The organism is Sellimonas catena, assembly GCF_027924685.1.
Taxonomy (GTDB): domain Bacteria; phylum Bacillota; class Clostridia; order Lachnospirales; family Lachnospiraceae; genus Sellimonas; species Sellimonas catena.
Genome location: NZ_BSBO01000004.1, coordinates 1 through 56703, shown reverse-complemented (window position 1 = coordinate 56703; position 56703 = coordinate 1). Strand labels below are relative to the sequence as shown.

The window sequence follows — 56703 nt, the reverse complement described above, 5'->3', positions numbered from 1 at the left end:
GGAAAACTACCGTTTGAGAAGACTCTCCCCAATATTTACAACATCTCCGGCCCCCATAGTTATCAACAGGTCGTCTTTTTTACAATTTTCTAAAATAAATGTTTCGATCTCGTCAAAGCCTGGAAAATAGTGCACATCGCACCCTTTTGCCCTCAATTCGTCCGCCAGAAGTCCGGAAGACATACCGAGGGTATCGGTCTCGCGGGCCGCGTAGATATCTGCAAGAATGATATGATCCGCAAGGGAAAGTGCATCCGCGAACTCATGGAAAAAGGCTTTTGTCCGGCTGTAGGTGTGAGGCTGGAAGACGCACCATGTCTCCTTGTGCGGGTAAGACTTTGCCGCCTCCAGAGTAGCCCGGATCTCGGTCGGATGGTGCGCGTAATCGTCCACAATGTGGAAACCGTTCACGTCTCCTTTATACTGGAAACGACGGTCTGTCCCTTCAAAAGAGAGAAGTCCCTCCTGAATCTTCTCCATCGGGACATCCAGAAGCGATGCAGCAGCAATGGCCGCGAGGGCATTGGATACGTTGTGAAGTCCGTTTACGGAAAGGTGAATCCGACCGGCCTCCTGTCCTTTTACAAGGAGAAGGAAAGAAACATTGCCTTTCTCATCGTGGGTAATCTCTTTTGCGCTGAAATCCGCATTTTCCCTGTGCACATCGTAGATGATGACATTACAGTCAAGTCCCTCCAGAATCTCTTCCAGATGGCTGATCTCTCCATTGATAATCAGAGTGCCGTCATCAGGAAGAAGCTTCGCAAAGGTATGGAAAGAATTGCGGATGTCGTCAATATCTTTAAAGAAGTCCATATGGTCTTCCTCGATATTCAGGATGATACTGATCTTCGGGAAGAAGTGATGGTAGCTGTTTGTATATTCGCAGGCTTCTGTGACAAAAACCTCGGAGCCGCCGACACGGATATTGCCGTGGATGGCCTTTAAAATTCCGCCTACGGAGATCGTAGGATCTTTCTCTCCGGCGAGAAGAATATGGGAAAGCATGGAAGTCGTCGTCGTCTTCCCGTGGGTTCCGGCTACTGCGACCGGAATTTTGTAGTTGGTCATCAGCTGGCCAAGCAGCTCGGCCCGGCTGAGCATCGGAAGGCCGCGTCTTACCGCCTCCTGATATTCCTCATTATCCTCGTGGATGGCCGCCGTGTACACGACGACCTGTACAGTATCTTCTATATTGGAAGCCTTCTGACCGATGAAAACTTTCGCGCCCATCGAAACCAGATGATCTGTGAGAGAAGACTCCTTATTATCAGAACCGCTGACGGTAAAATGTTCGTCCAGTAATATTTCGGCAAGCCCGCTCATGCTGATACCGCCGATGCCGATAAAATGAATATGAACAGGTTCATTAAAGTTAATTTTGTACATATTTTACACTTCCGTTTCTGGCTTATTTTACATACCGGCGGGGAGAAAATCCCTGCCGGTCTGCTGTTCCCGTTCATTGTAGCATAACAAAATGAAAGATACAACGCTTCAAGGCCAGAACATTTTACCCTGAAAAATGTGAAAAAGCAGTTCTGAAAGAAAGCCTGTCCGCATAGTAATATATAGAGCAGGAGAGAAAAAAATACACAAAATTGCCTTAAAAACAACACGGTGTCTATAAAAAGCGGTTAAGATTATGTAAAATGCATAAAAAATAGAAGAAAAACGGCAAAAATATATAAAATTTACTCGATATTTATAAAAAGTGTGTTATAATAATGACATTAAATTACTGACAAGGGGTGAGGACATGATAAAAAAAGAGATGATAGCAATGCTGCTGGCCGGTGGACAGGGAAGCAGGCTTGGTGTTTTGACTGCCAAAGTGGCGAAGCCTGCAGTAGCGTTCGGCGGCAAGTACAGGATTATCGATTTTCCGCTCAGTAACTGCATTAATTCGGGGATCGATACAGTCGGAGTCCTGACACAGTATCAGCCGCTTCGTCTGAATTCTCATATTGGAATCGGAATCCCATGGGATCTGGACCGCAATGTGGGCGGTGTCACGATTCTGCCGCCATATGAGAAAAGCACGAACAGCGAGTGGTATACTGGAACGGCAAATGCGATCTATCAGAACCTGGATTATATGGAGTCGTTTAATCCGGACTATGTGCTTATTTTATCCGGTGATCATATTTACAAAATGGATTATGAAGTAATGCTGGATTATCATAAAGAGCACAATGCGGATGTCACCATCGCTGCCATGCCGGTGCCGCTTGAGGAGGCAAGCCGGTTTGGAATTGTAGTTGCAGATGAGGAAGGACACATCAATGATTTCCAGGAAAAACCAAAGGAGCCGAGGAGCAATCTGGCGTCCATGGGAATTTATATTTTCAGCTGGCCGGTGCTCAAAGATGCGCTTGTAAAAATGTCAGACGAGCCGTCCTGTGACTTTGGAAAGCACGTGATTCCGTACTGCCATGAAAATGGCAAGCGTCTTTTCGCGTATGAGTACAATGGTTACTGGAAAGATGTAGGAACACTTGGATCCTACTGGGAAGCCAACATGGAACTGATAGATCTGATCCCGGAATTCAACCTTTACGAAGAATTCTGGAAGATTTACACAAACAGTTCGATCCTGCCGCCGCAGTATATTTCCGATCAGGCGGTTGTGGAACGCAGCATTATCAGCAATGGTTCCGAGATTTACGGAGAAGTCCGTAATTCCGTGATCGGTGCCGGGGTTGTGATCGGAAAAGGAACGGTTGTCAGAGATTCTATTATTATGAAAGACACCGTGATCGGTGAAAACGGCGTGATTGACAAGTCGATCATTGCGGAGAATGTCCGGATTGGAGATCATGTGACGCTGGGCATCGGAAGTGATGTGCCGAATAAGGAAAAGCCGGCGATCTACTCCTTCGGGCTTGTGACGATCGGAGAGAATTCCGTGATCCCGTCCAATGTTCAGATTGGCAAGAATACTGCCATCAGCGGCGTGACAGAGGCAGAGGACTATCCGAACGGAGTGCTGGAAAGCGGAGAGACATTGATAAAGGCAGGTGAACGCGTATGAGAGCAGTAGGGATCATTCTGGCAGGCGGCAATAATCATAAAATGCGTGAACTGACATATAAACGGGCTGTGGCAGCCATGCCGGTGGCAGGAAGCTACCGGTGCATTGACTTCGCACTCAGCAATATGACCAATTCCCATATTCAGAAAGTTGCAGTATTGACACAGTACAACGCGAGATCTTTAAATGAGCACCTGAGTTCATCCAAATGGTGGGATTTCGGTAGAAAACAGGGAGGACTTTTTGTTTTTACTCCGACGATTACACTGGAAAACGGCAGCTGGTACCGGGGAACCGCAGACGCGATTTATCAGAATCTCGACTTCCTGAAAAAATGCCATGAGCCGTACGTTATCATTACATCCGGTGATGCTGTGTACAAACTGGATTACAACGAAGTTCTGGAATATCATATTAAGAAAAAAGCAGATATTACAGTAGTATGCAAGGATCTCGCACCGGGCGAAGATGCGACGAGATTCGGAACAATCAAGATGGACGATTCCATGAGAATTCAGGAGTTCGAGGAAAAACCGATGGTGGCAAATTCCAATACCATTTCCACCGGAATCTATGTGATCCGCCGCAGACAGCTGATCGATCTGATTGAACATGCAGCACAGGAGGACCGTTACGATTTCGTCAACGATATCCTGATCCGTTATAAGAATCTTAAAAAGATTTACGGATATAAGATCTCCAGCTACTGGAGCAATATTTCCACAGCAGAAGCATACTATCAGACAAATATGGATTTCCTGAGGCCGGAAGTGCGGAATTACTTTTTCAAAGAGTATCCGCCGGTATACTCCAAAGTCAGTGATCTTCCGCCGGCAAAATACAATCCGGGCTCCTACGTAAAGAACAGTCTTGTCTCCAGTGGATGTATTGTGAACGGAACCGTGGAAAATTCGATCCTGTTCAAGAAAGCATTCATCGGAAACAACTGTGTTGTAAGGAATTCTATTATCATGAATGATGTTTATCTTGGAGATAATACATACATTGAAAACTGTATCGTGGAAAGCCGCGATACAATCCGTGCCAACACAAGGCACGTCGGGGAAAACGGCATCAAAATTGTTGTCGAAAAGAATGAGAGATATGCGCTTTAGCGAGCATATATAGTACTTAAGAAAGGGGCAGGTAATATGCAGATTACAGATGTGCGCGTAAGAAAAGTAGCAAAAGAGGGGAAATTAAAGGCAGTTGTGTCAATAACGATGGATGAAGAGTTTGTCGTACACGACATCAAAGTTATCGAAGGGGAAAAAGGACTGTTCATCGCGATGCCTAGCAAAAAGGCTTTGGACGGAGAGTACAGAGATATCGCTCACCCAATCAATTCTGATACAAGAAACCGTATCCAGAGCATCATCCTCGAGAAATATGAGCAGGCTTTGACAGAAGAGGACGGAGAAGACCAGGAATAAAATGTTTTAGGGTTATGTAAAGGACAATTGAAAGGATAAGAAAGCCGGAAAAAGCAGATACCGGAAAGGGATGCTTTTTCCGGCTTTTTGTTGCGGGAAATCCTGTCTGAATTCCCAAGGCCGCCCCCGGAAAAGACTTAGAAAGACTAGTTCAAATCTTCCCCGGAAAAGAAAGGACGGATTTCAAAGTGAAGCGGCTTTTTGGTGGACGGATGCAGAAAATCAAGGCGGCAGGCGCAGAGATGGAGTCTGCGGGAAGGAATGCCGTCCGGATTGTATTTGCGGTCCCCCAGAATCGGACAGCCTACATGGGCAAGCTGGACACGGATCTGGTGATGCCGTCCCGTGTGCAGATGAATGGACAGATGGGAAACGAGCCGCCCGTCCCGGGTATGCTGATCCAGCATCTGGTAGTCCAGGACGGCCTTTTTGGCATCGGGCGTATCCGGTGAACAGACGGAAGAAAGATTCGTGCGTCCATCCCGGACAAGCCAGTCGGTCAAAGTTCCGGAAGACTCAGTCGGAGCACCTTCCGTGACAGCCTCATAATATTTCCCGAAACCATCCCCGGTAAGCTGGTTGTTTAATGCGGCAGCCGCCTTTTTCGTCTTCCCAAATACGAGAATTCCTTCTACAGGCTGGTCAAGCCGATGGATGACAGCAAGATACGGTGCCCCCTTCAACGGAGTCCCGCTTTTCCTTGCCTCCCGCATGAGATGATTTTTCAGAAGGCTGACCATGTCCTGGGACGAAAAAGATGCAGTCTGGACAGCCGTCCCGGCAGGTTTATGACAGACGAGGATCTCGGAATCCTCGAATAAGATTTCTGGTTTCATAATGTGCTCCTTTCATTTCACACATCATATCATATCCTGGAATGGTTGGCAAAGGAAAATCCATGTGGCCGGACGGCACAAAAAAATGGGAGAAACAATGTTTCGGCCGGGCAAAGGGAATGGTATAATAGAAACGGAACCAGGGAGACGATTCAATAAGGAGTGGAAGACACTGCGCAGACAGAGGAAGAGACGACAGAGATTACGATTTATCATACAAATGATACCCATGGATATCTCCAGGGTGACGGGGAATCTGTAATCGGGCTGCCGCTTGTGGCCGGACTGAAAAATGCGGATGAGAATGCGATTCTGGTAGATGCCGGAGACGCTACGCAGGGACTGCCGCTTGCCTCGCTGACGCAGGGAAACGATGTGATCCAACTGATGAATCTGGCGGGCTATGATGTCATGGCGGCAGGAAACCATGAGTTTGATTTTGGAACAGACGCATTTCTTAAAAATGTGTCACAGGCAGAATTCCCGGTGCTGGCGGCGAATATTTACAAAGATAATCAGCTGCTGCTTGCAGGACAGCAGGACGATACAGACGGCTGTCATGTGATCATTGAAAGACAGGGAAAGAAGATCGGATTTTTCGGGCTGACGACAACAGAGACCGCTTCAGCGACAAATCCGGAAGGAATCCAGGGAGTGACTTTTGCTGACGAGATTGAAACAGCAAAAACAGAGATTGCGCATCTGGAAGAAGCAGGAGCGGATGTTGTGATTGCAGTCGCCCACATGGGAGATGAGACCGGTGGAGCGGACTGTACGTCGGAAGATCTGGCAAACGGGATGACAGGCGAGTATCAGGGGGAGCTGGATGCGATCATTGACGGACACAGCCATACCGTGGAAAACGAGGAGGTCAACGACGTCCAGATTGTACAGACCGGAACCGGTCTGAGTGCAGTCGGAAAACTGACTGTATCGGTAAGTGAGAACAGTGATCCGGTCGTGACGGAGGAACTGCTTGGAATAGAAGACTTTGCGGAAGTAACGCCGGATGCAGAGGTAGCCGCAGAGCTTGAGAAAATTACCAGTGAGCAGAATGATTCGCTTCAGGAAGTGATAGGATCCACACCGACCACGCTCTGGGCAGGATGGATCGGAAATGTACCGCCGACAAGATTTGTAGAGACCAACTATGGAGATCTGGCGGCAGATGCCATCGCAGGTGCGGCAAAAGCTATGGTACAGCAGAATGGAACTGAAGAGGAAAAACAGATGCCGGTAGTCGGCGTGGAAAACGGCGGAGGAATCCGGGAGATGATTTCCAATGGAGATATCACAAAGGGAGACCTTGTGTCCACATTCCCGTTTTCCAACACGATCTATATGAAGAAAATCACTCCGAAGATTTTGTATGAGGTGATGGAACAGTCCGGCTCCAGTCTGGACGGGCAGGATCCGGAGACAGGTATGTTGCTTCAGCAGTCAGTGTCCGGAGGTTTTTTACAGATTTCCGGATTCCAGGTCGTATTTAATCCGGATGCGGAACCGGGCAGCAGAGTCGTGTCCATCACCCTTGACGGGCAGAGCACTCCGCTTGACCGGACAGATGATACGACCCAGATTATTATGGCGGGAAACAATTACATTATGAGCGGCGGCAACGATTATACCATACTTGCAGATCTTCCGAAATACGCGGAAGCAGGAGGAGAGCTGGAGACAATCGAGGCTTATGTTGAGAACAGTCTGAATAACGGAACGCTGTCCGGATATCAGGGAACAAAAGGAAGGATCGCTTATACAGGAAGCGTTTACCAGCCGAAAGATTATACCGCTTCCGTGAAAATCGTAAATGAAGATGGAAGCGTCTTCGCAAATCAGGAGATCAGTTACCGTGTAGACGGCGGCGAAGGCCAGATGGGCAGGACTGATGAAAACGGAATCCTTCATATCACCGTTACAGACGGCGGACATGGAATCCGTGTTTCCGATTCACAGGATGAGGTCTATGTGGACAACTATGCGGGACTTGGTATTGTAGAAGATACATTAAGAACAATGCCTCAGCTGACGGCACCGGAAGCAGGAAGTGAAATCCCGGTAAACAGCACAGAGGAACCGGAAGAACCGGAGGAGCCGGAAGATCCGTCCAAAGATGACGAAACCACAGACCCGGGAAAAGATACGGGAACAGGTTCCGGCGGAACGGAAAACGATAAGAAGGATCCGGGGGCTTCGGACGGAACGACAAACACAGACAATACAACAAAAACAGATAACGGTGCAGACGGACAGAAAAAAGCAGTAAAGACCGGTGATGAAGCTCCGGTTGAAGCTGCGGGAACTGCGGCGATCGTATCACTGGCTGTTATTGCAGCAGTGCTTGGCACAAAGGTAAGACGGAAATAGTAGGAGCTTCGGTTTCGTGCAGGAACTGTAAGCGAAGCGGATTCTATTTAGAAATGACGATGCCCCTCATCGGGAAGTGGATGAAATCATCCGGGAGCTTCCGATGAGGGGCATTGTTTATGATGTTTTTTCTTTTCCTGTATGGAAACTGTGTTGTACAATCCGCTCAGCGGTTTCGCTGATTGACAGATAGCTGGTATCCATGCAGTTTTCCAGTTTCGAAAAATGCGGTAATGATTTCAGACTGATTTCGAGCCACTGATCTGTCCGCCATTCACAGGTCTTATCCACTCTCCAGCGCTGAATGAGCTGTTCTTCACCGCACAGCAATGTGACGCTGACAGGCTCCAGATGCAGGGAGCAAATACCATCAATGATGCGCTGACACACCCATTTTTCATCCATCAGCCATACGAGTACAATCATCCGGCATACAGAACAGTTTTTATAATTTCCGATCATATGTAGAATATTGTCGACGGCCATTACTTTTGTCTCCTGATTGCCGACAAATGGATGCAGATCCAGACACCAGTCACCGTCGATAAAGGCGGTGCCGGGATGATGGTCTGCAATGTATTTTCCGACTGTGGTTTTCCCAACACCCATCGGGCCATTAATGATGATTACATTCATAATTTCTTTCCCTCATAATAAAAATTGTAAAGATGCGGAACTTTCTGCCAGACAGCATCAGACCGGACGGCGGATCAAAAGCCCTTTCATATTAGACGTCCGGTTATGCATCTTATATATCGTTTCTTTCTCTTCTTCAGTACATCCAATCAAGACTTTTATTTCAGAATCTTTTTTTACGATATCCACGGTACAGATGACAGCGTCAACTTTTTTTCGCCGGTTCCAACCCAGACATCAATTCCGCCGCCGTCCATGGATGCAGTGCCTTTTAGATATCCATAGTCTGCTTCGTAAATCTGTTCCGGATACCGGGGATGCGCGCTTCCCTTAGGACGATCAATGACAATGTCGCTGCTATGAACCAGTTCATCTAAAAGATTCCAGAATTCAGGATCAAAGGTATTCATAAAGAGACCTCCTTTTTTACCATTCGGATAACTGGGGACAAACATCCAATATATCTTGTCCGGATAACGGAAGGTTGGTTTTGCCTTTCAGTCTTTCGATAATGTCAGGCATGGGAGAAGCGACGATTTTTCTTCGGGTTTTTATTTCTTTCCCACATTTCGGGCAGACGTGCTGCGTAGCAGGAAGACAACTTTGCCTGCCTGTTTCAAACAGATCAGTACCGCAATCAGGGCATTTGACAGAAGCAATTCGATCTTTTAAGTATGGAAGCGTCTTTTGCGCCATATAGAGCTGGACCATGTTTGCATCCAGACAAATCCCGTCAATTTCTACTTCGCTGTAGGTGGCATCAATAACCGGGCGGGAATTATCCTGAGTATATGCATGGACATGGATTCCCTCAGTTTCTGTTTCTGGGCCAGTACAGAAGAAAGCCGGATTGAAACCCCAGATTGAGATGCCCAAAGGGAAATCCTGCTGTTTTATGCTTAATTTGCGAGTAGCCTTTACGAAATTTGCAGGAAAATGAAATTCGCTAAATAAACCATTGGCTTTTATAATAGGATTTCCAATTTCTGCAGTTTTTTCATAAAAATTTCGTCCGCAGCCTGAACAAAGATGTTTTTTGTGGGGATTTGCGGCAAACCAGTCTTTATCAAGATGCGGAAATCCGCAGTGTGGACATTCCAGGTAAGCAGTTTTCTGATTTAAGATATTGGAGGCCAGGTATGAAACCGCAGCAGTATAATCAAAAGAAACTTGCTGGTCTCCATTTGTTATCTGGAGAAGATGGCAGAATTTGTCAGCCTCGTTACCCGTTTGAACACGAATTCCAAAGGCGGAATCCATCTTTGCAGTATCATATACGGCCGGAACATATGCCCATAAAGCGATGTTGCCGGACTCCTCCTGGAGATTTACGGTCAAAGAATCCTGCGGCACGTCTGTAGCAGGATTGCTCTGGGCTAAACAAGTATGAAATTTTTCACCTTTTCCGTTACCGGCCGGAGCATGATGTGTCGTACACCAGTAGCGGTCAGTACCGTTTCGGTTTTTCCCTGCATAAACAATGTTACATTTTTTCATTGCGGCTCCTTTTAATGTAGAACGCTCAAAAGTTCTCCTTAAATATTCATATAGTGTATGATTAGCTTTTCGAAACTTTATCCAGCACCGTATATATGATGAGGTTTAAAATCAAGTAAAAGATAGATAAGACAGCAAGAATTTTGATGTCAATAGAGTGAGTCAGTATCAAAGTCATAGCAGCATACGAAATCAAAAATACGATAAAGCTGATGAGTGTCTGCTTTATTGGTTTCATTTGATCACTCTTTCCGAAAATTTATCATAGATTACGAAACTACAGCCAGTTAGCGTCTATTTCATTTTTTAAGTTGCAAAACATTGCATAGAAAGATTCCTTTGCCTGAGACACAATTTCCAGATCAATGTCTTCATTGTATGAATGTGCAACATTATTGTGTTCCTGTAAGGCGCGTAGCCATAATTCTTCGTCCTTGATCATACCAGCCTGATAAGCAGTTTTTAGAATAATTTTAGGTGATCCTGTTGCACTGGCTTCATAACCATGCATAGAAAGGATTTCTTTCATCATTTTCCATGACTGCTCGAAACAGATTTCATATAACCCGACCAAGCCAGTAAGAATAACCGTATCATCATTCATAAGGTTCAGTATATTTATATATCTGCTTCATGTTTGATAAAGCGGAACAAAAATTATCATATTTTTTCATAGAGTGTTTTCCCCTCCTTTTTTATAGACTCGCGTAATTCGGGCTGCATTGCCCGTTCCAGATCAACAATATCATATTTTAACAGCGTAGAAGTTTCTTCATCCAGATCCAAAGAAAAACGGGCTATATTTCCGCCGCTTACCGCAAGATCAATGTCACTGGTTGGGGAAAAATCTCCTCTTGCACGGGAGCCAAACAGAATAACTTGCCGAATGTTGTACTTCTGGGCCAATGAGGAGATTTCATTAAGGACTCTTTGATTGATTCCGGTGCTGGAGGGTGTGATTTTCATAGAAGTGTGTAGTTTTGTGATTTCACTCATTATACTGCACTCCTTTCTTTTTCTAATCATAGCATAGAAGAAAAGAAAAAGAAATTGTAAAAACCATGACATACCATGTACAAAAACGTTATGAGTTCCACCCGTACTCAACAGAAGGAAGATGTATCGTACATGCAAGCATGACTCTGCATCTTTCTTCTGCTGAGTACGGTGTGAACAGTAACACAAAAACGGGCAAAATAGTGGCAATCAATGCGTTTTACTTGACACTCTTGATTTTTTCGGGTAAAATTTGAATAATTTCATGGCGAAAGCCGAATAAATGAACGATGAAGGGGAATAGTAAGCCTAAGAGAAGTTTCAGAGAAGAGGCGGGTGGTGCGAGCCTTTGACGGATCACGGCTGAACCGGACCTGGAGTTCCTGTATGAAAAGTACAGCGTTTTATCAGCGTTAATGATCAATGAAGTGAGCCGCAGATTTTGTGGTTAATGAGGGTGGTACCGCCGGACATCCGGTCCCTGTTTGGGACGGATGCCCGGTGTTTTTGTTTATTTAACAGGAAACTTCGTTCCCTGTTAAATAAACACGCTCCGCGGGATGCGCACTCGCGCGAAGCAGAAACTTGTCGCTAAAGCGACCGCGCTCGGCGCGAGAGTTCCGCGAGCGGAACTCTTGGTTTAACAGGAAACTTTGTTTTAAAAACAGGGGGGCAGAAGTCCTTGGAAGCTGTGAAAAATATTGATTGAGAGGAGAATGCGACATGGCAAAGGACAACAAAAAATTTGTAAAGTCTATCACATCCAGAGATGAAGATTTCGCTCAGTGGTACACGGATGTGGTGAGAGAGGCAGAGCTTTGCGACTATTCCAGCGTGAAAGGATGCCTGAACTATCTGCCGAATGGATATGCAATCTGGGAAAATATCAAGGCAGATCTGGACAAGAGATTTAAAGATACAGGAGTAGAGAACGTATACCTTCCGATGCTGATTCCGGAGAATCTGCTTCAGAAAGAAGCGGATCACGTAGAAGGATTCGCTCCGGAAGCTGCATGGGTGACACATGGCGGAACAGAGAGATTACAGGAAAGATATGCGATCCGTCCGACATCAGAGACACTGTTCTGTGATCTGTGGAGCCGTATCGTGCAGTCTTACCGTGACCTTCCGAAAGTATGGAACCAGTGGAATTCCGTACTGAGATGGGAAAAGACGACACGTCCGTTCCTTCGTTCCAGAGAGTTCCTGTGGCAGGAAGGACATACCATCCACGCAACTTACGAGGAAGCAGAAGAGAGAACACTTATGATGTGGAAGGTCTACAAAGACTTCATCAGCGAGTCTCTTGCGATTCCATATGTAGCTGGAAGAAAGACAGAAAGTGAGAAGTTTGCAGGTGCAGAAGACACATACACAGTAGAAGCGCTGATGCATGATGGAAAGGCACTTCAGTCCGCGACAAGCCACTTCTTTGGAAATGGATTCCCGGATGCATACGACATCAAATATCTGGATAAGAACAATGAGCTCCACAGTGTTTATGAAACATCCTGGGGACTTTCTACAAGAATTATTGGTGCGATCATTATGGTACATGGCGATGACAGCGGCCTGGTGCTTCCGCCAAGAATCGCTCCGAAACAGGTACGCGTGATCCCGGTGGCACAGCACAAGGAAGGTGTTCTTGACCGTGCAGAAGAGCTGCTGGCAGCGATCCGCGCAGAAGGATTACGTGCAGACATCGACGAGTCCGAAAAGAGTCCGGGATGGAAATTCAGCGAGCAGGAGATGCTTGGAATTCCGGTACGTGTGGAACTTGGACCGAAAGATATCGAAAACGGTCAGGCAGTCCTTGTAAGACGTGACACAAGAGAGAAGACTGTTGTAGCAATCGACGAGGTACCGGCAGCACTGGCTGAACTTCTCGAGACAATTCAGCAGGATATGTATACAAGAGCAAAAGCATTCCTGGACGGCCACATCGACGAGGCAGAGACCATGGATGAAATGGTTGCAAAATTCAAGGACAACAGAGGATTCATCAAAGCGATGTGGTGTGGAGATGAAAGCTGTGAAGAAGCGATCAAGGCAGAGACAGGCGGAGCCGGATCCAGATGTCTGATCGAAGATGAAGAGCCGATTTCCGACAGATGTATTTACTGCGGAAAACCGGCAAAACACAAAGTTTTCTGGGGTAAAGCATACTAAAATGGAACAGGTCAGGATCAGACTGCCGGAAAAAGTGCAGTGGATCATCCGAAAGCTCAAAGAACAGGACTTTGACGCGTACGCAGTGGGCGGATGTGTCAGAGACTCGATACTGGGAAGGGAGCCGGAGGACTGGGATATCACAACGTCCGCAAAGCCGGAAGAGATCAAGCAGATCTTCCGGCGGACGGTGGATACCGGAATCGAGCACGGCACAGTGACTGTTCTGGCAGAAAAAGAAGGATTTGAAGTAACGACATACCGGATTGATGGCGAGTACGAAGACGGAAGGCACCCAAAAGAAGTCTGGTTTACAGGAAAGCTTGCAGAAGACCTCAAGAGACGGGATTTTACGATCAATGCCATGGCATACAACGATGAAGACGGCCTTTGTGACCTGTTCGGAGGACAGGAGGATCTGCAAAAAGGGATCATCCGGTGCGTGGGAGATGCCCGTGAGCGGTTTACGGAGGATGCACTCCGGATTCTGCGGGCTGTCCGATTTTCAGCACAGCTTGGATTTTCCATGGAAGAGAAGACAAAGGAGGCAGCGGGCGCGCTTGCCGGAACCCTTGTCAAAATCAGCGCGGAGCGGATTCAGAGCGAGCTTGTAAAGCTTCTCGTGTCACCGCACCCGGAAGAGATGCTGACGGCGTGGGAACTTGGCATCACCAAAGTGATTCTTCCGGAATTTGACCGGATGATGGAGACAACACAGGAGACGCCGCACCATATGTATAACGTAGGCGTGCATACAGTGGAGGCATTAAAGCATATCCGCGCAGACCGGATTCTCCGCCTTTCCATGCTGTTCCATGACATGGGCAAGCCGGAATACAAGACGATGGATCCGGACGGAACTGCCCATTTCAAGAAACATGCCATCGGAAGCGAACGGATTTCAAAAGAGATCATGCGACGGCTGAAATTTGATAATGATACGATCCGGAAGGTGTCAAAACTTGTCTACTACCATGACTACCGGATGCCGCCGAACCGGAGACTGGTCCGCAGGGCGGTGAACAAGATCGGAAAAGATCTGTTCCCTTACTATCTGGAAATCCGGATGGCAGATACTCTGGCACAGAGCCTGTATCACAGAGAAGACAAGATTTCAGATATCGAAGGCGTTGCAAAGTGCTTCCAGGAGATTGTGGATGAGGGCGAATGTGTATCGCTGAAAGAACTCGCCGTGACAGGGAAAGATCTGATCGATGCCGGAATCAGTCCGGGACCGCAGATGGGAGAGATTTTGAATGCTCTTCTTGAAGAGGTGCTGGAAGATCCGGAGAAAAATCAAAAAGACTACCTGCTTACACGGGCGGCCAATATGAATCATTTATAGTACAAAGATACAAAACAAAAAGACAGCCGTGATAGCTGGCGTACACCAGCATTATCACGGCTGTCTTTATGCAGTTTCCGCCCGCCATGCTGGAGGAGAATGATTGAACCGGTTCTATTTAATCCCCCGCATTCATAAGCTAGAAAGACGATTGAATCAGAAGGCAGGGGGCAGTTATGGGTGATTATGATTTAGAGGTACTGGAACAATATCCGATACAAGTGGACAATGTCCGAAAAGTGAGGGGTGCCATCCTGTGTGAGACGGATCGGGGTCTGATGCTTTTGAAACAGGCGGCATTATCAAAGCCGCGCATTTTAGTTATGAATGAAATCCATAAAGCGATGAAAAATCAGGAACATCTGAAGTGCGATGAGCTGATTCCGAATAAAGAAGGAGAGTTTCTGACAGTCTCTGAGGACGGGGTATCTTATTATCTGAAAGCGTGGTATCAGGGACGAGAGTGCGACGTCCGGAAACACTCGGAAATTCTGGAGTCGGCAAAGCTGCTGGCCAAAGTTCACAGGCTGATGGAATTTCCCCGGTGCAGGGAAGGATTCCGGGAACCGGATCTTGTGGATGAGTACCGCAGACATAACAGAGAACTGAAGAAAGTATGGAATTTTATCCGGAAAAAGACAATCAAAGGGGAGTTTGAAAGCAGATTCCTGGAATATTTTGAGGCTATGTACTGCGTGGCGGCCAGGGTGGAGCAGCGTCTTGAGGATTCGGCCTACCGGCAGCTGATGGAACAGAGCAGAGAAAAAGGAAGTTTTGTCCACGGAGAATACAATTACCACAATATTCTGATTGCTCCGGACGGCATGACAGTGGTGAACTTTGAACATGTGGGCAGAGACATTCAGCCGTCGGATCTTTATTATTTTCTCCGGAAAGTTATGGAAAAGCATCAGTGGAATGAAAAACTCGGTGCGGAGATTCTGCGGGCATACTGTGCGGTCAATCCCCTCAGAGAAGAAGAAAAAGAATACATTGCGCTCCGGCTTTCCTATCCGGAGAAATTCTGGAAATGCGCCAACACGTACTATAATTCCAACAAAGCATGGATTTCTTCCAAAAGTGTCGAAAAACTGCGGCTTTCCATTGAGCAGAACGAGGTAAAGAAGGCGTTTTTAGAACAGATATTTTCTTTCCATTTAGATAAGAGTGGTGTATAATAGACAGCATAGAAGACCAATCAGGAGGTACAAAGATATGGGATATCGTGAAAAATACGATGAATGGTTGACAAGTACATACTTTGACGCTGAGACAAAAGCAGAGTTAAAAGAGATCGAATCCAATGAAAAAGAAATCGAAGACCGTTTTTATAAGGATCTGGAGTTCGGTACAGCAGGACTCCGCGGAGTCATCGGCGCAGGAACGAACCGTATGAATATCTATACGGTACGTAAGGCAACCCAGGGACTGGCAAACTACATCGCCGGAAAAGGTGCGCAGGCACAGGGCGTTGCGATTGCATACGATTCCAGACGGATGTCCCCGGAATTTGCGGATGAAGCAGCGCTCTGCCTTGCGGCAAACGGAATCAAGGCTTATGTATTTGAAAGTCTCAGACCGACTCCGGAGCTTTCATTCGCGGTGAGAAAGTTAGGATGCATTGCCGGAATCAATATCACAGCAAGCCATAACCCGCCGGAATACAACGGATATAAAGTATACTGGGAGGACGGCGCGCAGATTACACCTCCTCACGACAAAGGTATCATGGACGAGGTAAAGGCAGTGACAGATTTTGCCACTGTTAAGACGATGGACAAAGAGGCTGCCAAAGAAGCAGGCCTTTACGAAGTCATCGGAGCGGCGATTGACGATGCTTATATCGCGGAGCTGAAAAAACAGGTACTGCATCAGGATGCCATTGATCAGGTCGGCAAAGAGCTCAAGATCGTATATTCCCCTCTTCACGGTACAGGAAATATCCCTGCAAGAAGAGTATTAAAAGAGCTCGGATTTGAAAATGTATATGTAGTAAAAGAGCAGGAGCTGCCGGACGGCGAATTCCCGACGGTATCCTACCCGAATCCGGAATCAGAAGAGGCATTTGAACTTGGACTGAAACTGGCAAAGGAAGTGGACGCAGATCTTGTTCTTGCGACAGATCCGGATGCTGACCGTCTTGGTGTTTATGTAAAAGATACGAAGTCCGGCGAGTATAAGGTGCTGACAGGAAATATGTCCGGATGCCTTCTTGCTGAATATGAGATCAGTCAGAGACAGGCGTTAAAAGGACTGCCGGAGGACGGCTGCCTGATCAAGACGATCGTTACGACCAATATGGCAGACGCCATTGCAAAGTCATACGGCCTCAGACTGATCGAAGTTCTGACAGGATTCAAGTACATCGGACAGCAGATTCTCGGATTTGAAACGACAGGAAAGGGCGAGTATGTATTCGGCTTTGAAGAAAGCTACGGATGTCTGATCGGAACCCATGCAAGAGATAAAGACGCGATTGTAGCAACCATGGCACTGTGCGAGGCAGCGGCTTACTATAAGACACAGGGCAAGACACTGTGGGATGCCATGATCGATATGTATAACAAATACGGCTACTACAAGGACAGTATCCAGTCCATCACAATGAAAGGAATCGAAGGACTGGAAAAGATCCAGGCGATTCTTGAGACGCTGAGGAATAATCCTCCGGTCAAAGTGGGAGAATACCAGGTATTAAAAGCCCGTGATTACAACGCAGATACGATCAAAGATCTGGCAACAGGCGAAGTGACAGCAACAGGACTTCCGAAGTCCAATGTTCTCTACTACGATCTGACAGACGACGCATGGCTTTGCGTAAGACCATCCGGAACAGAGCCGAAAGTGAAGTTCTACTATGGCATCAAGGGCACTTCTCTTGAGGACGCAGATGCCAAGTCAGAGGCTCTTGGGAAAGCTGTTCTGGAAATGATCGACAATATGCTTTAAAATATCAGAAAACTTTGTGAAACCTGCGGAAAACAGGGGCGCAGCACTATAATTCACTTGACAAATATACAAGAAACCGTTATAACTTTTAATGAAGATAACCCATAGAAATCAGGGGTTTTGAAAGTTAGATCATGACAGATCAGAAAGATACTTTTATAACGGGACAATAGGAGGATAAGTATTTATGAACAAAACAGAATTAATCGCAGCAGTGGCAGAAAAGGCAGAAATTTCCAAAAAAGATTCTGAAAAAGCATTAAAAGCATTCATCGACGTTGTAACAGACGAGTTAAAAGCTGGCGGAAAGATCCAGTTAGTAGGATTTGGTACTTTTGAAGTAAGCGAAAGAGCAGCAAGAGAAGGAAGAAATCCTCAGACAGGAAAGACTATGAAGATCGAAGCTTGCAAAGCTCCTAAATTCAAAGCTGGAAAAGCATTAAAAGACGCAATCAACGCATAAGATATTTATGAACGGAAATAGAGGGCTGTCAGGCCCTCTATTTTGTTACTATATTAAAGATACAGGAGGCAGTTATGAGACTGGACAAATTTTTAAAAGTTTCACGTCTGATCAAACGGCGCACCGTTGCAAATGAAGCGTGCGACGCGGGCAGAGTTACGGTAAACGGCAAGCCGGCGAAGGCATCTACAAAGGTAAAAAAAGGTGACGTGATCGAGATTCAGTTCGGCACGAAAGCAGTAAAGGCGGAAGTACTGGATATTCAGGATACGACGAAGAAGGAAGAGGCAAAAGAGCTTTTCCGTTATATTTAATTCAGAAAAGGAATAAAGGCGGGCGCGGATTCATAGTATATCTCAGAAGCACGTTGGAAGAAGCAGACAGGCTGACAACGAAAGAGAGGTTGAGAGAAGATGATGATGAGCAGCAGTATGATGAGCGTTACAGAAGAGGCACAGGTCCGGAAAGCACACAAACTGGTTGTCAATAACAGAAAGACAAGTCTTGTGACCGGAGTGCTGGATGTCCTGTCCTTTGATCTGAATGAGATTCTCCTGGAGACAGAACAGGGGATGATGATGGTGAAAGGGAGCGACCTCCATGTCAACCGGCTCAGTCTGGAAAAGGGAGAAGTCGACCTTTCCGGAAATATTGACAGCATTACATATTCAGATATGAAACAGACGACCAAACAGGGCGGAAAACTTCTTGCGCGCCTGTTCCATTAGGAGGCGGGCGATGAGCAGGCTGGGAGTCGAGGCGGATGCATTTTTAAGAGCATTTTTTTCAGGGATGTTCCTCTGTGGGGTATATGAGGTGCTGCGTCTTTTCCGGAGGATTATCCGGCATCATTCTATTGTCGTTTCCGCCGAAGATTTTCTGTACTGGCTGTTTTGCGGATTCTATCTGTTTGGCGAAATCTTTCAGACAAGTTCCGGAGAAATCCGGTGGTACTTTATCGCGGGAACTGTGGCAGGAGCAGTCGCCTTTTTTGCGGTTTTGTCAAAAACCGGCAAGTTCTGCGGAAAGATTTTTGAGAAAAAAACTGGAAAACACGGAAAAAGAGTTGATTAATCGTGGGAAAAAGGATACTATTATATGTATAACCTGGAACAACCTGAATCTACGGTGAGGTAAAGATGAAGATTTTTAAGAAAAAAACACGCACGTCTCAGAAGGGACCGCGGTTTTCCAGATATAAAGGAAGCGTTGTATTTATATCCTGTATTCTGCTTGTGCTTACGGCGGTGACGACCGTGCACAGCATTTCGCTCGGAGCTGAACTGCAAGACAAAAATGCGCAGATCACAGAGCTGGAAAAAGAGAAGAAGGCAGAGAAGCAGCGCACAGAAGAGATCGAAGAGTACAAAGAATATGTAGGGACGGATGAGTACGTCGAAGATACGGCCAGAGACAAGCTCGGCATGGTAAAGGAGAATGAAATTCTCTTTAAAGCTGAGGAATAATGATATGACATTGCACACAGAAGATAGCTTTGGGAAAGACTGATTTCCCGAAGCTGTTTTTTATTCTATTCAGGCAAAGTCTTTTCACGATACAGATATAAGAAGGGGCAGAAGATGGAAAAGAAGAGTTGTATGATGAATCCTTATGTGGAGCAGATGGAGAAATTCGGGAGATCGCTGGAGCATCTGGCGGATACGTTTTTCAGAATGGAAGAAAGGAAAGGGCAGTTTACCTCCGGCGAGGTGGAAGAAATGTTTTCCAGGGTATCTGAGAACGTGTGCAGAAACTGTGAAAACCGGTCCTGGTGTCTGGGAGAAAACAGGGTGCGGACGCATCAGATGGTATATGAAATTTTAAAAACTGCGGATGAATACGGAGCGGAACTGAATATGGATCTGAAAAAGAGGCTTCAAAGATACTGTATCCTGGCGCCGCGGTTTCTGCGTGAGACGATGGAAACCTTTCAGGATGCCAAGCAGGCGATGTTCTGGACCAACCGTATTGTACAGAGCAGAGAAGGATGCGCGGTGGAACTGGACGCCTTTGCGCGACTGATCCGGCATGCGACAAGGGAGCTGGACGCGAGCATTTTTTCGGATGAGCGTCTGGAAAAGCGGATCAGGACAAAGCTGAAAAACGAGAATATGCGGATACTGAGCATGGTCTTTTTGATGACACCGCAGGGAAGATATGAAATCCATCTGACCGCAAAGGCGGGGAAAGGACAGTGCGTCAGCACGAAAGAACTGGCACGGGTGCTGTCGGCCTGCACCGGACGGATCATGGAGCCGGCAAAAGACGAGAGAAGATCGCTGGGGCAGGAGTATGCGACCATTGTTTTCCTGGAGATGCAGCACTACTATACGCTTCAGGGAGTGGCAAAGATCGGAAAGGGGTGCGCGGATATTTCCGGGGACAGCTTTTCCATGATGGAGCTTCCGGCAGGAAAACAGGGAGCGGTTCTTTCTGACGGCATGGGTTCCGGAGAGGAGGCATACCGGGAGAGCGCCATGGTAGTGGATATGCTGGAGGAACTTCTGGAGGCGGGATTTCCGGCGCGGACAGCTCTGGAGATGATGAATACGGCGCTGGTGATCGGCCGGGAGGAGATCCGTTTTTCCACCATTGACATCAGTATTTTCGATTTGTATGAGGGGACTGTGGATATTTTAAAAGCAGGGGCGTCCACAACTTTTATCCGCCATCAAAATGGAGTGGAGAGGGTCTGCTCTACCAATCTTCCCCTCGGGGTGATTCAGGATCTGGAAATCCAGAGCGTACATAAGCATTTGCAGAGCGGGGATTTCGTCATTATGATTACAGACGGCATCATGGATGCGCTTCCGGTAGGGGAGCAGGAATTTCTTCTGGACACTATCATCCGAGGAACAAGCCTGAACAACCCGAAAGAAATGGCGCACCACATCCTGGAACAGGTGCTGGAGTGGACGGGGGAAGAGCCGATGGACGACATGACCGTGCTGGTTGTGGGAATCTGGAGAATATAACTTGCTTTTTACGGAATTATTATATAAGATGAAGAAAAAGAGATACAGGAGAAAACGACGTGGCTGAAGAGAAAAAACGGGAAGGATTGCAGAAAAAAGTGGAATCCTATCTAAGACGATGGAATATGATAGAGCGAGGGGAACATATAGTTGCAGGTATATCCGGAGGAGCTGATTCGGTATGCCTGCTTTTTGTACTTTTGAGCCTGCAAAAGACAATGGGAATCCGGGTCACGGCGGTTCACGTCAATCACATGCTGCGGGGAGAGGCGGCCGACGCGGACGAACGGTTTGTGGAAGAACTATGCAGGCAGCAGAACGTCCCATGCCGTGTGTTCCGGATTGATGTGGCAAAAGAGGCGGAAAAGAGAAAATGCTCCCAGGAGGAGGCGGGCCGGGAAGTCCGCCGGGAAGCCATGCGAAAGGTGATGGTGGAAGAGCATGCGGACAAAATCGCGTTTGCCCACCATCAGGACGATAACGCGGAGACTGTCATTATGAATCTCTGCAGGGGAAGCCGGGTAAAGGGGATGCGGGGGATTCTCCCGGTCTCCGGGGAACTGATTCATCCCCTCCTCTGCGTGGGAAAGGCAGAAATCGAGGCGGCGCTGAAAGAGCAGGGGATTCCGTGGAGAATCGACGCGACCAACCTGGAGGATGCTTACACAAGAAACCGGATCCGCAACAGAGTCATGAAAGAACTAAATGAGATCAATCCGGGAACGGCAGAACATATTTCCAGAATGGCGGAAAAAATGTCTGAGTTGTGGGAATATATGGAAGCCGAAACGGGAACATATATTAAAGAATGTGTGAAGGAAACAGACGGCGGAAAGCTCATCCGGAAAGCGGAACTGGAAAGAGTTCCGAAGGTGTTCCGGGAGGAAGTTATCCGTTCTGTACTCTGCGAGGTGTGCGCAGGTGAAAAAAATCTGCGGGCGGTTCATGTGCAGGATATCCACGGGCTTATAGAAAAACAGCCGGGGAGAAGCATATCACTTCCTTACGGAGTCAGAGCACTTCGGACATACGAAGGAGTATTGATACAGAAAAAAGAGAAGATGGGAGAACAGCTGGAGAAAAAACCGGAAATCGGGTTTAAAATGCAGGTCTTTGACCGCCGGGAGGGCGAAAAGTGGCCAGATACCCCCTACACGAAATGGTTTGATTATGATATAATAAAAGGCAGACTTGTCATGCGGACACGCCGGGAGGGTGACTACATTACGGTCACCGCAGACGGAAAGCGTCAGACTTTAAAGAAATTTTTTATTAATCAGAAGGTTCCGGCCGGCAAACGAGATGAAATTCCGCTGATTGCAGACGGGAATGAGATCGTCTGGATCGTCGGGTACCGGCAGAATAAAGCGTATCAGATTACGGAAAGAACAGTAAAAATAGTACAAATAGAGATTTACGGAGGAGAAAAAAATGGCAGAGACAATTAAAGTATTGGTTCCGGAGGAGCAGGTAAATCAAAGGATCGAGGAGCTTGGAAAGAAGATCAGTGAAGATTATGCCGGAAAGCATGTACATCTGATCTGCGTCCTGAAAGGCGGGGTCTTTTTTATGTGTGAACTTGCAAAGAGAATTACAGTTCCTGTTTCCATGGATTTTATGAGTGTCAGCAGCTATGGATCAGGCACGGAATCAAGCGGCGTGGTAAAGATCGTGAAGGATCTGGATGAACCGCTTGAGGGGAAAGATGTGATTATTGTGGAGGATATCATCGATTCCGGCCGCACGCTTTTTCATCTGATGAAAATTTTAAACGAAAGAGGGCCGAAAAGCATGCATATCTGTACACTTCTGGACAAACCGGAACGCCGCGTGAAAGATGTTCACGTTGACTATGTCGGCTTTAACATTCCGGATGAATTTGTAGTCGGCTACGGTCTTGACTATGACCAGAAGTACCGGAACCTTCCGTATATCGGAGTGGTCGAAGGAGTAGAATAGAAAGGAGAAAAAGGAAGGTTGAATAATAAAAAGAACAGAGGCTTCGGCAGCGTATCAGTACTGATATTCATCGTGCTGATCTTCCTTGCTTTCTGGGTAACCAATCAGTCACAGCAGAGAAGCAGGACGCTGACGCTGGATGAATACCATGAGGCCGTCGAAGGGAACCAGGTGGAAAGCGCTGTCATCTATCAGGATCAGGCAGTTCCGACGGGTCAGGTTGAACTTTTGATGAAAGATTCCGGAGAATACCGGTATGTCAATATTTCCAATGTTCAGAACGAACAGAATTATCTGGAAAGTGAAGGAATCAGCTGTGAGTTAAGTGAAGTACCGGGTGAAAATGTATTTCTGACATCGATTCTTCCAACGATCATTATGGTAGGCGCGATTTTCCTGCTTTTCGCATTTATGCGAAGACAGAGCGGCGCAGCTGACGGAGGAGCGGGTGCCAAAGCAATGAATTTCGGAAAAAGCCGGGCCAGAATGAGTACGGATAAAGACAAAAAAGTCACATTCGATGATGTGGCAGGACTCAAAGAGGAAAAAGAGGAACTTGAGGAAATTGTGGATTTTCTGAAAAATCCTCAAAGATATATTCAGGTAGGGGCGAGAATTCCGAAAGGAGTACTGCTGGAAGGACCTCCGGGAACAGGTAAGACACTGCTTGCGAAGGCTGTAGCCGGAGAGGCGGATGTACCGTTCTTTACGATTTCCGGTTCAGACTTCGTGGAAATGTTTGTCGGAGTCGGAGCATCCCGGGTAAGAGATCTGTTTGAAGATGCCAAGAAACATGCACCGTGTATTATTTTTATCGATGAGATTGACGCTGTTGCAAGACGCAGAGGAACCGGTATGGGAGGCGGACATGACGAAAGAGAGCAGACACTGAACCAGCTCCTTGTGGAGATGGACGGATTCGGAGTCAATGAGGGCATCATTGTCATGGCTGCGACGAACCGGGTAGATATTCTGGATCCAGCAATCCTGCGTCCGGGACGATTTGACAGAAAGGTTCTCGTAGGACGTCCGGATGTACAGGGAAGATTTGAGATTCTTGCCGTACACGCAAGATCCAAGCCGCTCGGAGATGACGTTGATCTGCGGCAGATCGCGCAGACGACAGCCGGATTTACCGGGGCGGATCTGGAAAACCTGCTCAATGAAAGCGCGATTTACGCGGCAAAGCAGGCCCGCATGTACATTACACAGGAGGATATCCGGCGGGCATTTGTCAAAGTCGGAATCGGCGCGGAGAAGAAGAGCCGTGTGATTTCAGACAAGGAAAAGAGGATTACGGCCTACCATGAGTCAGGACACGCGATCCTGTTCCATCTCCTACCGGATGTTGGGCCGGTCTATACGGTTTCCATCATTCCGACAGGAAACGGTGCGGCAGGATATACGATGCCGCTTCCGGAAAAGGACGAAATGTTCAACACAAAAGGGAAAATGCTTCAGGACATCACGGTTTCCCTTGGAGGCCGGGTGGCTGAAGAAATCATCTTCGATGACATTACGACAGGAGCGTCACAGGATATTAAACAGGCTACAAGCCTCGCAAAAGCGATGGTGACCAAGTTCGGCATGTCAAAGGAGGTCGGCTTGATCAATTATGACAATGACAGCGACGAAGTCTTCATAGGAAGAGACCTTGCCCATACAAGGGGCTACGGTGAAGCGGTTGCAGGGAAGATTGATGAGGAAGTGAAACGAATTATTGACGAATGTTATGAAGAAGCAAAGACAATAATAAATGAGCATATGGACGTATTACACAAGTGTGCATCTCTCCTTCTGGAAAAAGAAAAGATTTCCAGGGAAGAGTTTGAAAGTTTATTTACAGAAAGCTCTCAGGAAGAACAGATGCTGCCGGAGTAGATACGGGAAGAAAGGGAGTATGTTTATGAATAAACAGGCATTATTTTGTGATGGGACGGGAGTATATGTCATCCCGCCGGAACCGGTAGAAAATCAGAAGATAATTTTAAGATTCCGAACGGCGAAAGATGATGTGCAGGAAGTAAAAGTGGTCACAAGTGAGGCCTGTTTTTCTATGGAAAAAGGGCAGTCATCAGAAGTTTTTGATTATTATAATACCCGTATTCAGATAGGAAACGAGCCTTTGAAATATCACTTTGAAATTCGGGGAAATGATGGAGAAGTGGTGTATTTTAACCGCTACGGGGTAGTCGAAGAGCCGATGAAGACCTACGAGTTTGTGTTGATTCCCAACTTCTCCACACCGGAATGGGCAAAAGGGGCGGTAATGTATCAGATCTATACGGACCGTTTTTATAATGGAGATCCGGATAATGATGTTGTGACAGGGGAATACTATTATCTTGGAGCCAGATCCGAGAAAGTAGAAGACTGGAACCAGAAACCGGCCAAGGCGATGGCGATCCGTGAATTTTACGGCGGGGATCTTCAGGGAGTGCTTGATAAGCTTGACTACCTGCAGGAGCTCGGTGTTGAAGTCATTTATTTTAACCCGCTGTTCGTTTCGCCTTCTAATCACAAATACGATATTCAGGATTATGATTATATTGATCCGCACTTTGGCAGGATCGTAAAAGACGGCGGAGAGATCCTTACGGAGGGGTGTGCGGATAACAGTCAGGCGACAAAATATCAGGTACGAAGTGCCGGAAGGGCAAATCTGGAGGCAAGCAATCAGTTTTTTGTCCATGTGGTCGAGGAGATTCACAGACGCGGCATGAAAGTCATTCTTGACGGAGTTTTTAATCACTGCGGCTCCTTCAACAAGTGGATGGACAGAGAAAAGATCTACCTGAAAGAAGGAACGTATGAGCCGGGCGCATACATTTCAGCGGACAGCCCGTACCGGGACTTCTTCAAGTTTTATAACGAAGATCCGGGCGCATGGCCGGATAACGGAAGCTATGACGGCTGGTGGGGTCATGAAACGTTGCCAAAGCTGAATTATGAAGAGTCCGTAAAACTGGAAAACTATATTCTCAGGATCGGGAAAAAATGGGTTTCGCCGCCGTATAATGTGGACGGATGGAGACTGGACGTAGCGGCTGATCTTGGAATGTCAAAGGAATACAATCACGATTTCTGGAAACGCTTCCGGATGGCTGTCAAAAGTGCGAATCCGCAGGCGATTATTCTTGCGGAGCACTATGGAGATCCGAAAGAATGGCTTCAGGGAGATGAATGGGATACCGTCATGAATTACGATGCGTTTATGGAACCGCTGACCTGGTTTTTAACCGGTATGGAAAAGCACAGCGATTTCAGCCGGCCGGATCTGTGTGACAATGCGGATTATTTTATCAATTCCATCACGCACCATATGGCAGCAATGCCGACTCCGTCACTTATGACGGCAATGAATGAACTGTCAAACCATGACCATTCCCGTTTCCTGACACGGACGAATCATATGGTGGGACGTGTTGACCAGCTGGGACATGAAGCGGCAGAGATCTATACGAATCCGGCTATCATGAGAGAAGCTGTCGTGATGCAGATGACCTGGGTAGGAGCGCCGACAATCTATTATGGCGATGAGGCCGGGGTATACGGATTTACAGATCCGGACAACCGGAGAACATACCCGTGGGGAAATGAAGATAAAGAGATGATTGCTTTCCACAAGGAAGTTATCGCTATTCACAAACGTTACCGCGCATTCCGGACAGGATCGCTCAAGATGCTGACCTGGGAAGAAGGGATTCTTGCCTATGCACGCTTCAATGACAGAAGACAGTTTGTTGTTATCGTGAACAACAGAAGCGAGGCGGCAACAGTCCGCGTACCGGTCTGGCCGGCAGAGATTCCGATGCAGGGATTTATGAGAAGGCTGATCTATACATATGATGAAGGATATACAACAGAGTTTGAAGAGTATATTATAGAAAACGGCGAGATTGTCCTTAATATGGGGAAACATTCCGCAATAATTTTAAAAAAGCGTGAATATTAGCCAAAAACTTGACAAACCGGCATAGATGTAGTAAAAGTTATAAAATAGTACAAGTGCGAACAGACGCAGGAAAGACCTACGAAAGGATAAAAGAACTATGGTCCAGAAAGAGAGTGGAAACGGAAAGCTTCCAGAGAACAGACCGGTACGCCGGCAAAAAAGGCGGGCGGACGCATCCGGTCAGAAGAAGTCCGATTCAGACTATAATATGGATGAGGGACAGGAACGTACAACGACAAGAAAGCGAAAGACAGAGGGGACAAGACGGAAGATTCCTGACAGACTTACGGAAGAGGAAAAACGGGCAAGAAGATTGAAGGAGATCGGAAGACGTAAAGAACGAAAAGCCGAGCGCGCAGGTGCAGCCAGAGGTATGGTATTTTTCGCATTTCAGCTTGCGTCATCTCTGGCATTCTTGTGGCTTCTGTGCTGGATGGATATTCTGCTTATGGAATACCTTCTGGGAATCGCGGGAGTACTTCTGGTACTGCTTGGAATTACATTGATTTCACAGCTGGCTGTACGGGGAAGGGGCAAGATTGTCGGCAAGGTATTCAGTTTTTTGATGACGATTGTTCTGGCTGTCGGATCTTTTTATATTTATAAAACCGGCGGGGCGCTCCTGAGCATTGCAGGCGGCGGCTCGGAAAGTCATAAGATGGTTGCGGTCGTAAGAGAAAGTGACAAGGCAGAAGAGCTGAGCGATGCAGAAGATTATGTGTTTGGAATCCAGTATGCAACGGATGGAGAAAACACTGATAAAGCGCTTTCTAATATCAATAAGCAGTTGAAAAAGAGCATCGATACCGAAGTGTTTGATAATATGGAAGAGATGGCGCAGGCTCTGATGGATGAAGAGATCGATATCATTGTTTATGATTCCAACTATCAGAATACGATGGAGAAAGCGTCAGAAGGCTTCGGCTCCAATACAAGGGTGATTTACGAATATACAGTAGAAGAGACGCAGGATGTTTCTCTGGATGTTCCGGTTCAGTCAGAGCCGTTTACCGTGTATATCAGCGGTATTGATATCTACGGAAATGTGGAGGATTCCAGCCGAAGTGATGTTAATATCATCGCCACGGTCAACCCGACAACGCATCAGATTCTGCTGGTAACGACTCCGCGAGACTACTATGTGGAGATTCCGGGTATTTCCGGCGGCATGAAGGATAAACTGACACATGCAGGAAATTACGGGGTGGATGTTTCGATTGATACACTGGAAGAGCTGTATCAGGTATCAATTCCATTCTATGGGAGACTGAATTTTACCTCCTTTATCAATATTATTGATATTCTGGGCGGTGTAGACGTAGAGTCTGAATATGCCTTCACAACAGGCACCGACGCCGGAGCTGTTGTTGAAATTCAGGAAGGCACGAATCACCTGGACGGTCAGGAGGCACTTGCGTTTGCAAGAGAGCGTCATGCGCTTGTAGACGGCGACAATCAGCGTGGAAAGAATCAGGAGGCACTGATTACCGCAATGATCAAAAAGATGGTATCTCCATCCATGATCGTAAAGGCGGCTGATATCCTTGACGAGGCAGCCGACAGTGTAGAGACAAATATGTCCATGAAACAGATCCGGGCACTGATCAAACAGCAGCTCAGCGATCACTCAGACTGGCAGATCTACTCGATGGCAGCCGACGGTATCGGCGGTCAGGAGATGTGCTATTCGACCGGAAGTCAGTATCTTTATGTGACGATCCCGAATGAAGACACTGTGGCCGAGATTGCGGACATGATTAACAAGGTGGAGGCCGGAGAGATGATTGAAGGCTCTGAGACGGCTGATGGAACCTGATAACCAACGGTTAGGATTAAGATTTATGATACAAAAGAAAGCGCAAGGGAAATTTTCCTTGCGTTTTTCTTTGGAATGTGGTATAAATAGTTATTGGCAGGGCATGATACCCTGTATCATAAGGATGGATTCCCGAGTGGCCAAAGGGGGCAGACTGTAAATCTGTTAGCAACGCTTTCGGTGGTTCGAATCCACCTCCATCCACTTTGCCGCAGTGGCGGAACTGGCAGACGCACAGGACTTAAAATCCTGCGGGACTTATCCTCCCGTACCGGTTCGATTCCGGTCTGCGGCAGGTCTGAAAAAGCGTTAAATTCGTTAAATAGCGGATTTGGCGCTTTTTTCTTTTTATGGAAACATTGTACAATGTTGTAAAGCAGAGCTTGTATCGGAGAACGCGCATGGATAAACGTATTAAGAGTGGGTTCTGGACGGGGGAACGGTCTTATATGGAAGCGCCTCTGAGTTAAGGGCTACACTGGAATATGATTTTTCTCAGGAGAGAGAGTTCAGTTATAAAGGCCTTTCGATGAATGAGATTATCCATCATCTGGCGGTATTGGTCTCAAGATTATGGCAGATTCATATCTTTGGCGAGGGCAATACGAGAAACAACAGAGTATCTGGAATTGTTTTTAAGGAATCTGCTTCCGAATGAAAAAAATGAACTTCATAACCGATATTGGCATATAAGTGGACTTTGGAAGATGCAAAAAGTAGACATTGGAGAAGGGAAAGTAGACATTCAGAGTTCGAAAGTAGACATTGAAAGTCTGATTGCGGTGAAAGCGACAGATTTTTCGGAAAAGACAATTTCTCATATTTATAAAATGTATGACAAGTTCGGTTTTGATATGATTTTTGGGCGAACCGCAGTTGGTGAACTGCTTGGACTTCAGAATTCAAGTGCATCCAAGCTGCTTGCTAAACTGCTGAGGGCAGAAATAATAGAGCCGGTGTCCGGTCACGGGAAAGGGAAATACAGGTTTTCGAGAAGATGGTGATACAGCATATTTGTATAGATGCATTAGAGAATAAAACTATAGATGAAAAGAAAGAACAGTGCAGGGAAAATTATAACGAATTAAAAAGCGGATTACTGTCCTACCCGATGGAAAACTGTTTTAAATTGTTTTATAGACAAATGTATAAAGATTTTATTTTTTTTGGAATTAAGCTCGCTTGTGAAAGCGGCGATATGACTTTTATGCTGAATGGATTGTTTCAAGGGAATAGAATTGGAATGATAAGGAATAATTGTCTGAATACTACACAAGATCAATCTGGCGGCCTGGTTAACATAATTCTGGCTTTTGCGGCCAATGATTTAAAACTCGTAGGTAAAAGTATGCCGGTTTCTCCGGGGATCTCAGATAACGGATATTATAAAGGACATTACAACATGATGTATGCCATATACTGGAAAGATCAAGAAGCAGGGCGTGAGGCTGAAAAACAACTTCTGAAATTTATGGCAAAGAAACAAAGTAAATTTGATCTTTCTTTTACTCGTTATCTTTTGGCATTGTACTACGAAGATGCTTCTGAAATTTCAAACTGTTTACTTGAATTATGCTATACCGTTGCAAGATCGAACTGGGTGCAGGAAGAGATTTTCTTCGATACTCTTCATTATAAGTTAGGCAGACGTGTTGCGTTGTTTGTTCATGGACTCTACCACTTGGCATATTATTCGTTGAATGAAACTACTTTTACAAAGATTCAATTACCGGAGCACAAGACATTTATAAAAGAGTATGAGGAATTTAACATAGAACATGGTTTTCCAGTTGGCAGTCATTTCATTCATCTCGATGACATCAGCCAATATTTGGAACATTTTATTGATATAGAGATGATACCTGAAGTAGGCGTAGTGAAAGACATACATGACGGGAAAAACTATTTAGATGCAGATTCATTCCAGGAAAAAGTCTTTGCTAATTTGAAGTCAAAGAAGCTGATTGATTATGATGAATCCGCTGGGAAATTTGTTTTTCGCTCAATAAAATAGAATAATATTGTTTTTTGGGAGAAGCTATAATGAAAAGCTTCTTCTTTTTTTATGTGCCGCCGGGTAGATTTTTTTGAATCTGGCGGCTGTTTTTAATATTTCACAAACAAAACAGAAATCTTTCTCCAACATTTGGGCTGTAATCTTATACCATCAGATAAAGATAAATGAAGGAGCTTCCTGTATAATTCAAATATAGGGAATCCCATGAAAGGTGGTTGAGAAAAAAGGATACCTCAGAGTAAAATAAGATTTGCTGACTTTGAGCGGTTAGTAAAATCTTATAAAACAGAGAGGTATCTAAAATGAAGTATAACACACAAAACGCAAAAATTGCATCTATTACGGAAGAAACTTTAATCCTTGGGATTGATGTCGGAAGTGAAACTCATTATGTAAGGGCATTCGACTGGCGTAATTATGAATTTTCTGATAAGCCACTGGCATTCAGCAATGATGAAGCCGGGTTCCTGACATTCATAGCGTGGGTCGAGGATATCAAAGAGAAATCAGGCAAAACTGCTGTGATCCCCGGAATGGAACCAACAGGACATTACTGGTTCAATCTTGGGAAGTTCCTGCAGGACAGCGGGATGAGACCAGTTCATGTGAATCCGCACCATGTAAAAAAATCGAAGGAAATGGATGACAATAATCCGGAGAAGAATGACCGTAAAGATCCAAAAACCATTGCTGCACTGGTGAATGAAGGACGTTTTTCCTGTCCTTATATTCCTACAGGGGTTTATGCAGAGATCCGGAGCCTTTCAAACCTGCGCTTCCAGACACAGGAAGAGATCACAAGGGTTCGAAACCGAATCGCGCGATGGATCAGTATCTATTTTCCTGAATATAAAGACGTTTATGGGAAACTGGATGCAGTAAGCGGGATGATGGTGCTTAAGGAGGCTCCGCTTCCGATGAGGATCAAAGAACTGGGAGCGGAAGGGATCAACCAGATCTGGCGGAACGCAAGGCTGAGAGGCGCCGGGATGAAGAGGGCAAAGACCCTGTTATCGGCAGCGGAGCACAGCGTTGGGAGCCAGGAAGCACCGGAAACAGCATCCTTGGAGATCCGAAATCTGTTGGAAGACTATGAGAAGTATGGCAGGCGTATGGAGGAGCTGATGGCTAAGATAGAAGAAAAGATCAAGGAAGTTCCATATGTAGATAAACTTCTAGAGATCAAAGGGATCGGGCTGAAAACGGTATGTGGATTTATCTCAGAAGTTGGCGATCTAAGCAGGTTTGATGATCCGAAGCAGTTACAGAAGCTGGCGGGATATGCGATTGTGAAGAACAGCTCAGGGAAGCATGCAGGCGAAAGCCATATCAGTTACCGGGGACGGAAGAGGCTGAGATATGTGTTGTATGAAGCGGCGATATCCGTGATAGGGAAAAATGGCGAATTCAGGGAGATTCACCGGTATTATCAAACAAGGGATAAGAATCCCCTGAAAAAGATGCAGTCGGTCGTAGTGATAGCATGTAAAGTTCTTCGAGTCTTCTATGCCATACTGACAAAGGGAGTAGAGTATGATGGGGAAAAGATGCTGCGTGATATCAGGAGGCCGGGAATGAGTGCCCAGGCAGCATAAGAAGATAAGTCATCGTAAGAAAAGCTGACGTGGCTGAAGTGAGTGGTCAGATCAAAAGAGACTCTGGCCGTAGAGTTCAGCCACGCCGGAGAGGAAGCAGCTGACTGAAAAGCAGAAAGGCAGCACGTGAGAGGGAAACGTCCGCTGGGAACAGCGCTGTCACGGGAAGCCGGTCAGTAAATGTTATGATTACAAAGAATGAGCCAGTAGTCGGCGGGAATATTTTCCATAGGGCAAGACCCTGGCAAGGAGCTAAGCTGACACCCTGGTTATGGGCAGGCGGGACGAAGGAAGTGAGGACCAGTGCAGAAATGTACAGAGATCCTGGTAGACACGGGAGGTGCGCTGCCATAGATGGATGGGTATACAAAAGGCCATGTAAAGCGGAAAAGAGAGACGTTTTATTTCGTATACCCATAACCACCTATTTTTGTACCAGATACAGAAAATGCTCATGATCGAGGCTCGTTCATCTGAGATAGGAACTTAGAAATCCCTTGATTTTAAGGGGAAAAACACTTGACTAAATAGGGAGGAAAGAATAGTGGCAAAGTCAAAACTTGTAAAAGTAAATCAGAAAATAGCCGAGAAGGTTGTGGGCGGCTACAAGAAGATTGAGGATGGTGCTGTAGGAGGATTTACAAAAATCTCGGATTCTTTTGTGGATCAGTTCCTGACAAAAGACGGGGAGTCAATTGAAGAGGCGAAAGCCAGACTTGCAGAAGAACAGAAAGAACGTCAGATGAAAGCAATGAAGAAAAAGGAGAGAGTATAGCATGAAGAAAAGTAGTTTTGTAGCAATGATTTTGGGAACAATCGGGGGAATCTTTTTTGCACTTGGGATGTGCATGGCATTGATACCGGAATGGAATGCCTTCCAGCCGGGAGTGGTTATGGGTGTTATCGGCGCGGTGATCCTTTTAATTATGGTACTTGTCTGGAGAAAGATGGAAAATAAAAATCCGATCCATCTGTCGGGAAAAACAATCGGAACGGTTCTGCTTGGAATTATTGGCGCGCTGACGCTTGGTATAGGCATGTGCCTGACAATGGTATGGAGCAATATGATTGCAGGAATTGTGATTGGTCTGGTGGGAATCATTCTTCTGTTATGTCTGATTCCTCTGACAAAAGGATTCAAAGAACAGTAAGGAAAAATCCTGTACGCTCTGTTTGTGGTGGCGGTCATCACCCTGGTTTTTGTGGGAAACGTGGTACTGGGATAAAAAGCAGAGATTGATATTGACATTAGTAACATAGTGAATATAAAATAGTTATATAAATAATTTATATAACTATTTTTTTATGGAGAAAAAGATGCCGAAACAGAGAATTACAAAAGAGATGGTCGTGGAAGCGGCGTTTGAAATTGCAAGAAATGACGGGATGGAGCAGGTGCTTGTAAAAAACATTGCGGAAAAGATCGGTTGCTCTGTGCAGCCGATCTACAGTTACTGTAGAAATATGGATGGACTGAAGGCAGACGTGACGGGCCGGGCGTTGGAGTTTGTGCGGGAATTTGCAGCGGCGCATATTGACCCGTCAGATCTCTTTGCCAGCACAGGCAGAGCGTATGTACAGCTTGCAAAAGAGGAGCCGAATATATTTAAGCTGTTCATTCTGCACCGGAGAGAAGGAGTTTCCTCTCTGGATGAACTGTATCAGAAAGAAACAGATCCCCAGACCTCCGGATTTATTGCAGACGGGCTGAAAATCAGCAGGGAAGAAGCAAAGAAGCTTCATCTGCATATGTTGATTTATACGATCGGCATCGGGACAATCTTCTGTATGACAACACCGGGCATTTCGACAGAGGAAATTTTTGAGCAGCAGGAGAAGGCGTATCAGATTTTTCTGAAAGAGACACTTGAAAACAAGAGAAACGGAAACCAGCAGGGATAGTGTTCAGTGAGGGATGATTATGGGCAGAGGAATTATCTTGTATCAATCAAAATATGGAGCGGCCAGAAAATATGCCGGATGGCTCAAAGAGGCGACAGGCTTTGAGGCGGTGGAAGTGAAACAGGCCGAAATCGGTGAAGTCATCCGGTATGACGTAATTATTTTATGCGGAGGCATTTATGCATCCGGCATAGCGGGCATTTCGTTTCTGCGGAAACACTTTGACAGACTGAAAGAAAAACAGGTTATGGTGTTTGCGGTCGGGGCATCTCCGTACGATGAAAAAGCACTTGAGGAAGTAAAAACGGTAAATTTGAAGGGAGAACTCGCATCCATCCCTCTTTATTACGGAAGAGGAATGTGGGATGAAGAGAAAATGACATGGAAAGACCGGACCCTGTGCAGGATGTTGAAAAAAGCGGTAGCCAAAAAGGATCCGGACACCTACGAGCCGTGGATGAAAGCGCTGATGAGTGCGGACGGGAAACAATGTGACTGGACAGACCGAAGTTATCTGGAACCGATTTTAAAAGATTTGAAAAAAATTTGAAAAAAATGAATGGAAACACTCCTTTGAATCGTATTAGAGATGAAAGACAAAGGAGGGATTGAGATGAAGAAAATTGTAGCAGGAATTCTGGCGGCAGTAATCGGAGTATCGGTGGCTGCATCCGGGGCTGTAAAGGCCGGAAACAGACAGGAGACTTCAGCCGGCTGGAACAATGGGATCTGTGTAAACAGCTCGGTATGTCCGAACCATCATAACAATACAGGTGACTGTGCAGGAACGGGAACCTGTTATACAGATTCCGATCATGATGGTGTCTGTGACAATTATCAGAATAAAACCTGCAATAATGCAGAAGGACACCATATGCACCACCAGAACAGTGGATGCAGGGGAGGACGAAACAGGTAAACATGTATGCAAAGTGAACGAGAGGTAAACAGGGCGATTGAAAGGTATTCGGATATGGTCAGAAGAATCTGCCTGATCCACCTGCAGAATAGTGCTGATACCGAGGACATATTTCAGACGGTTTTTCTGAAATATGTCCTTCGTTCCATGCCGTTTGAAAATGAAGAACATGAAAAAGCCTGGCTGATCCGGGTGACAGTAAATGCCTGCAAGGATCTGCGCAGAAGCTTTTTCAGGAGCAGGACGGTCTCGCTGGATTCACTCCTGGAGATGCCGGCTCCGAACCGTCAGGACCACAGAGAAGTGCTGGAGGCAGTGCTGTCTCTTCCGGGAAAATATAAAGATGCGGTCTATCTGCATTATTATGAGGGATATACAGCGGAAGAAATCGGGAAAATTCTCGGGAAGAAAACCAATACGGTTTACACGATGCTGACACGTGCGCGGGCACTGTTAAAGGAAAAGCTTGGAGGTGAGGAGTACGGATAAGAGAATAAAAGAAGCGTTTGGTCAGATTCACGCAGACGAAGAGATGAAAGAACGCACAAAACAGTTTCTTAGAGAAAAAACAGATGGATACAAGAAAAAGAGAATTCGCTCCTACCGTACCTGGATCCCGGTGGCGGCATGTCTGGTGATTTTTCTGATTGCAGGGGGCTACTGGAGCTTTTTCCTCCCGACAGCGGCGATTCAGATCGAAGTGAATCCTTCGCTGGAAATGGAAGTCAACCGCTTTGGTAGAGTGCTTTCTCTGGAAGGGAAAAATGAAGACGGGGAAAGACTGGCCGGGGAATTAAACCTCCGATTTATGGATTATGATGAGGCGGTGGATGAAATTCTACAAAATGAGCAGATTGTGGCACTTTTGAATCAGAATGAAATTTTATCTGTGGTTGTTATAGGAGAAAACAAGCAGAGTCAGGATATGATGGCATTTGTGGAAGAACTGGAACAGACACAGCACAATATCGACTGCTGCCATGCGACAGAAAGCGAAGCGCAAGAAGCGGAAGAAGCAGGACTTGGATATGGCAAATACAGAGCATATCTGGAATTGAAGGAGCTGGATCCCGACATAACGACGGAGGAAGCGGCCAATATGACCATGAGAGAACTTTATGAGAGGATCCGGGAACTGGAAGCGGATGGTGACACACAGACAAGTACCGGAACCGGAGGAAGCGGACAGGGAAAACATCACCATCATGGACATAAAAATGAATAGTGAATATAAAAAACAGCAGATTTGGAACAGCAATTTTATTTGGTGCGTCCTATACTAAATGTACCACGTGGAAGAAACAATAGGAGTGAGGTATATGGAAGCAGGAACCATTATTCGGAAAAGTAAGGAGTATATCGAAAAGCATATTGATGAAGTGCTGACAGTGGCAAAGATCGCTGGGACGGTTGGATATTCAGAATATCATTTTTCAAGAATCTTCCGGCAGGAGACTGGAGTCTCAGTGATGGAATATGTAAAAAGTGAAAAACTCCGAAGGGCGTCCGGGGATATACGGAATGGAGCGAAGATTGTGGATACAGCTGTAAAATATGGCTGGGAATCTCACAATGGATTTACGAAAGCATTCAAAAAAGAGTTTGGTTACTGCCCGGCCTTACTGCGAGCCATGGTTATGAGTATGAAACAGTTAGGAGGAAAAAATGTGAACGAGGGAATGACTGGAAGACCAGAGGAACATGCTGAAAAACAAATGCTGTTTGAAAAATTAAAAGAGATGGTTCTGACATTGAATCCGGAAGAAGATGTGAGAAATCTGGAGCAGATCTATCTCTACGCATGCCAGATTTATCAAGGAATGAAGCGGTATTCCGGCGATGAATATATTACACACCCGCTCCACACTGCGCTTTTACTTGCGGATATGGAGGCGGAGCCTGAAACCATTCTCGCAGGATTATTTTGCGATGCATTGAAAAAGACAGAAGCCACAATGAAAGAATTAAGGAAATATCTTCCGGAGAAAACAGCTGATCTGATTGAAGCAAAAGCAGCGGAAGAAGCGGATATGGAGACAGATATTTTGGAACAGGTCACCTTGCTCCGGCTCGCCGAGCGTCTTCATAATATGAAGACGATTGAATGGATCGATGAGGAACAAAGAAAAAAACGGGCAGCTGAAACCATGGAAATTTTTCTTCCGTTGGCTGAAAAGACGGGCAATCATGAGATTGCAGAGGAACTAAAAACGCTGGCGGAAGAGAATTTGTAACGATGATGAATGTTTCTTTTAATGGGCATAATACAGCGGCAGGCGCGATTCATATGAACCACGCCTGCCGCTTTGTAATATGGGAATATCTAGAGGTATCATTCTTGCCGGACGGCTGTTTAAAGGTCGGATACGAACTTATTTTTCCTTTTCCGCAAGTGCCTCTTTTCCAAGAGCGTCCGCTGCAACGATAGCTGCGTAGAGCTGATCCGGAGTGACATCCGCTACCATGTTGTGGATGGATTCACCTTCTACACAGGATTTCTCGGCGATAATGCGGATCTCTTCGTCTTTGGTGATACCGATTTCTTCCAGTGTAACAGGAAGGCCGACTTCCATACAGAAATTCTGCACTTCCTTGAATTCTTCTTTAGATGCCCGTTCCAGAACAAGCTGTACGAGGGTGCCAAAAGCAACGCAGTTTCCATGCGGAGCGCTGTGGCCGCCAAGTGCGGTAAGACCGTTATAGAAAGAGTGGGCAACGGCAAGCCCTCCGTTGTCGGCACCGACACCGGAGAGGTAAACATTGGCTTCGATAATGGCTTCCAGTGCCGGAGTTACCACATGGCATTCGCATGCCTTTTTTGCAGAAGCACCGTATTCTTTCAGTGTGTCATAACAGAGCCGGCAGAGAGCCATGGCTGACTGGGTAATTCCGCCGGATTCCAGGCTCGGAGCGTCTGTGCGCTCGCATGCGCGTGCTTCAAAATAAGTTCCGAGGGCATCGCCCATGCCGGCAACCAGGAATCTGACCGGCGCATTAGCGATGATGGCACTGTCTACAATGACGGCTTCCGGGTTCTTTGGATAGAACAGATAACTGTTGAATGTTTCATCATCATTGTAGATAACAGAAAGACCGGTGCATGGAGCGTCTGTCGCTACAACGGTTGGTACAATAACGACAGGAAGCTTTTCGTAGTGTGCTGTCGCTTTTGCTGTGTCAATTGCGGAACCGCCGCCCACACCGACGACGACATTCAGATGGTTTTCTCTGACGATTTCCCGCATTTTTTCGATCTCCCCTGTACTTGAAACTCCGCCGAAGATTTCGTACTGGCGGACGTCGGATGTCCCTTCAAAACTTTTTTCGATCTTGTCGTGAGCCATCTTATATCCGCTTCTGGAGCAGATAAACAGCCACTTATCACCAAGACTGGTCATTTCCTTGTGGAATTGCAGCAGAGAATCCTTTCCCTGTACATATTTTTGAGGTGCACGCATCATTCTAAGTCTAAGCATATGTAAGACCTCCCTTTCGCCTTGCGTTTACTTTGTTATTTCTTTGACTATCAGTATAAAATATCTGATGTGAAAAGCAAGATGAATTATTCTGAAAAAAATATGCATAATTACGAATAATTTGTGCAAAAATGAAAACTTATACACATTAAAACTATTTGCGGGACAGCGTTCCGTCTCCACCCATGAGGAGTGTCAGTTCTTCAATCCTTTCCAGCGGGAAGGGCGGCAGACACAATGGCTTCATGGCGATGGACATGAGTTTCATTGGATTGTCATCGGCGGCAATCCGGTTGGATGAAAGCTTTCCGCATCGGCGGCAGCGGTGGATGATGGCCCATTCGCCGTTCTTGCGGGTCCATGATGCCTCCGCAGTCAGATTCCCTGTCTCCCGGTTCGATGTCCACATGCAGGCTGGACAGGCAGTTCGGGCAGTGGTTGCGGTGGTCCGTTCCTGCGCCTGCTGAAACGACAGGGCGTCCGCACACCTTACAGGTGAAGCTGTCCTTGCATGGGTGAGTTTTGTAGTATCCTTTTTCGTATTTTTTCTTTTTGTTTTCACGGTTCATTGTCAGTTATCTCCCTTACACAAATACATTTTCGTTGATTTCCAATTGTCTGTGCAGGGCAATAAAAAAAGATAACTCCTGAAAGATGAGTTATCTCATGTACCGATATGCGGCCGCCAGGCATCTCCGGTATGCGGACATGCTCTTTCTGACAGCGCAAAAAACACTTTTCTTCTGAGAAGTGCGATCCGATTTCAATCGTAAAAAAGAGTACAATAAAAAACTCATCATCTTTCAGATGAAAACAAAATTTATTGCCCTGTTATTTACGATTCGCCGACATCCACTTCTCTCCCTTCTGCTTTAAGATTTTTTTTATCATATCATATGGAAGTGGAATTGTAAAGAAAAAACGCCGTTTTCAGGCAGTGACAGCCCCTATGAATGGATCAGCTGCCCTGCCTGAAAGCCCATAATGACGAGCTCCAGCATTTTCGGATCATAGTCTCTGTATTTTAGAAAATAGTAAAGGGTATCCAGAAAGTTGAGGAATGCTTTTTTGGATGCTTCATCCAGAATCACGGATTTCTGGTCGCGTGTCAGGAAAGAAGCGATCCGTGTAAACGCGAATTTTTCGTTGAGGAAAGCCCAGAACTCCTCTTCGCCGTCGGTCTTCATTACCTGAAAAGGTTTCCGGCGAAGAAGCCAGTAGGTTTCATAGGCAAGCACCTTCCGCTCACTGATGTGCCTCATATGGTGAAATTCCTTCATGCGTGAAATATCCGTAAAATAATCCATGACTGCATGGGTCAGAATGGTTTCATCGATCCGGACGCTGTCGTGGATGCCAAGGCTTTCCAGAAATACAATACATTCTTTATAAAGCGAAGAGTAACGGTTCTTGATGACCTGTTCGGAAAATTCGGCCACGATATCTTCGTACTGTGTATAGATGGTCTCGATATCATTCATGATGATCTGCTCCTTCCAGTTTTATAATATCAAAAAACAGCTTGGATTTTACAAAATCGCAGTAGGAATTCAACTCGATATCCTCAATGGTGCTGTAACGGACGTGAGAGGTACTTCCAAGCAGGTGTTTGCGGATCTTTCCGCTTTGGATACGCTCCATCATGCGGTCGGCAGACTGGCTGATCGCCTCGGGAATGCCCGGCAGTGGTCTCTGATTCATGGGAATCCCTCCTTTATTCTTTTGCGATGCTGTCAATGGCATCCTGTACTGTCTGTATCGAACTCAGATCAACTTCGTTCAGCTTTTCTTTTGGCTTTTCATAGTCCAGCCTTGGGTTGACAATCGTCTGCTTCGGCTTGAAATTTTCGCTTGAAACATCACAGAGCCTTTTAAAGAAAGAGGCCATTTCATCACCCATTCCGGAGAGCCGGTTTAAAAGCTCGGAAAATTCCGTGAGCATCGGGTCGCTCTTCTTATAAGGATAGAGAATGTGATGGTCGATCTCTCCCCATCCCTCCTCGAAAAGAGTACGGATCTGCACTTCCATGTATACACCCTGATACTTCAAAATATAGTGGACAGAGCGGTAATGCTTCCGGTCGAAGATATTGTCGCTGGAGATCCAGTCGGAATAAATATCACTGAAATCTCCCAGACGCATGTGCACTTTTGGCGGTTCGGCCATATACCGGTCTTTGTCAGCGTGATAATCAGAAATACAGTTGTGGATATAAAGATCCGGATTGTTTTCAAAATGCTGGATCAGATATTTATGGAAGATCACCCAGTCTTCGCGGTACAGGATTAGTCCGCGGAACCCGATCGTGTCAGTGACAAACTTCATGTAATTCTCTTTTGTGAGCGTACGGTATTTCAGATAATTTTCGCAGCGCTTCCGGATAATCTTTTCCACAAGGTGCCACGGCGTCTTGACACGGGTACGGTAAGAATGAAGTCCCGTTCTCTGATCCTTATTTTTAATAAATTCCTGTAGAAATTCGTCCCGGATACGCTGAAGCTCAGGAAGCTTCCTGGCATAGTCTTTTGCAATATAGCACAGATCATCCCAATCAAGTCCCGCCTCGCGAAATTCATCTTCGCTGATCGAAAAACGTTCCAGAAACTCTTTTTTTAACATAAGATCATATCCTTTGATTCCGTTCAATTCCCTGCTGGCAGGGTACCTCCCTATCATAGCATTTTCGAACCGGATTATCAACGTCCGGGGACGGAATGAAGGGATGGATGTTGAAAAAATGTGTGTGAAAAACATGCCTTGTGGAAAAGCAGCCGGAGCACTTGACAATGCGGAAAGGGCATGGCATGATAAGAGAACAAAAGCAAAATGGGCAGGGAGAGAGGAGGAAAAGAGATATGTTAGAACCAAAAGATTTTGAACAAATCAGTGGAATTATAGAAAAAACATTTCATCCAATCGAATATAGGCTCAAATGTGTTGAAGAAGAACTTGGCGGCGTTAGAAAGGAACTGGATGGTGTCAAAGGCGAAGTAAATGGAGTGAAGCAGGAACTGAATGATGTCAGAAGTGAAGTCGGCGGAGTAAACCAGGAGCTGAATGATGTCAGAAGTGAAGTCGGCGGAATAAACCAGGAGCTGAATGACATCAAAAGAAGTGTAGCCGGTGTAGAGAAAATAGTTAAAGATGTTCAACTGACTTTGGAAAATGAGACGAACAGGAATATCCAGATTATTGCGGAAGGACATCTCGACTTGAGCAGAAAGTTGGATGAGGCGGTTAAAATTGATAATGAAAAAGAAATTCTTAAGCTTCGGGTTAATCGCCTTGAAAGTGAACTTGAAAAAACAAAATCCAGACTTTCTGAAATTGCATAACTTTGGTTGAAAAATAACTGATCTTTGCGGGCCGATAAGCAACAAGGCTTCGGCCTGCACATCATAACTATCATTTGGATACAAGGTAATATCATCTAAGCAACAATTCTATTAAGCATTTTATCTGAAACAACAGAAATTTTACCCAAGATGTAATGAATCTTTAAGAAAAAATTCAGGACTCTCTGACCCGTTTTGTTATAATTTAGAGAAGGGGGAAGTTGTAAATGGCGGTGTAGAAGATGAAAAGAAGGAAAAAGATACGTACGATAAAGACAAAAAAATTCTGGCTGTCGATCATAGCCCTCGTTGTAATTATTGGTGCAATGTACGTGCTGATGCTTCCGCAGGGGGCTGCGCGGTTTGCAATTCTCAGATCGGGCCATCCGATTGCGGCATTGACGTTATCGATCACGACAGAAGGGTATCCTCATGAGCTGGAAGACGGGCAGATCGGTTATGTACTTGTGGATGCACCGTACGACAGGGAGCAGGGTGATGTAATGGATACCTGGATGGTGTACCGGCATGGGATGATTTATGTGGGAGAGTATGACACTAGATAAGATAAATTGAACATATAATAGATATATTAGAAAAAATTCCGAAAAATAAATTGGAAAAATTGAAAAAAAGTGTTGACAAATCTAAGAGGAACCCATATAATAGTCCATGTGCCAAGCGCACAAGACAAATGCCCAGATAGCTCAGTTGGTAGAGCAGAGGACTGAAAATCCTCGTGTCGCTGGTTCGATTCCGGCTTTGGGCATACGCGGGTGTAGTTCAATGGTAGAACACCAGCCTTCCAAGCTGGATACGTGGGTTCGATTCCCATCACCCGCTTTTTTTATTGCTCAAAAGCAAGGCCGCCGTATCATCAAGTAAAGATGATGCGGCGGCCTTTTCTTTGCCCGGAACATTGCTATTTCGTCAGTACCTCGGCGCCGTCTTCTGTAATAAGCACCATGTATTCGATCTGTGCAGAGAGTCCGTCGTCTTCCGTGTAGACAGTCCATCCGTTGTCTTCATCGATAAAGAAATCCGGACTTCCTTCGTTGATCATCGGCTCGATGGTAAACATCATGCCAGGAACGAGAAGCATCTCGCTTCCCTTTGGTGTGACATAGCTGACCCATGGCTCTTCGTGGAACTCCAGGCCGATGCCGTGGCCTCCGATGTCTTCCACAACGGAGTACCCGTTTGCTTTCGCATGGCTGTTGATAGCGTCTGCGATATCGCCGAGATGATTCCAGGGTTTTGCCTCTTTCAGTCCGAGCTCCACACATTCTTCAGTGACACGTACGAGACGTCTGGCACGCTCGCTGACTTCCCCGATGCAGAACATTCTGGAAGCATCGGAAAAATATCCGTCCAGAATGGTGGAAACGTCCACGTTGACAATATCGCCCTCCTGCAGGATGATGGATTCATCCGGAATTCCGTGGCAGATTTCATTGTTGATGGAAGTGCAGACACTCTTTGGGAATCCCTGGTAATCAAGCGGGGCAGGGATGCCGCCGTGCTCTGTTGTGAAGTCATAGACGAGCTTATCTATTTCGGCCGTGCTCATACCCGCATGAATGTGGGCGGCCACATGATCGAGGACAGCGGTGTTCAAGTCGGCGCTGATCCGGATTTTTTCGATCTGTTCCGGAGTCTTGATCATGGAGTGGTCCGGTACGATTTCGCCCTTTTCGGCATGAAGAGCGATTTTTTCATCCATCGCCATATGACACTTCTTATATTTTTTGCCGCTTCCGCACCAGCAAGGTTCATTTCGTTCCATATTCTCTATCTCCTTTGTCTTTCTGAATTTGTAAAATCTCTCAAAATCCGAGGGGGCATATGCCTCTCTTTTCCTATTATATCGCATTTCGCAGTTGTTAGCACCCTAAAAATAAGATATAATAAAAACATGTGGGAACTGTCAGGCCATGCTGTTTTACGAGGTCAGATGTATGGCGGAACAGTTATAATGTATGAAAAGAAAGGACGTGGGCATATGCTGAGAATCGGGATGCTGACAAGCGGCGGTGACTGCCAGGCACTCAATGCCGCAATGAGAGGTGTGGCAAAGGGGATTTTTGCCAAAGTAAAAGATGTGGAAATTTACGGATTCAGAGATGGCTATAAAGGATTGATTTATTCTACTTTTGATATGATGACCGAGAAGGATTTCTCCGGTATTCTGACACGCGGAGGTACAATCCTTGGTACTTCCAGACAGCCGTTCAAACAGATGAGAGTAATCGGTGAGGACGGAGTGGACAAGGTAGAGGCGATGAAGCACACCTACCATAAACTGAATCTGGACTGCCTTGTCATCCTTGGCGGAAATGGGACTCATAAGACAGCCAATCTGTTGAGGGAAGAAGGATTAAATGTAATTACGCTGCCAAAGACGATCGACAATGATCTCTGGGGTACGGATATGACGTTTGGTTTCCAGAGTGCGGTGGATATCGCGACAGATACGATTGACCGGATTCATACAACAGCCACATCCCACAGCCGCGTATTTATCATAGAAGTAATGGGGCATAAAGTAGGATGGGTGACGCTGCATGCAGGGATTGCCGGAGGAGCGGACATTATTCTGCTTCCTGAGATTCCGTATGATCTGAATGTGATCGCAGAATATATCAAAAAGCGTTCAGCGGCAGGAAAACGCTTTACGATCATTGCTGTCGCTGAAGGAGCGATTGCCAAGGAGGAGGCTGAGCTTCCGAAGAAGAAATTAAAAGAACTTCAGGAAAAGAAAAAAGCAAAATATCCGTCCGTTGCCTATGAACTGGCAGAGAAGATCGAGAGCAAGTGCGACAAGGAAGTCCGTATTACGGTTCCGGGGCATACACAAAGAGGAGGATCCCCGTGCCCGTATGACAGAGTTCTTGCGACAAGGCTTGGCGCGGCTGCGGCAGAGATGATTCTGCGTCATGAGTACGGCTATATGGTTGCCATCAAGGAGGGCGAGACATGTAAAGTTCCGCTCAAAGAGGTTGCCGGAAAGCTTAAGACAGTAGATCCGAAAGCGAAGATCATCAGCGAAGCACGTACAATCGGAATCAGCTTTGGCGACAAATAGATTGAGGAAGAATCAGGAAAAATCAGACAAGGAGAATGAATTATGTCTTATACTGCCTTATACAGGAAGTTCCGACCAGCAGAATTTGAAGACGTAAAGGGGCAGGACCATATTGTAACTACATTAAAAAACCAGATCAAGTCAGGAAGAATCGGACATGCATATCTGTTCTGCGGGACAAGAGGGACGGGAAAGACAACGGTGGCAAAGATCTTTGCAAGAGCGGTCAACTGTGAGCATCCGGTAGACGGAAGCCCGTGCGGAGAGTGCGATATGTGCAGAAATATCGCGGCGGGAACTTACATGAACGTAGTGGAGATCGATGCGGCATCCAACAATGGTGTTGACAATATCCGGAGCATCCGGGAGGAAGTCGAGTACCGGCCGGCTCAGGGCAGGTATAAAGTCTACATCATCGACGAGGTCCATATGCTTTCCATCGGGGCGTTCAACGCGCTTTTAAAGACGCTGGAGGAGCCGCCGGAATATGTGATCTTTATTCTGGCGACGACCGAGGTTCACAAGATTCCGATCACTATCCTGTCAAGGTGCCAGAGATATGATTTCAGAAGAATTACGATTGATACGATTGCAGCACGTCTGAATGAACTGATGAAAAAAGAAGAGGTGGAAGTAGAGGAGCGGGCCATCCGCTACATTGCGAAAGCGGCGGACGGTTCCATGAGGGATGCACTGAGTCTTCTGGACCAGTGCATTGCCTTTCATATCGGAGAGAAGCTTACCTACGATAAGGTGCTCAGTGTTCTGGGAGCGGTGGACACGGATGTATACAGTGCCCTGCTGCGCAGAATGATTGACCGGGATGTCAAAGGCGTGCTTCAGACGGTAAACGATCTTGTGATGGAGGGAAAAGAGCTTGCCCAGCTTACCACGGATTTCACATGGTATTTAAGAAACTTGCTATTGGCAAAGAGTTCTGATAATATGGAGGATGTGCTTGACGTTTCAACAGAAAATCTGGCACAGTTAAAAGAAGAAGCACAGATGATAGAAAATGACGCTTTGATGCGTTATATCAGGATTTTTTCAGATCTGAGCAATCAGCTGAAGTACGCTACACAGAAGAGAGTCCTTCTGGAAGTGGCATTGATCCGGATCTGCGTTCCGCAGATGGAGACGCGCCAGGATACGATTCTGGAGCGGATCCGCGCACTGGAGGAAAAGGTGGAGAAGGGTCTTGTGGCGCAGGCACCTCCTCAGGGATACAGGGCGGCGGATGGCCCAACGGCACAGGAAATGCCGGGAGAGATGCCGGTACAGCCGAGGGAGGTTCCGAAGGCGCTTCCGGAGGATGTAAAGGAAGTAGTAAAAAATTTCAGAATGATAGCAAATGATGCATCCGGAATGCTCAAAGTTTATCTCAGACAGGCAAGGCTCAGTGTTGGAAATGCAGGCCAGCTTCAGATTATCCTTCCGGATGATCTGGCGGCAGGCGTTGTCGGGACCGAAGACCATAAGAAGGAGATTCAGGATCTGATCGTAGAAAGGACCGGAAAGAAAGTCGAAATCGAGGTCGGGAAGGTCGAGCAGGGCCGCAGATTTGAGGACAGCTATATAGATCTGGAACAGCTGATCCATATGGATATCACAGTGGAAGATTAGGAGGAAGATAATATGGCAAAACGTGGAGGTTTTCCTGGCGGAGGTATGCCGGGGAACATGGCGAATCTGATGAAACAGGCGCAGAAGATGCAGCGTCAGATGGAAGAACAGGCTAAGGAGCTGGAGACAAAAGAGTTTTCTGCCACAGCAGGGGGCGGAGCAGTCAAGGTGACGGTATCCGGCAAGAGAGAAGTGTTAAACGTAGAACTTCAGGAAGAAGTAGTGGATCCGGAAGATATCGAGATGCTTCAGGATCTGATTGTAGCTGCGGTAAATGAAGCGCTGCGTCAGGTGGATGAGGCTAATTCTTCCGTAATGAGCAAACTTACGGGAGGACTTGGCGGAGGTATGCCAGGATTATTTTAGTCCGGGAGTGAGAAAAGAATGGAGTACTATAGTAACCAGATCAGCCGTCTGATTGAGGAGCTTTCCAGACTTCCGGGTATCGGGCCGAAGTCGGCACAGAGACTTGCGTTTCATCTGATTCACATGCCGAAGGAGCAGGTGGAAAAACTTGCCGAGACGATGGTCAGTGCGAGAAACAATGTCCGGTACTGCAGGGAGTGCTGCACTTTGACGGATGACGAGCTCTGTCCGATCTGTAAAAATGAGCAGAGAGACCACGGGACGATCATGGTGGTGGAGACGCCGAGAGACCTGGCCGCTTATGAAAAGACCGGAAAGTACAATGGTGTGTATCATGTGCTTCACGGGGCGATTTCCCCGATGCTTGGAATCGGACCGGGAGACATTCGTCTTAAAGAGCTGATGATCCGGCTGGAGGGAGATGTCAATGAGGTCATTGTCGCGACCAATTCTACGCTGGAGGGAGAGACTACAGCTATGTACATCAGCAAGCTGATCAAGCCGACAGGGATCAAGGTGAGCAGGATTGCAAGCGGGGTTCCGGTCGGAGGAGATTTGGAGTATATCGATGAAGTGACGCTTCTTCGCGCCCTGGAAGGACGTACGGAGCTTTAAGAAAAAAGGGATTGCAAAAGCCGCTGACTTCTGTAGATCCCTTTCCTTTTGCGGTGAGAGGAGACGGCTTGAATCCGCGCGCGCAAGGAAAGCTGCGCCACCTTGTCAGATGGGAGGAAGAGGATGAAGAAAAAGAAGATCACATCGACAGACATCGCAAAGGCAGCGGGCGTATCCCAGTCTACAGTTTCCATGATCCTGAATAAGAAATACAATGTTTCTTTTTCCAAGGAGACGGTGGAAAAAGTGGAGAAGACAGCGGCGAGGCTTGGCTATCAGCCGCCGAAACGAAAGGTCAGAAAAGAAAGCAGAAAAGAGAAACTGCTTGTTGTATTCTGCTCCAACCTGACGAATCCTTACTATGTCATGCTGCTGCAGGGAATTGAGACAAGAGCCAAGGAAGCGGGATTCGGGCTTTTTATCTGCAATACCCAGAGAAGCCTGAAGATGGAAGAACGGTATCTGCGCATGATGCCGGAGCTTTCGCCGCTTGGTATCATTTACACATGTAATCCAAGCAGATGCTATATGGACATGATCGAGGATCTGGCAGGAAAGATTCCGATTGTTGTGGTAAACAATCAGAATGAGCAGATGAGCGTGGATGCGGTGGAGCTTGATAATTCCAAACTGGGACGTCTGATGGCGCGCCATCTTCTGGAGCTCGGTCACAGGGATGTGGCGTATATCGCGCCGCCGCTCACGATCCGGCAGAAGCAGCGTTCCAAGCGGGTGGAAGGCTTTCTGAAAGAGTTTGACAGGCAGGGGCTCAAAGACCATGTCATCATCAAAGCGGCTGATGAGGCCTATGATATGAATGTGGCGAATATCGATTCCGAATATAAGATAGGCTATGATCTGACGAAAGAACTGCTGGCGGAGCAGCGGGAGGTTACGGCCATTGTCGGACTGAACGACATGATTGCATTCGGGATTCTGGACGCGCTCCAGGAAGAAAAATATAAGGTTCCGGGGGATATCTCGGTGATGGGATGCGATAATACATTGTTTGCCAGGATGCATAAGGTATCGCTGACGACGGTGGAGCATTTTGTTGTATTTAAAGGAAGAGATGCGTGTGATATTATTATGAAAAAAATTGCTGCCGGAACAATGAAATATTCCGGAATCGAACCGGTGAGCACATACCATGTGGAGTATGAGCCAAAGCTTATCGTAAGAGGCACCACATCCTATCCGAAAAAATTAAATTAATGAATTCCTGAAAAATATTAATAATAAAAACGGGGATGAAATTGATATAATGTTCATAAAATGGCCTGATAAGTGGCTGTTTAAATGAATCAAACATAAATTTTACATAAAACAAACGAAAAATCAGGGATGAGCAATTAATAAAAACCAAATTATTAATTTATAAAATTACTAATAAAAAACCGGCGGTATTGACCACCTTATTTCGAGGTTTTATAATGAAATCAAATGATAACCATGAACCCAAAATAAGGAGGAACACAGAACATGAGATTTTTTGTTGACACAGCAAACGTGGAAGAGATCAGAAAAGCAAATGATATGGGAGTGATCTGCGGAGTAACGACAAATCCGTCTTTGATTGCAAAGGAAGGCCGTGATTTTAACGAAGTAATCAAAGAGATCACATCTATCGTAGACGGACCGATCAGCGGAGAGGTAAAAGCGACCACGACAGATGCAGAAGGCATGATTGCAGAAGGACGTGAGATTGCAAAGATTCATCCGAATATGGTAGTCAAAATCCCGATGACAGTAGAGGGATTAAAGGCAGTGAAAGTTCTTTCTGCAGAAGGAGTAAAAACAAATGTAACACTGATCTTTACAGCAAACCAGGCGCTTCTTGCGGCAAGAGCCGGCGCAACCTATGTATCTCCGTTCCTCGGACGTCTGGATGATATCTCCGTGAAAGGGTCAGAACTGATCGAAGAGATTGCGGAAATGTTCGCTGTTTCCGGAATCGAGACACAGATCATCGCTGCAAGCATTAGAAATCCGATCCATGTGACAGAGTGTGCGCTTGCAGGAGCAGATATTGCGACAGTACCGTACAAAGTAATTGAACAGATGACACATCATCCGCTGACAGATGCAGGAATCGAGAAATTCCAGGCTGACTACAAAGCGGTATTCGGAGAGTAATTCTCCGGAGAAAAAGAGACAGGAGGCATTGTCATGGACAATTTAGAATTACAGAAAACTGCCAATGAAGTCCGCAAAGGCATTATCACTGCAGTTTATAATGCAAAATCCGGACATCCGGGCGGATCTTTATCTGCGGCAGACATTTATACCTATCTTTATTTTGAAGAGATGAACATTGATCCTGAGAATCCGAAGAAGGCGGACAGAGACCGTCTCGTGGTTTCCAAAGGACATACATCACCGGGTTACTATTCCGCCCTTGCCCACAGAGGATTCTTCCCGGTAGAAGATCTGAAGACATTCCGTCATGTAGGTTCTTACCTGCAGGGACATCCGGACATGAAACACATTCCGGGTGTGGACATGTCAAGCGGATCCCTCGGACAGGGAATTTCTGCGGCAGTCGGAATGGCCATTTCCGCGAAATTATCCGGAGATGACTACCGTGTATACACACTGGTCGGAGACGGAGAGATTCAGGAAGGACAGGTGTGGGAGGCATCTATGCTTGCAGGTCACAGAAAGCTTGACAATCTTGTTGTGATCGTGGATAACAACAACCTTCAGATCGACGGAACAATCGAGGAAGTCAACTCTCCATACCCGATCGACAAGAAATTTGAGGCCTTTAATTTCCATGTGATCAATGTGGACGGGCATGATTTTGATTCATTAAGAGCAGCATTCAAAGAAGCAAAAGAGACTAAGGGAATGCCGACAGCAATCATCGCAAAGACAGTTAAGGGAAAAGGAGTTTCCTATATGGAGAACCAGGTATCCTGGCACGGCTCCGCTCCGAATGAAGAGCAGTATAAAGTCGCAATGGAAGAATTAGAGAAAGCAGGTGAAGCATTATGTCAGAAGTAAAGAAAATCGCAACACGGGAAAGCTACGGTAATGCTTTGGTAGAACTTGGAAAAGAGCATGAAGACGTGATTGTACTGGATGCGGACCTTGCCGGCGCGACAAAGACAGGAACCTTTAAGAAGGCATTTCCGGAGCGCCACATTGACTGCGGAATCGCAGAGGGAAATATGATGGGAGTTGCGGCAGGTCTTGCAGCGACAGGAAAGGTTCCGTTTGCAAGTTCTTTTGCCATGTTTGCGGCAGGACGTGCATTTGAACAGGTGAGAAACTCCATCGGATATCCGAAGCTCAACGTCAAGATCGGTGCAACCCATGCGGGTATCTCCGTAGGAGAAGACGGAGCAACCCATCAGTGCAACGAGGACATCGCCCTGATGAGAACGATTCCGGGAATGACCGTGATTGTGCCTTCTGATGATGTAGAAGCAAAGGCGGCAGTAAAAGCGGCATATGAGCACGAAGGACCGGTTTATCTGCGTTTCGGACGTCTGGCTGTGCCGGTGATCAATGACAATCCGGACTACAAATTTGAACTTGGAAAAGCTATCACTCTGCGCGAAGGAAGCGACGTGGCAATCATCGCAGCAGGACTTGAAGTAAATGAGGCTCTGGTAGCGGCAGAAAAGCTTGCAGAAGATGGAATCCAGGCAGAAGTCATCAATATGCACACCATCAAACCACTGGACAGGGAAGCTGTTTTAAAAGCAGCTGAAAAGACCGGAAAGATCGTGACAGTGGAAGAACACTCTGTCATCGGCGGACTTGGTAGCGCTGTCTGCGACGTAGTAGCTGAGACAGCATGTGCAAAGGTCATGAAAATCGGTGTCAACGATGTCTTCGGAGAATCCGGACCGGCAGTCGAACTGATCAAAAAATACGAACTGGACGGCGAAAGCATCTATAAGAAAGTAAAAACGTTCGTAGAGAAATAGAGAAAATAAAAAAAGGGCCCTCCCGCATTTGCGGGAGGGCCCTTTTGTCTGCATTTGCGGGATTGTTATGCGAACCAGTAGCCGCTGTAGTCGTATTTAAAGACACGGTACCACCAGGTAGCTCCACTTCCCGTTAAGGTCTGGATCAGGTTGTGGTCCTGATCAAATTCATTTGCCTCAAAGGCGCTTCCACTGTCCGTCAGAAGATTGTCACCAACCTGCTGTACGGAGCTGACGTAGCCGGAATAGGTGACAGGGACGCTGTCAACAAGTGTAAAGGTTCCGGCAGTTTCATCGACAAGATATTTATAATAATAGGACTCATCCCCTTCGGTTCCGGAATAGGTGCCGTCATAATTTTCATCACTGTCATAGTCGTAGTCACGGGTGCTGATTGTAGCATTATTGTTATTGTACATGGTCAGATAATACTGTCCGTCGGATAATTCATCGGAAGTCTCATAGGTCACGCAGTGCTGTCCTGCCTGGAGCGTAAAGTCTCCAACCTGCTCAAGAAGAAGATTTTCATATCCGGTTCCCTCCCAGAACTGGTCGGAACTGATGAGATAATCCACGGTCGGACTGCCGTAAATATCGCTGATCTTGATGATGCTGGATGTTTCCCGGGAACTTAGAATCCAATCATATCGGAAATGTTATTCTGATAATCCAGCGTATAAACGGTGTCGATATCATCTTCGGAATCCAGTGTCAGGACTCCTTCGTTTTCAATTTCCGTTTCAGAAGTATCAGAAGCGGCTGCAGCGTCCCCGGCCGTCCCGGAAGAATCAGAGCAGGCAGTCAGCATACAGCCGCTTAAAAGAATACAAAGACATGTAGATAGTAGTTTGGGTTTTGCTTTCAAAATATATCACCTCCATCATAATTCTGTAATAATTATGTGAAGGATTCGTAATCACTTCTTGAGAAAACTGTGATTTTTGAAAGTCAAAAGGAAGGCGGAATGAATGATGACAAACACAGAGCCTGCATTGTGTACTAACGCGCCGACAACCGGGTTTAAAATTCCAAGGATGGCAAGAATGATCGCGAGAAAATTCAGTGCCATGGAAAAGGTGAGGTTGCAGCGGATTGTAAACATCATTTTCCGTGACAGGGCAATCAAATGAGGAAGTTCCCGGATGTCATCATTTACGAGCGCGATATCTGCCGCATCCACAGCGATATCACTTCCAACCCCGCCCATTGCAATCCCGACAAATGCTTTTTTCAGAGACGGAGCATCATTGATTCCATCCCCGATCATGCAGACTTGTATCTGCCGTTTCTGGGACTGTTCAATCCAGGAAAGTTTCTCCTGCGGAAGACAGCCGGAGTAAACTTCTTCGATGTGCAGCACGTCTGCAATGTGCGCCGCGGCATTTCGGTGGTCTCCGGTCAGAAGAACTGGAGATACGCCGGTAGACTTGACCTGGCGGATGGTTTCGGCAGCGTCTTCCCGGAGGGTATCGGCAAGAACGAGAAATCCGGCAGCCTTGCCGTCAACAGCTACGTAAATAACTGTGCATCCCTCATCCAGCCAGGAAGAAGCCCGGGCAGGGAGCTCGTCCGAAAATGTATCCGTATGCTCTTTTAACAGCTGCTCATTTCCCGCAAGAATGGCGTGTCCACCCACTTTGGCAGATACTCCGCGTCCGGGAATCATGTGAAATTCTTTCGGAGAAGCCGGGGCAGACTGTGTCTGTTTCTGAAAATCAGAGACGACCGCCTTGCCGAGAGGATGCTCGGAGCGAAGCTCGGATGAAGCCGTAAGACGGAAAAGGTCCGTGTCTGAAAGTCCTGGAAGAATACTGTGGATGGTCTCTACATGCAGATTTCCCTCGGTCAGTGTTCCGGTTTTGTCAAAAGCGATCTTTTTTACCATGGAAAGCCTCTCAAGGGCATCTCCTTCCCGGACAAGAAATCCATGTTTGGTTGCGTTTCCGATGGCTGCCATAATGGCGGTAGGGGTGGCAAGAACAAGGGCGCACGGGCAGAATACAACAAGAATTGTTACGGCACGGATGATCTCACCGGTGAAAAACCATGTAAGAACAGCCGACACAAGAGCAATGATGACAATCCAGGTGGCCCACCTGTCGGCAATTCCGACAATCTTTGCCTTTCCGGCATCGGCAGACTGCACAAGACGGATCATTCTCTGGATAGAGCTGTCTTCACCTACCCTCAGTGCTTTCATATCAAAAGAGCCGTAGAGATTGACAGTGCCGCTTGAGACATCATCGCCGGCCTCTTTGTCGACAGGGAGAGATTCTCCTGTCATGACGGCCTGGTTGATGGAAGTCTGTCCGGATGTAATGATGCCGTCCACGGGAATTGTCTCGCCCGGAAGAACGCGCAGCAGATCGCCGGCAATTACATCGCTTGCAGGGATGATTTCTTCACCGCCGGAAGTAATCCGCCTTGCTGTCCGCGGCGTGAGATGGACAAGCTTCTCAATCCCGGCACGGGCTTTTGAAACAGTAAGATCCTCCAGAAGAGCACCAAGCTGCATGATGAAGGCCACCTCGCCGGCCGCAAAGTCTTCACCGATGATCAGGGAAGCAATCAGCGCGATAGAGACAAGCACATCGGCCTTGATGTCAAAGGCCGTCACAAGACCGATGACTGCCTCCAGTATGATCGGTATTCCGCACAGGATCACGGAAATCCATGCCAGATCAAAAGGAAAGGGACGGATCCCGAAAAGACTCGCAAGAAGAGCCGCAAGTGATATGGAAAGAAAGATGATATCCTTTTTGATTCCGCCCCATTCCAGAATACGTTCCAGTGTTTTCATAAGTATTCTTCTCCTTTCTTTATACCCATACAGGTATATGTTTAAGAAAATTATACCTATAGGGGTATGGGTTGTCAAGGAAGAAAAAAGGAAAGCAGCCGTTCTGAAACAGCTTCCCAGTTGATGATATGGAACCAGTTGTCGATATAGCTGCTGCGTAGATTATGATATTTCAGATAATATGCATGTTCCCAGACATCCAGAGGGAGTACCGGGTAGAAACCGAGTGTGAGCGGATTGTCCTGATTCGGAAGAGCCATGATGGCGGGAGAGCCGTCCGGACTGATAACCAGCCACGCGCAGCCGGATCCGAACTGTCCAAGGGCGGCCGTCTTCATGTCCGAGAAAAATTGCCGGCCGGTGTCATAGTATTCCAGGATGGCCGGAGCAATTTCCTGTCCCGGCGGGGCCATGAGATCAAAGTAAAGGTCATGGCTGTACACACCGCCCCCATTGTTGCGTACAGAAGTACGAAGAGGCTCCGGAATATCTTCCAGACGGGACAGGAGCTTTGTCAGTGTCCAGGAATGATACTCGGGAGCATTCACAAGAGCGTCATTCAGATTATCCACATAAGTCCGAAAATGCCTGTCATGGTGCAGACACATCGTCTCGCGGTCGATAAACGGCTCCAGCGCATCATACGGATAGGGAAGCGGCGGAAGATGAAAAGGCCAGGTCATTTCTGTAATCAAGGTTTGATACCTCCTTTTGCTGTTCTAATGACAATATAAGCAGATATCGGAAGAGAAATGACAAAACCGGTTTATTTTTCAGATCATGTTTGCAAAACGTTCAACAGCTTTTGTAAATTTTGCAATCGTTTCATCAGCGTCTCCGTGTTCGATTCCGTCGCGTACACAGTGCTGAATATGGCCCTCCAGAACGACCTGACCCGCTTTGTGGAGGGCGGATTTAGCAGCATTGATCTGCGAGAGAATGTCTTCGCAAGGAACGTCTTCATCAATCATCCGGTCGATGGCCTGGACCTGGCCGATGATTTTCCTGAGACGGCGGTGGAGATTTTGAGAATCAATACATTGTTTCATAGTAATGCCTCCTTCTCATACCGTTAGGGGTATATGTATTCCATAATTATCAGGTATAATAAGAAGAATGTCAAGGTACGCCGGGTAAAGATTGTAAATTTTTGAATTTTAATCAAATTTATGTGTAATTCGCGTACTAATATGGTATAATTCTGTTAAATAAAAATGAAAGGGGCGTTCCTTATGAAGTTGATTTTTGCGGTTGTACATGACGATGATACGAATAAAGCCGTCAGGCATCTGAATGAAAAGAAATTCCGCGTGACAAGATTATCCAGTACCGGAGGATTCCTGAGACGGGGAAATACAACATTGATGCTTGGTGTGGAAGACGAACAGGTGGAAGAAGTTTTTGAAATTCTTCAGGAAGAATGTGCAAAGAGAAAACAGGTGGAAGTAACGACACCATATCCGCAGGGAGACCTGTCTATGATCAGTTATTCCTATATCCCGATTACCGTTGAAGTCGGCGGTGCCACGGTATTCGTACTGAATGTGGAACAGTTCAAGAGAATCTGACGGTCAGAGTAAAAGAGAGGCGCAAAGTTGACAAAACACGCCCTGGGAAAACAAAATACATGAAAAATACCGGAAGACTTGTGCAAAAAGACACGAGTCTTCCGTTTTTTTCGCCGGATGTGTCGTATTTTTCTTGGAACCCGCTGACATAAAGCGATAAAATCAGCGTTACCGCTATGATATGATGAGAAAAAATATGAATATGAGGTGAGAATATATGGAAAAACAATTTCCGAAAAATGTACGTCAGATAGGGAATGTATGTGACAGTCCCAAGATTTATGTGGAAGACTATGTAGATACATTCTTGAACCAGCTTTGCGATAAAACGGATGAAGAGCCGAAAGGGGCTTTCCTGATCGGAGAAACAGGACAGGTAGAAGATCAGGACTGCGTATATATATCGGGAGCCGTCAGGATATCGGAGATTGTAAAAAATGAAAATCAGCTGAATCTCGCGGAAGCTGCCGTAGAAGCGGGAATGAAAGACTGTAAGGAATATTTCGGCAATCAGTCGCTTGTCGGGTGGTTTCTGATTGACCCGTCCAGAAAGCCGGGCACGGATGAAGCGCTGGAGAAGATACATAAAACGTATTTCGGTGAAGAGAATACGGTTTTTATTATGAAAGATCCGAAAGACAGAGAAGAAAAGTTTTATGCCTATAAATATGAAGAACTGATGGAAATCAATGGACATTACATTTATTATGAAAAAAATCCGGAGATGCAGAATTATATGATTTCCTCACGGAAAGAAAACAGGATTACTCCCAGTGAATCTATTGCGGATCGGGCTGCGAAGGATTTTCGCAGTATCGTGAAAGCAAAACTGGAGAAGGCGGACCAGAAGCAGAATAACCGTTTCCTCTATGCGGCAAGCACATTTCTTTTGCTTGTTATTCTGATGTTAGTGTATAATTATTATTGGCAAAAATAGGAATTTTTCCTAAATAAAAAGGGAAGCAGAGAAAATCCCTACTTCCCAATCATACAGTTTTTCTTTATGATGTTAGTTGCAAAATAAAACACGTAA

Annotated in this window: 61 protein-coding genes, 4 tRNA genes, 2 pseudogenes and 1 other annotated feature; of the genes and pseudogenes, 48 read left to right on the top strand and 19 right to left on the bottom strand. The window is 46.3% G+C overall.

The window, feature by feature from the left end:
• Positions 1 to 6: 6 nt before the first annotated feature.
• Positions 7 to 1389 (bottom strand): UDP-N-acetylmuramate--L-alanine ligase, encoded by a 1383-nt coding sequence (gene murC / locus Selli1_RS02980; protein ID WP_118636900.1) that lies wholly within the window; start codon positions 1387 to 1389, stop codon positions 7 to 9.
• A gap of 370 nt (positions 1390 to 1759) precedes the next feature.
• On the opposite strand from murC, the gene Selli1_RS02975 reads away from it, so the two are divergent.
• From Selli1_RS02975 to spoVG, 3 genes are read left to right on the top strand one after another with little or no spacing between them, the layout of a single operon-like run.
• Positions 1760 to 3034 carry a glucose-1-phosphate adenylyltransferase gene (locus Selli1_RS02975; protein WP_204864261.1) on the top strand — a complete coding sequence of 425 codons (1275 nt, stop codon included), beginning with the start codon at positions 1760 to 1762 and terminating at the stop codon, positions 3032 to 3034.
• Positions 3031 to 4149, top strand: a complete 1119-nt coding sequence (gene glgD, locus Selli1_RS02970) for a glucose-1-phosphate adenylyltransferase subunit GlgD (protein ID WP_087168845.1) — start codon at positions 3031 to 3033, stop codon at positions 4147 to 4149. Before Selli1_RS02975 ends, glgD begins: the two co-directional genes overlap by 4 nt.
• A 36-nt stretch (positions 4150 to 4185) precedes the next feature.
• Positions 4186 to 4467, top strand: a complete 282-nt coding sequence (gene spoVG, locus Selli1_RS02965; RefSeq protein WP_087168844.1) for a septation regulator SpoVG — start codon at positions 4186 to 4188, stop codon at positions 4465 to 4467.
• Between the two features lie 146 nt (positions 4468 to 4613).
• Here spoVG and Selli1_RS02960 read toward each other — a convergent pair whose 3' ends face one another.
• A complete protein-coding gene (locus tag Selli1_RS02960; RefSeq protein ID WP_281872275.1) occupies positions 4614 to 5303 on the bottom strand; it encodes an RluA family pseudouridine synthase in 690 nt (229 codons plus the stop codon).
• Between the two features lie 162 nt (positions 5304 to 5465).
• Here Selli1_RS02960 and Selli1_RS02955 point away from each other — a divergent pair, with 162 nt between their 5' ends.
• Positions 5466 to 7670, top strand: coding sequence for a bifunctional metallophosphatase/5'-nucleotidase (locus Selli1_RS02955; protein WP_281872274.1), 2205 nt, complete (start codon positions 5466 to 5468; stop codon positions 7668 to 7670).
• A gap of 117 nt (positions 7671 to 7787) precedes the next feature.
• Here the strand turns inward: Selli1_RS02955 and Selli1_RS02950 are convergent, their stop codons facing one another.
• The 5 genes and pseudogenes from Selli1_RS02950 to Selli1_RS02930 form a co-directional block, all read right to left on the bottom strand.
• A complete protein-coding gene (locus Selli1_RS02950; protein ID WP_281872273.1) occupies positions 7788 to 8306 on the bottom strand; it encodes an ATP-binding protein in 519 nt (172 codons plus the stop codon).
• Positions 8307 to 8482: 176 nt separating this feature from the next.
• Positions 8483 to 8716: a hypothetical protein gene (locus Selli1_RS02945; RefSeq protein WP_330677457.1), complete on the bottom strand. Its 234-nt coding sequence runs from the start codon at positions 8714 to 8716 to the stop codon at positions 8483 to 8485.
• A gap of 16 nt (positions 8717 to 8732) precedes the next feature.
• Positions 8733 to 9803, bottom strand: a complete 1071-nt coding sequence (locus Selli1_RS02940) for a hypothetical protein (protein ID WP_281872272.1) — start codon at positions 9801 to 9803, stop codon at positions 8733 to 8735.
• A 277-nt stretch (positions 9804 to 10080) separates the two neighbouring features.
• Positions 10081 to 10477 (bottom strand): annotated as a pseudogene (locus Selli1_RS02935) (HI0074 family nucleotidyltransferase substrate-binding subunit).
• Entirely contained in the window at positions 10464 to 10799 is a 336-nt protein-coding gene (locus Selli1_RS02930; RefSeq protein WP_243424893.1) for a nucleotidyltransferase family protein, read from the bottom strand. The pseudogene Selli1_RS02935 and the gene Selli1_RS02930 overlap by 14 nt, the downstream one beginning before the upstream one ends.
• 281 nt (positions 10800 to 11080) lie before the next feature.
• Positions 11081 to 11285: a binding site (T-box leader), on the top strand.
• A 237-nt stretch (positions 11286 to 11522) separates the two neighbouring features.
• On the opposite strand from Selli1_RS02930, the gene proS reads away from it, so the two are divergent.
• From proS to Selli1_RS02790, 29 genes are all read left to right on the top strand, one after another.
• Positions 11523 to 12968, top strand: a complete 1446-nt coding sequence (gene proS / locus Selli1_RS02925; RefSeq protein ID WP_087168836.1) for a proline--tRNA ligase — start codon at positions 11523 to 11525, stop codon at positions 12966 to 12968.
• 1 nt (position 12969) lies between these two features.
• Positions 12970 to 14313 carry a CCA tRNA nucleotidyltransferase gene (locus tag Selli1_RS02920; protein WP_281872271.1) on the top strand — a complete coding sequence of 448 codons (1344 nt, stop codon included), beginning with the start codon at positions 12970 to 12972 and terminating at the stop codon, positions 14311 to 14313.
• Positions 14314 to 14489: 176 nt separating this feature from the next.
• Complete coding sequence (locus tag Selli1_RS02915; RefSeq protein ID WP_118636892.1) at positions 14490 to 15491, top strand: CotS family spore coat protein; 1002 nt, start codon at positions 14490 to 14492, stop codon at positions 15489 to 15491.
• Between the two features lie 37 nt (positions 15492 to 15528).
• Positions 15529 to 17262 (top strand): phospho-sugar mutase, encoded by a 1734-nt coding sequence (locus Selli1_RS02910; protein WP_087168833.1) that lies wholly within the window; start codon positions 15529 to 15531, stop codon positions 17260 to 17262.
• A 187-nt stretch (positions 17263 to 17449) separates the two neighbouring features.
• Positions 17450 to 17725 (top strand): non-specific DNA-binding protein Hbs, encoded by a 276-nt coding sequence (locus tag Selli1_RS02905; RefSeq protein ID WP_087168832.1) that lies wholly within the window; start codon positions 17450 to 17452, stop codon positions 17723 to 17725.
• A gap of 59 nt (positions 17726 to 17784) precedes the next feature.
• Positions 17785 to 18039: an RNA-binding S4 domain-containing protein gene (locus Selli1_RS02900; protein ID WP_118636889.1), complete on the top strand. Its 255-nt coding sequence runs from the start codon at positions 17785 to 17787 to the stop codon at positions 18037 to 18039.
• Positions 18040 to 18144: 105 nt separating this feature from the next.
• The gene (gene yabP / locus Selli1_RS02895) at positions 18145 to 18453 is read left to right on the top strand and encodes a sporulation protein YabP (RefSeq protein ID WP_243097649.1); all 309 of its coding nucleotides are present in this window, start codon (positions 18145 to 18147) and stop codon (positions 18451 to 18453) included.
• Positions 18454 to 18463: 10 nt separating this feature from the next.
• The gene (yabQ, locus tag Selli1_RS02890; protein ID WP_281872270.1) at positions 18464 to 18799 is read left to right on the top strand and encodes a spore cortex biosynthesis protein YabQ; all 336 of its coding nucleotides are present in this window, start codon (positions 18464 to 18466) and stop codon (positions 18797 to 18799) included.
• Positions 18800 to 18864: 65 nt separating this feature from the next.
• Positions 18865 to 19191 (top strand): FtsB family cell division protein, encoded by a 327-nt coding sequence (locus tag Selli1_RS02885; RefSeq protein ID WP_087168829.1) that lies wholly within the window; start codon positions 18865 to 18867, stop codon positions 19189 to 19191.
• A 114-nt stretch (positions 19192 to 19305) separates the two neighbouring features.
• Entirely contained in the window at positions 19306 to 20700 is a 1395-nt protein-coding gene (locus tag Selli1_RS02880) for a SpoIIE family protein phosphatase (RefSeq protein WP_281872269.1), read from the top strand.
• A 59-nt stretch (positions 20701 to 20759) separates the two neighbouring features.
• Positions 20760 to 22148 (top strand): tRNA lysidine(34) synthetase TilS, encoded by a 1389-nt coding sequence (gene tilS / locus Selli1_RS02875; protein WP_281872268.1) that lies wholly within the window; start codon positions 20760 to 20762, stop codon positions 22146 to 22148.
• Positions 22132 to 22659 carry a hypoxanthine phosphoribosyltransferase gene (gene hpt, locus Selli1_RS02870; protein ID WP_087168827.1) on the top strand — a complete coding sequence of 176 codons (528 nt, stop codon included), beginning with the start codon at positions 22132 to 22134 and terminating at the stop codon, positions 22657 to 22659. Before tilS ends, hpt begins: the two co-directional genes overlap by 17 nt.
• An 18-nt stretch (positions 22660 to 22677) precedes the next feature.
• A complete protein-coding gene (gene ftsH, locus Selli1_RS02865) occupies positions 22678 to 24540 on the top strand; it encodes an ATP-dependent zinc metalloprotease FtsH (RefSeq protein WP_087168826.1) in 1863 nt (620 codons plus the stop codon).
• 25 nt (positions 24541 to 24565) lie between these two features.
• Complete coding sequence (locus Selli1_RS02860) at positions 24566 to 26614, top strand: glycoside hydrolase family 13 protein (protein WP_281872267.1); 2049 nt, start codon at positions 24566 to 24568, stop codon at positions 26612 to 26614.
• A gap of 97 nt (positions 26615 to 26711) precedes the next feature.
• The gene (locus Selli1_RS02855; protein WP_281872266.1) at positions 26712 to 28430 is read left to right on the top strand and encodes an LCP family glycopolymer transferase; all 1719 of its coding nucleotides are present in this window, start codon (positions 26712 to 26714) and stop codon (positions 28428 to 28430) included.
• Between the two features lie 122 nt (positions 28431 to 28552).
• A tRNA-Tyr gene (locus Selli1_RS02850) sits at positions 28553 to 28634 on the top strand.
• A gap of 4 nt (positions 28635 to 28638) precedes the next feature.
• A tRNA-Leu gene (locus Selli1_RS02845) sits at positions 28639 to 28725 on the top strand.
• Between the two features lie 234 nt (positions 28726 to 28959).
• Positions 28960 to 29088 carry a hypothetical protein gene (locus Selli1_RS18465; protein ID WP_334304919.1) on the top strand — a complete coding sequence of 43 codons (129 nt, stop codon included), beginning with the start codon at positions 28960 to 28962 and terminating at the stop codon, positions 29086 to 29088.
• A 49-nt stretch (positions 29089 to 29137) separates the two neighbouring features.
• The gene (locus Selli1_RS18275) at positions 29138 to 29434 is read left to right on the top strand and encodes a hypothetical protein (protein ID WP_330677451.1); all 297 of its coding nucleotides are present in this window, start codon (positions 29138 to 29140) and stop codon (positions 29432 to 29434) included.
• The gene (locus Selli1_RS02835) at positions 29428 to 30444 is read left to right on the top strand and encodes a hypothetical protein (RefSeq protein WP_281845937.1); all 1017 of its coding nucleotides are present in this window, start codon (positions 29428 to 29430) and stop codon (positions 30442 to 30444) included. Before Selli1_RS18275 ends, Selli1_RS02835 begins: the two co-directional genes overlap by 7 nt.
• 305 nt (positions 30445 to 30749) lie before the next feature.
• Positions 30750 to 32042, top strand: a complete 1293-nt coding sequence (locus Selli1_RS02830) for an IS110 family RNA-guided transposase (protein WP_087254357.1) — start codon at positions 30750 to 30752, stop codon at positions 32040 to 32042.
• Between the two features lie 544 nt (positions 32043 to 32586).
• Positions 32587 to 32817, top strand: coding sequence for a hypothetical protein (locus tag Selli1_RS02825; protein WP_281845936.1), 231 nt, complete (start codon positions 32587 to 32589; stop codon positions 32815 to 32817).
• 1 nt (position 32818) lies between these two features.
• Entirely contained in the window at positions 32819 to 33193 is a 375-nt protein-coding gene (locus Selli1_RS02820; RefSeq protein WP_281845935.1) for a hypothetical protein, read from the top strand.
• Between the two features lie 166 nt (positions 33194 to 33359).
• The gene (locus Selli1_RS02815; RefSeq protein ID WP_281845934.1) at positions 33360 to 33944 is read left to right on the top strand and encodes a TetR/AcrR family transcriptional regulator; all 585 of its coding nucleotides are present in this window, start codon (positions 33360 to 33362) and stop codon (positions 33942 to 33944) included.
• A gap of 19 nt (positions 33945 to 33963) precedes the next feature.
• Positions 33964 to 34494: a flavodoxin domain-containing protein gene (locus Selli1_RS02810; RefSeq protein WP_281845933.1), complete on the top strand. Its 531-nt coding sequence runs from the start codon at positions 33964 to 33966 to the stop codon at positions 34492 to 34494.
• Between the two features lie 63 nt (positions 34495 to 34557).
• On the top strand, positions 34558 to 34863 hold the full coding sequence (locus Selli1_RS02805) for a hypothetical protein (RefSeq protein ID WP_281845932.1): 306 nt from the start codon (positions 34558 to 34560) through the stop codon (positions 34861 to 34863).
• 6 nt (positions 34864 to 34869) lie between these two features.
• Positions 34870 to 35352 carry an RNA polymerase sigma factor gene (locus tag Selli1_RS02800; protein ID WP_087168817.1) on the top strand — a complete coding sequence of 161 codons (483 nt, stop codon included), beginning with the start codon at positions 34870 to 34872 and terminating at the stop codon, positions 35350 to 35352.
• On the top strand, positions 35336 to 36088 hold the full coding sequence (locus tag Selli1_RS02795; RefSeq protein ID WP_281845931.1) for an anti-sigma-I factor RsgI family protein: 753 nt from the start codon (positions 35336 to 35338) through the stop codon (positions 36086 to 36088). The genes Selli1_RS02800 and Selli1_RS02795 overlap by 17 nt, the downstream gene beginning before the upstream one ends.
• Positions 36089 to 36182: 94 nt before the next feature.
• Positions 36183 to 37097 (top strand): HD domain-containing protein, encoded by a 915-nt coding sequence (locus Selli1_RS02790; RefSeq protein ID WP_281845930.1) that lies wholly within the window; start codon positions 36183 to 36185, stop codon positions 37095 to 37097.
• Between the two features lie 138 nt (positions 37098 to 37235).
• On the opposite strand, the gene Selli1_RS02785 is transcribed toward Selli1_RS02790, so the two are convergent.
• The 6 genes and pseudogenes from Selli1_RS02785 to Selli1_RS02760 form a co-directional block, all read right to left on the bottom strand.
• Positions 37236 to 38339 (bottom strand): glycerol dehydrogenase, encoded by a 1104-nt coding sequence (locus tag Selli1_RS02785; protein WP_087255434.1) that lies wholly within the window; start codon positions 38337 to 38339, stop codon positions 37236 to 37238.
• A gap of 154 nt (positions 38340 to 38493) precedes the next feature.
• On the bottom strand, positions 38494 to 38748 hold the full coding sequence (locus Selli1_RS18460; RefSeq protein WP_243128551.1) for an RNHCP domain-containing protein: 255 nt from the start codon (positions 38746 to 38748) through the stop codon (positions 38494 to 38496).
• Position 38749: 1 nt separating this feature from the next.
• A pseudogene (locus tag Selli1_RS18455) lies at positions 38750 to 38908 on the bottom strand (RNHCP domain-containing protein); the annotation flags it as partial.
• Positions 38909 to 39286: 378 nt separating this feature from the next.
• A complete protein-coding gene (locus tag Selli1_RS02770) occupies positions 39287 to 39820 on the bottom strand; it encodes a hypothetical protein (RefSeq protein ID WP_087168812.1) in 534 nt (177 codons plus the stop codon).
• Positions 39813 to 40040, bottom strand: coding sequence for a hypothetical protein (locus Selli1_RS02765; RefSeq protein ID WP_087168811.1), 228 nt, complete (start codon positions 40038 to 40040; stop codon positions 39813 to 39815). Before Selli1_RS02765 ends, Selli1_RS02770 begins: the two co-directional genes overlap by 8 nt.
• A 13-nt stretch (positions 40041 to 40053) precedes the next feature.
• Positions 40054 to 40959, bottom strand: a complete 906-nt coding sequence (locus Selli1_RS02760; RefSeq protein WP_243128550.1) for a RelA/SpoT-related domain-containing protein — start codon at positions 40957 to 40959, stop codon at positions 40054 to 40056.
• 103 nt (positions 40960 to 41062) lie between these two features.
• On the opposite strand from Selli1_RS02760, the gene Selli1_RS02755 reads away from it, so the two are divergent.
• The 5 genes from Selli1_RS02755 (at position 41063) to Selli1_RS02735 (ending at position 42518) form a co-directional block, all read left to right on the top strand.
• Positions 41063 to 41218 (top strand): hypothetical protein, encoded by a 156-nt coding sequence (locus Selli1_RS02755; RefSeq protein ID WP_158099306.1) that lies wholly within the window; start codon positions 41063 to 41065, stop codon positions 41216 to 41218.
• Entirely contained in the window at positions 41196 to 41675 is a 480-nt protein-coding gene (locus Selli1_RS02750; protein ID WP_281872265.1) for a hypothetical protein, read from the top strand. Before Selli1_RS02755 ends, Selli1_RS02750 begins: the two co-directional genes overlap by 23 nt.
• A gap of 242 nt (positions 41676 to 41917) precedes the next feature.
• Positions 41918 to 42241 carry a YjcN family protein gene (locus Selli1_RS02745; protein WP_087168808.1) on the top strand — a complete coding sequence of 108 codons (324 nt, stop codon included), beginning with the start codon at positions 41918 to 41920 and terminating at the stop codon, positions 42239 to 42241.
• 130 nt (positions 42242 to 42371) lie between these two features.
• Positions 42372 to 42444 (top strand) — tRNA-Phe (locus Selli1_RS02740).
• Positions 42445 to 42447: 3 nt separating this feature from the next.
• Positions 42448 to 42518, top strand: a tRNA-Gly gene (locus tag Selli1_RS02735).
• A 79-nt stretch (positions 42519 to 42597) separates the two neighbouring features.
• Here the strand turns inward: Selli1_RS02735 and Selli1_RS02730 are convergent.
• Positions 42598 to 43461: a methionyl aminopeptidase gene (locus Selli1_RS02730; RefSeq protein WP_087168807.1), complete on the bottom strand. Its 864-nt coding sequence runs from the start codon at positions 43459 to 43461 to the stop codon at positions 42598 to 42600.
• Positions 43462 to 43677: 216 nt separating this feature from the next.
• Between Selli1_RS02730 and Selli1_RS02725 the strand changes: the two genes are divergently transcribed.
• The 8 genes from Selli1_RS02725 to Selli1_RS02690 all read left to right on the top strand — a co-directional run bounded on the left by Selli1_RS02725 (position 43678) and on the right by Selli1_RS02690 (position 51302).
• Positions 43678 to 44760: a 6-phosphofructokinase gene (locus Selli1_RS02725; protein WP_087168865.1), complete on the top strand. Its 1083-nt coding sequence runs from the start codon at positions 43678 to 43680 to the stop codon at positions 44758 to 44760.
• 42 nt (positions 44761 to 44802) lie between these two features.
• On the top strand, positions 44803 to 46383 hold the full coding sequence (dnaX, locus tag Selli1_RS02720; protein WP_087168806.1) for a DNA polymerase III subunit gamma/tau: 1581 nt from the start codon (positions 44803 to 44805) through the stop codon (positions 46381 to 46383).
• 12 nt (positions 46384 to 46395) lie between these two features.
• On the top strand, positions 46396 to 46749 hold the full coding sequence (locus tag Selli1_RS02715) for a YbaB/EbfC family nucleoid-associated protein (RefSeq protein WP_087168805.1): 354 nt from the start codon (positions 46396 to 46398) through the stop codon (positions 46747 to 46749).
• An 18-nt stretch (positions 46750 to 46767) separates the two neighbouring features.
• Complete coding sequence (gene recR, locus Selli1_RS02710) at positions 46768 to 47364, top strand: recombination mediator RecR (RefSeq protein ID WP_087168804.1); 597 nt, start codon at positions 46768 to 46770, stop codon at positions 47362 to 47364.
• A gap of 123 nt (positions 47365 to 47487) precedes the next feature.
• Positions 47488 to 48579 (top strand): LacI family DNA-binding transcriptional regulator, encoded by a 1092-nt coding sequence (locus Selli1_RS02705; protein ID WP_118636865.1) that lies wholly within the window; start codon positions 47488 to 47490, stop codon positions 48577 to 48579.
• 267 nt (positions 48580 to 48846) lie between these two features.
• Positions 48847 to 49500: a fructose-6-phosphate aldolase gene (gene fsa / locus Selli1_RS02700; RefSeq protein ID WP_087168802.1), complete on the top strand. Its 654-nt coding sequence runs from the start codon at positions 48847 to 48849 to the stop codon at positions 49498 to 49500.
• Between the two features lie 33 nt (positions 49501 to 49533).
• Entirely contained in the window at positions 49534 to 50370 is an 837-nt protein-coding gene (locus Selli1_RS02695; RefSeq protein ID WP_087255446.1) for a transketolase, read from the top strand.
• Positions 50358 to 51302, top strand: a complete 945-nt coding sequence (locus tag Selli1_RS02690) for a transketolase family protein (protein WP_118636863.1) — start codon at positions 50358 to 50360, stop codon at positions 51300 to 51302. The genes Selli1_RS02695 and Selli1_RS02690 overlap by 13 nt, the downstream gene beginning before the upstream one ends.
• A 65-nt stretch (positions 51303 to 51367) precedes the next feature.
• Here the strand turns inward: Selli1_RS02690 and Selli1_RS02685 are convergent, their stop codons facing one another.
• From Selli1_RS02685 to Selli1_RS02665, 5 genes are all read right to left on the bottom strand, one after another.
• Positions 51368 to 51895: an aryl-sulfate sulfotransferase gene (locus tag Selli1_RS02685; protein ID WP_281872292.1), complete on the bottom strand. Its 528-nt coding sequence runs from the start codon at positions 51893 to 51895 to the stop codon at positions 51368 to 51370.
• 38 nt (positions 51896 to 51933) lie between these two features.
• Positions 51934 to 52167: a hypothetical protein gene (locus tag Selli1_RS02680; protein WP_281872264.1), complete on the bottom strand. Its 234-nt coding sequence runs from the start codon at positions 52165 to 52167 to the stop codon at positions 51934 to 51936.
• A 51-nt stretch (positions 52168 to 52218) separates the two neighbouring features.
• Positions 52219 to 54102 carry a heavy metal translocating P-type ATPase gene (locus tag Selli1_RS02675; protein WP_281872263.1) on the bottom strand — a complete coding sequence of 628 codons (1884 nt, stop codon included), beginning with the start codon at positions 54100 to 54102 and terminating at the stop codon, positions 52219 to 52221.
• 74 nt (positions 54103 to 54176) lie between these two features.
• Positions 54177 to 54797, bottom strand: coding sequence for a superoxide dismutase (locus Selli1_RS02670; RefSeq protein WP_242959086.1), 621 nt, complete (start codon positions 54795 to 54797; stop codon positions 54177 to 54179).
• 78 nt (positions 54798 to 54875) lie between these two features.
• Positions 54876 to 55151, bottom strand: coding sequence for a metal-sensing transcriptional repressor (locus Selli1_RS02665; RefSeq protein ID WP_087168796.1), 276 nt, complete (start codon positions 55149 to 55151; stop codon positions 54876 to 54878).
• A 183-nt stretch (positions 55152 to 55334) separates the two neighbouring features.
• Here Selli1_RS02665 and Selli1_RS02660 point away from each other — a divergent pair, with 183 nt between their 5' ends.
• Both Selli1_RS02660 and Selli1_RS02655 read left to right on the top strand, forming a co-directional pair.
• Positions 55335 to 55670, top strand: coding sequence for a cyclic-di-AMP receptor (locus Selli1_RS02660; RefSeq protein ID WP_281872262.1), 336 nt, complete (start codon positions 55335 to 55337; stop codon positions 55668 to 55670).
• Positions 55671 to 55887: 217 nt separating this feature from the next.
• A complete protein-coding gene (locus Selli1_RS02655; RefSeq protein WP_281872261.1) occupies positions 55888 to 56607 on the top strand; it encodes a hypothetical protein in 720 nt (239 codons plus the stop codon).
• Positions 56608 to 56703: the final 96 nt, after the last annotated feature.

Excerpts from the sequence above, each read along its gene's own strand:
- Selli1_RS02880 (WP_281872269.1), top strand. The coding sequence starts at position 19,306 with ATGGAAAAGAAGAGTTGTATGATGAATCCTTATGTGGAGCAGATGGAG.
- Selli1_RS02745 (WP_087168808.1), top strand. The coding sequence starts at position 41,918 with ATGAAAAGAAGGAAAAAGATACGTACGATAAAGACAAAAAAATTCTGG.
- Selli1_RS02790 (WP_281845930.1), top strand. The coding sequence starts at position 36,183 with ATGGAAGCAGGAACCATTATTCGGAAAAGTAAGGAGTATATCGAAAAG.
- Selli1_RS02905 (WP_087168832.1), top strand. The coding sequence starts at position 17,450 with ATGAACAAAACAGAATTAATCGCAGCAGTGGCAGAAAAGGCAGAAATT.
- Selli1_RS02885 (WP_087168829.1), top strand. The coding sequence starts at position 18,865 with ATGAAGATTTTTAAGAAAAAAACACGCACGTCTCAGAAGGGACCGCGG.
- Selli1_RS02820 (WP_281845935.1), top strand. The coding sequence starts at position 32,819 with ATGAAGAAAAGTAGTTTTGTAGCAATGATTTTGGGAACAATCGGGGGA.
- Selli1_RS02950 (WP_281872273.1), bottom strand. The coding sequence starts at position 8,306 with ATGAATGTAATCATCATTAATGGCCCGATGGGTGTTGGGAAAACCACA.
- Selli1_RS02915 (WP_118636892.1), top strand. The coding sequence starts at position 14,490 with ATGGGTGATTATGATTTAGAGGTACTGGAACAATATCCGATACAAGTG.
- murC (WP_118636900.1), bottom strand. The coding sequence starts at position 1,389 with ATGTACAAAATTAACTTTAATGAACCTGTTCATATTCATTTTATCGGC.
- Selli1_RS18465 (WP_334304919.1), top strand. The coding sequence starts at position 28,960 with ATGAATGAGATTATCCATCATCTGGCGGTATTGGTCTCAAGATTATGG.
- glgD (WP_087168845.1), top strand. The coding sequence starts at position 3,031 with ATGAGAGCAGTAGGGATCATTCTGGCAGGCGGCAATAATCATAAAATG.
- Selli1_RS02715 (WP_087168805.1), top strand. The coding sequence starts at position 46,396 with ATGGCAAAACGTGGAGGTTTTCCTGGCGGAGGTATGCCGGGGAACATG.
- Selli1_RS02805 (WP_281845932.1), top strand. The coding sequence starts at position 34,558 with ATGAAGAAAATTGTAGCAGGAATTCTGGCGGCAGTAATCGGAGTATCG.
- Selli1_RS02930 (WP_243424893.1), bottom strand. The coding sequence starts at position 10,799 with ATGAGTGAAATCACAAAACTACACACTTCTATGAAAATCACACCCTCC.
- Selli1_RS18275 (WP_330677451.1), top strand. The coding sequence starts at position 29,138 with ATGCAAAAAGTAGACATTGGAGAAGGGAAAGTAGACATTCAGAGTTCG.
- recR (WP_087168804.1), top strand. The coding sequence starts at position 46,768 with ATGGAGTACTATAGTAACCAGATCAGCCGTCTGATTGAGGAGCTTTCC.
- fsa (WP_087168802.1), top strand. The coding sequence starts at position 48,847 with ATGAGATTTTTTGTTGACACAGCAAACGTGGAAGAGATCAGAAAAGCA.
- yabQ (WP_281872270.1), top strand. The coding sequence starts at position 18,464 with ATGAGCAGGCTGGGAGTCGAGGCGGATGCATTTTTAAGAGCATTTTTT.
- proS (WP_087168836.1), top strand. The coding sequence starts at position 11,523 with ATGGCAAAGGACAACAAAAAATTTGTAAAGTCTATCACATCCAGAGAT.
- Selli1_RS02750 (WP_281872265.1), top strand. The coding sequence starts at position 41,196 with ATGTTAGAACCAAAAGATTTTGAACAAATCAGTGGAATTATAGAAAAA.
- Selli1_RS02730 (WP_087168807.1), bottom strand. The coding sequence starts at position 43,461 with ATGGAACGAAATGAACCTTGCTGGTGCGGAAGCGGCAAAAAATATAAG.
- Selli1_RS02810 (WP_281845933.1), top strand. The coding sequence starts at position 33,964 with ATGGGCAGAGGAATTATCTTGTATCAATCAAAATATGGAGCGGCCAGA.
- Selli1_RS02655 (WP_281872261.1), top strand. The coding sequence starts at position 55,888 with ATGGAAAAACAATTTCCGAAAAATGTACGTCAGATAGGGAATGTATGT.
- dnaX (WP_087168806.1), top strand. The coding sequence starts at position 44,803 with ATGTCTTATACTGCCTTATACAGGAAGTTCCGACCAGCAGAATTTGAA.
- Selli1_RS02690 (WP_118636863.1), top strand. The coding sequence starts at position 50,358 with ATGTCAGAAGTAAAGAAAATCGCAACACGGGAAAGCTACGGTAATGCT.
- Selli1_RS02705 (WP_118636865.1), top strand. The coding sequence starts at position 47,488 with ATGAAGAAAAAGAAGATCACATCGACAGACATCGCAAAGGCAGCGGGC.
- Selli1_RS02660 (WP_281872262.1), top strand. The coding sequence starts at position 55,335 with ATGAAGTTGATTTTTGCGGTTGTACATGACGATGATACGAATAAAGCC.
- Selli1_RS02665 (WP_087168796.1), bottom strand. The coding sequence starts at position 55,151 with ATGAAACAATGTATTGATTCTCAAAATCTCCACCGCCGTCTCAGGAAA.
- hpt (WP_087168827.1), top strand. The coding sequence starts at position 22,132 with ATGGCAGAGACAATTAAAGTATTGGTTCCGGAGGAGCAGGTAAATCAA.
- Selli1_RS02830 (WP_087254357.1), top strand. The coding sequence starts at position 30,750 with ATGAAGTATAACACACAAAACGCAAAAATTGCATCTATTACGGAAGAA.
- Selli1_RS02725 (WP_087168865.1), top strand. The coding sequence starts at position 43,678 with ATGCTGAGAATCGGGATGCTGACAAGCGGCGGTGACTGCCAGGCACTC.
- Selli1_RS02835 (WP_281845937.1), top strand. The coding sequence starts at position 29,428 with ATGGTGATACAGCATATTTGTATAGATGCATTAGAGAATAAAACTATA.
- Selli1_RS02855 (WP_281872266.1), top strand. The coding sequence starts at position 26,712 with ATGGTCCAGAAAGAGAGTGGAAACGGAAAGCTTCCAGAGAACAGACCG.
- Selli1_RS18460 (WP_243128551.1), bottom strand. The coding sequence starts at position 38,748 with ATGTGGACATCGAACCGGGAGACAGGGAATCTGACTGCGGAGGCATCA.
- yabP (WP_243097649.1), top strand. The coding sequence starts at position 18,145 with ATGAGCAGCAGTATGATGAGCGTTACAGAAGAGGCACAGGTCCGGAAA.
- Selli1_RS02765 (WP_087168811.1), bottom strand. The coding sequence starts at position 40,040 with ATGAATCAGAGACCACTGCCGGGCATTCCCGAGGCGATCAGCCAGTCT.
- Selli1_RS02945 (WP_330677457.1), bottom strand. The coding sequence starts at position 8,716 with ATGAATACCTTTGATCCTGAATTCTGGAATCTTTTAGATGAACTGGTT.
- Selli1_RS02695 (WP_087255446.1), top strand. The coding sequence starts at position 49,534 with ATGGACAATTTAGAATTACAGAAAACTGCCAATGAAGTCCGCAAAGGC.
- Selli1_RS02815 (WP_281845934.1), top strand. The coding sequence starts at position 33,360 with ATGCCGAAACAGAGAATTACAAAAGAGATGGTCGTGGAAGCGGCGTTT.
- spoVG (WP_087168844.1), top strand. The coding sequence starts at position 4,186 with ATGCAGATTACAGATGTGCGCGTAAGAAAAGTAGCAAAAGAGGGGAAA.
- Selli1_RS02940 (WP_281872272.1), bottom strand. The coding sequence starts at position 9,803 with ATGAAAAAATGTAACATTGTTTATGCAGGGAAAAACCGAAACGGTACT.
- Selli1_RS02785 (WP_087255434.1), bottom strand. The coding sequence starts at position 38,339 with ATGCTTAGACTTAGAATGATGCGTGCACCTCAAAAATATGTACAGGGA.
- Selli1_RS02860 (WP_281872267.1), top strand. The coding sequence starts at position 24,566 with ATGAATAAACAGGCATTATTTTGTGATGGGACGGGAGTATATGTCATC.
- Selli1_RS02960 (WP_281872275.1), bottom strand. The coding sequence starts at position 5,303 with ATGAAACCAGAAATCTTATTCGAGGATTCCGAGATCCTCGTCTGTCAT.
- Selli1_RS02755 (WP_158099306.1), top strand. The coding sequence starts at position 41,063 with ATGGATGTTGAAAAAATGTGTGTGAAAAACATGCCTTGTGGAAAAGCA.
- Selli1_RS02770 (WP_087168812.1), bottom strand. The coding sequence starts at position 39,820 with ATGAATGATATCGAGACCATCTATACACAGTACGAAGATATCGTGGCC.
- Selli1_RS02800 (WP_087168817.1), top strand. The coding sequence starts at position 34,870 with ATGCAAAGTGAACGAGAGGTAAACAGGGCGATTGAAAGGTATTCGGAT.
- Selli1_RS02675 (WP_281872263.1), bottom strand. The coding sequence starts at position 54,102 with ATGAAAACACTGGAACGTATTCTGGAATGGGGCGGAATCAAAAAGGAT.
- Selli1_RS02920 (WP_281872271.1), top strand. The coding sequence starts at position 12,970 with ATGGAACAGGTCAGGATCAGACTGCCGGAAAAAGTGCAGTGGATCATC.
- Selli1_RS02910 (WP_087168833.1), top strand. The coding sequence starts at position 15,529 with ATGGGATATCGTGAAAAATACGATGAATGGTTGACAAGTACATACTTT.
- Selli1_RS02760 (WP_243128550.1), bottom strand. The coding sequence starts at position 40,959 with ATGTTAAAAAAAGAGTTTCTGGAACGTTTTTCGATCAGCGAAGATGAA.
- Selli1_RS02975 (WP_204864261.1), top strand. The coding sequence starts at position 1,760 with ATGATAAAAAAAGAGATGATAGCAATGCTGCTGGCCGGTGGACAGGGA.